Source organism: Blastochloris sulfoviridis (genome assembly GCF_008630065.1).
Lineage (GTDB): Bacteria > Pseudomonadota > Alphaproteobacteria > Rhizobiales > Xanthobacteraceae > Blastochloris > Blastochloris sulfoviridis.
Map to the genome: position 1 here is coordinate 1 of NZ_VWPL01000022.1, position 55,910 is coordinate 55,910.

A 55,910-nucleotide genomic window follows, 5' to 3' on the forward strand; every position below is an offset into this window, starting at 1 on the left:
ACGGCGTGCCGCCCGCACCGGCTCGGGGTGGCCACCCCGAGCCGGTGCACCCATCAAAGCACATTTCGCCGTTCCAACCCGGGACCGTCCTCCGGAAAGGGGGGTCTTGTTCTGCAGACGATCCCGGGTCACGCAGCTTCGCTGCTTGCCCGGGATGACGCGGCACACAAGAGGATCCCGGCCCGAGATCAACACGTCCAGCACAATAGGCAACGAAAAAGCGCCCGGCGGTTTCCCGCCGGGCGCTGTCGTTTCACGGGATCGTCAGGCTCATGCGGTTTCCGGCTGAACAAGCCGGAGAACCGCATTCCATTCGCCGAAAAATCCCTTCCGGATCAAGGATTTTTCGGCGAGACCGTTTCCGGTATCCCGAAGGGATTAACCGGAAACCTGCATCACTGATGCGCCAGGATGGCGAGCAGCAGGAGCGCGACGATGTTGGTGATCTTGATCATCGGGTTCACGGCGGGGCCCGCGGTGTCCTTGTAGGGATCGCCGACGGTATCGCCGGTCACCGACGCCTTGTGGGCCTCGGAGCCCTTCTGGTGGACCTTGCCGTCCTTGTCGGTGAAGCCGTCCTCGAACGACTTCTTAGCATTGTCCCACGCGCCGCCGCCCGAGGTCATCGAGATGGCGACGAACAGGCCGGTGACGATGACGCCAAGCAGCAGCGCGCCGACCGTCGAGAACGCCGCCGACTTGCCCTCGGCACCGCCGCCGGCAATGAAGTAGATGGCGAAATAGACCACGACGGGCGACAGCACCGGCAGCAGCGAGGGGATGATCATCTCCTTGATCGCCGCCTTGGTCAGCATGTCGACAGCCTGGCCGTAATCGGGCTTCACCTTGTAGTCCATGATGCCCGGATTTTCGCGGAACTGCCGGCGCACCTCCTCGACGATGGCCGAGCCGGCGCGGCCGACCGCCATCATGCCCATGGCGCCGAACAGATACGGCAGGAGGCCGCCGAACAGCAGGCCGACCACGACGTAGGGGTTGGCCAGCGAGAAGTCGACCGAAACGCCCTCGAAGTACGGGAAGGTCGCCGAATTGGCGATGAAGTACTTCAGGTCCTCGCTATAGGCGGCGAACAGCACCAGGGCGCCGAGGCCGGCCGAACCGATGGCGTAGCCCTTGGTGACGGCCTTGGTGGTGTTGCCGACCGCGTCGAGGGCGTCGGTCGCCTTGCGGACTTCCTTGGGCAGGCCGGCCATCTCGGCAATGCCGCCGGCATTGTCGGTGACCGGGCCGAAGGCGTCGAGCGCGACGATGATGCCGGCGAGCGACAGCATGGCGGTGACCGCCACCGCGATGCCGAACAGGCCGGCCAGACTGTAGGTGGAGAGAATGCCGGCGATGATCACCAGCGTCGGCAGCGCGGTCGATTCAAGCGATACCGCGAGGCCCTGGATGATGTTGGTGCCGTGGCCGGTGACCGAGGCCTGGGCGATCGACACCACCGGGCGCTTGCCGGTGCCGGTGTAGTATTCGGTGATCACCACGATCAGCGCCGTCACGACGAAGCCCAGCACCGCGCAGGTGAACAGGTCGAGCGAGGTGAAGGCGACGCCGCCATTGGTCTTGAACTCGGTGCCGAAGCCGCCAAACAGCACGAGGTTGATCACGGCGATGGCCGCGATCGACAGCACGCCGGTGGCGATCAGGCCCTTGTAGAGGGCGCCCATGATCGACTGGCTGGGGCCGAGCTTGACGAAGAAGGTGCCGGCGATCGAGGTCGCCACGCACACCGCGCCGATCGCCAGCGGGTAGATCATCACGGTTTCGAGCACCGGCTGCCCGGCGAAGAAGATCGCCGCCAGGACCATGGTGGCGACCGCGGTCACCGCATAGGTCTCGAACAGGTCGGCGGCCATGCCGGCGCAGTCGCCGACATTGTCGCCGACATTGTCGGCGATGGTGGCCGGGTTGCGCGGATCGTCCTCCGGAATGCCGGCCTCGACCTTGCCGACGAGGTCGCCGCCGACGTCGGCGCCCTTGGTGAAGATGCCGCCGCCGAGACGGGCGAAGATGGAGATCAACGAGGCGCCGAAGCCCAGCGCCACCAGCGCGTCGACCACGACGCGGTCGCTCGGGGCATAGCCCATGAACTGGGTCAGCACGGTGAAGTAGACGGCGACGCCGAGCAGCGCGAGGCCGGCGACCAGAAGGCCGGTGACGGCGCCCGCCTTGAAGGCCAGCTCAAGACCGCCGGCCAGCGACTGGGTGGCCGCCTGGGCGGTGCGCACATTGGCCCGCACCGACACGTTCATGCCGATGAATCCGGCCGCGCCCGACAGCACCGCGCCGATGGCGAAGCCGATGGCGACGGTCGGCGACAGCAGCCACGCGACGATGCCGAAGATCACCACACCGACGATGGCGATGGTGATGTACTGGCGCTTGAGATAGGCCGACGCGCCTTCGCGGATCGCGGCCGCGATTTCCTGCATGCGCGCATTGCCGGCGTCGGCGGCCAGCAGCGATTTCGTCGCCCAGACGCCGTATACGATCGACAGCAAGCCGCCGATGATAATGAGTACGAGAGCTGTCATCCACCCCACCTTGGTTTCGTCAGTGGCCGGGCCGCACACCGCCAACGGGTCTGCGGAGCCGGCGATTTCGCCCGCCCCGCTGGAACAGTCTCGCGGCTGCTGCCGAGAAGCGCCGGCTTTCTAGCAAATGGCCCACTCTTCGCAATGGCCGCGCACACGGGCGCTGGGGACGGCCAGCCCGCCGGAGTTTGCAGTGCAGCGAATGATTGCGAACAAAACCACGGCAATACAGCAGGCTACCGCAAAAACCAGGGAGGCGGCCCGATCCCGACCGCAGGGTTTCGGCGGCACCCCCAAACTAAAGGATAATGCGGTCCCGCGCTGCGCCCGCGGGTGAAGCCTGCAAACGAAGCCTGCTAACGGGGACCGCAAGTGGAAGCCCGCAGGCGGCGTGCAGGGCGGCAAACAGCCACCCGTGGCCGGCTCCCTGGCCGCCGCCGGCTGACGACCGCGCCGGCCGCGGGTGAGGGATGCGGTGGGTGCCCGCCCGGCCAGAAATATTAAATAAACAACCGAATTTTGCCGGCAATTTTGCCGATAAAATATTCTAGGTATACAAATAAGCTAAGATCGACTCCTGCAGCCGCCAAATGCCGGGCGTGCCGGACAGAATACAGTCTTTGCTGCGCTGCAGCGATCATTCTTGCTTAATTATTCCTTTCAGAATTCATTAGTCGGTACTTCATGGAACCGAATAAAGCCAGCCTTTACGAATCGTCGTCATGATACAAGCGCTTGTTGCAGTCTATGTCATGAAGTGACGTTCGAATGACGTCCGATCGGCGGCTGCACGGCTGACACGAAACCCGGCCGGCCAGGCCGGGGTTTGGTGCCGGTTCACCGAAATCCCGTTATCGAACAAGGGTTTTCGGCGAGATTGTCGCCGGGGGAAGGCCCGGAGACCGTAGGAGATCGTGCGGCATGCAAGGACGCGGGAAGCGACGGTGAATGCGAACCCCAGGATCGGTGCGGCGATCGACGACGCCATCTGCGCCCCGCCGCCGGAGACCGGGGAGGGACGCTGCACGCCGTCCGCCTGCGCCTGTCCGCCCGCCGACTCCGCCCTGTGCCTGGAGGCGCTGAATGCCGCCGCCTTCGTGGTGGTCGCCGACGCCGAGGGGCGGATCGTCCAGGTGAACGACATGGCCTGCGACATCAGCGGCCATGCCCGCGCCGACCTGACCGGCCGCAGCTATCGCGCGTTCGTGTCGCTCGCCCGCGCCTCGGCGGCCGTGCGCCGGATGCGCCGGGCGGTCGCTGCGGCCGGGTCCTGGCGGGGCGATCTCTGCCTGCGCACCGCCGCGGGCGGCCACCTTTGGGCCGACGTCACCGTCACCGCACGGCCGGGTGGTGACGGCGCGGGCGGCTACACCGCGATCGGCATCGACATCACCCAGCGCAAGCAGGTGGAGGAGGCGTCCCGGCGCAGCGAGGCGCTCTACCGCTCGACCATGATGGCGCTGGGCGAGGGCATTCTCGTCCTCAATGATTGCGGGCACATCATATCCGCCAACCCGGCGGCGGAGCGCATTCTCGGCCTCAGCCGCGACGCGCTCATCGCGGGAAGGCCGCACTGGCAGGCGATCCGCGAGGACGGGAGCGACTTCCCGGTGCGGGAGTTCCCGGCCATGGTCACGCTGGCCACCGGCCGGGAGCAGCGCGACGTGGTGATGGGGCTGCGCCGCGGCGACGACACCATCACCTGGATTTCGGTCAATTCGGAACCGATCTTCGAGCATGGCGATGCGATGCCCTCGCGGGTGGTCACCTCGTTCTCCGACATCACCGCCCGCAAGCAGGCGCAGGACGTGCTGAGCGAGGCGATCGCCGCGATTCCGGACGGCTTTGCCGTCTACGACCGGAACGACCGGCTGCTGATCTGCAACGACGCCTATCGCGACATCTATGCGCTGTCGGCCGAGGCGATCCGCGCGGGCGAACGCTTCGAGACCATCCTGTATTACGGCCTGCGCAACGGCCAGTATCCCCAGGCCGGGGAGACGGATGCCCAGAAGGCGGCCTGGCTCGACGAACGCCTGCGGCTGCACCGCCAGCACTGCAGCGACGCTCTCCAGCAACTGCCCGGCGGCCGCTGGCTGCAATTGCGCGAGTGGCGCACGCCCTCCGGCTACACGGTGGGCCTGCGCGTCGATGTCAGCGAGCTCAAGCGCCAGTCGGCGACGCTGCAGGCGGTGGTCGACAATTTTCCCGGCGGCATCTCGTTCTTCGACGCCGATCTCAATCTGGTGGCCTGCAACAGCCAGTTCCGCACCGTGCTCGACCTGCCCGACGCGCTGTTCGCCGAGGGCCTGCCGACGCTGGAGATGATCTTCCGCGTCAATGCCGCGCGCGGCGAATACGGCCCTGGCGATCCGGACGAGCAGGTGCGCGCGCGGCTGGAGCTGGCCCGCAAGGCCGAGCCGCATATGTTCGAGCGCCTCCGCCCGGACGGCACGGTGATTGAGGTCCGCGGCACGCCGATCCCCGGCGGCGGCTTCATCACCACCTATGTCGACATCACCGCGCGGCGTGCCGCCGAGAAGCTCCTGAGCGACAGCGAGCGGCGCGCCCGCGAGAAGTCGGCCGCGCTGCAGATCACGCTCGCCCACATGAGCCAGGGCCTGACGATGTTCGACGCCGACGGCCGGCTGATGGTGTGGAACGACCGCTATGTCGAGATGTACGGGCTGACGCCCGGCACCGTGAAGCGCGGCGCCAGCGTCGAGTCGATCCTCGCCTGCCGCCGCCGGATGGGCGGCGACCCTGGCTTCGAGGAGTTCGTGAACGAGCTGCGCCGCGAGATCGGCCAGGGGCGCGCCTTCAGCACCACCGTACGGCTGGCCGACGGCCGCACCATCCTGATCGTCAACACGCCGATCGCCGAGGGCGGCTGGGTGTCGACGCATGAGGACGTCACCGAGCGCGAGCGCATCGCCCGCCAGATCAGCCATCTCGCCCACCACGACGTGCTCACCGGCCTCGCCAACCGCGCCGCCTTCAAGGCGCATGTCGAGACGGCGATCGCCCGCGCCGCCCGCCGCGGCGAAAACGTCGGCCTGCTCCTGATCGACCTCGACCGCTTCAAGGCGGTCAACGACACGCTCGGCCATGCGGCCGGCGACCGCCTGCTGCAGATGGTCGCCGAGCGGATGCGCCAGCAGGTGCGCGCCGGCGACGTGGTGGCGAGGCTCGGCGGCGACGAGTTCGCCATCCTCCAGGACAGCGTGCCCCACCAGCGCGAAGGCGCGATCGCGCTCGCCACCCGGCTCATCGCCGTGCTGGGCGAGATCTACGATCTGGAGGGGCGCCACGCCACCGTCGGCGCCAGCATCGGCATCGTGATTGCGCCCCAGGACGGCGACAAGGTCGATCAGCTCCTGCGCAATGCCGACCTCGCCCTCTACAAGGTCAAGGGTGGCGGCCGCAACGACTACCGCATCTTCGACAAGGCGCTCGACAGCGAGGCGCATGACCGCTGCCGGATCGAATGCGAGCTGCACGAGGCCATCGCCGCCGACGCGCTGCAGCTGCACTACCAGCCGATCGTGTCGCTGGCCGATGGCGGCGTCTGCGGCATGGAGGCGCTGGTCCGCTGGCCGCATCCCACCCGCGGCTTCATGACGCCGGATCGCTTCATCGACATCGCCGAGGATTCGGGCGTGATCGTGCAACTCGGCGAATGGGCGATCCAGCGCGCCTGCCGCGACGCGGCGCTGTGGCCCGATCACGTCAAGGTCGCCGTCAACATCTCGCCGAGCCACATCAAGAAGCGCACCTTGTTCGACAGCGTCGCCCGCGCGCTGGCGCAGCACGACGTGAAGCCGCAGCGCCTTGAGATCGAGGTCACCGAGACCGTGCTGCTGCGGCACGACGACGAGATCCTGGCCGAGCTGCGCCGGCTGCGCAGCCTCGGCGTCTCGGTGGTGCTGGACGATTTCGGCATCGGCTATTCGTCGCTCAGCCACCTCAGGATGTTCACCTTCGACAAGGTCAAGATCGACCGGTCGTTCGTCGGCGAGATCACCGAGCGGCCGGACTGCGCGGCCATCGTCTGCGCCATCGCCGGCCTGGCCCGCAGCCTGGGCATGGCCACCACCGCCGAAGGCGTCGAAACCAAACAGCAGCTCAAGCTGCTCAGGGCCGCCGGCTGCACGCAGGCGCAGGGCTATCTGTTCGGCCGGCCGCAGCCTGCCGCCGCGATCGACCTCGCCACCGCGGTCAGGACGCTGGCGTCGTAGAGCCTTCGCCGCAAAAGTGGATGCCGGTTTTGCGAAAGAGAATGCGACAGGTCTCTTTACTCCTCAGCCAGCCGGCGCAGCGCCTCGGGCACGCGGCCATCGGGGCTCGCCTGTGCCAGCGCCGCCAGCAGCTCCGCGCCGCCGAGCGCCGCGCCGCGCCGTGCGGCCACCAGCCGGGTCAGAATTCCGGGAAGCGCCGCGCCCTGGCGCACCAGCGCCGCGTGCCAGCGCCGGGCGGCGAGAAAGCCGCGATGGGCCAGCGGCGGCTCGATCGACCCACTCGCTTCGCGGACGGCGCGGCGGCTGAGCCGCACCAACCGCGCCAGTTCGGGGCGCGACAGCCGGCCCGTCCGCTGCAGCGCCTCGCAGGTGAGGAAATTGGTGAAGCCCTCGAAGAACCAGTCGTCGGCCGGGCCGGCGCGGCCGATCGCGCAGCCGAGCCAGTGGTGCAGGCGCTCGTGCAGCAGCAGCCACAGCGTGTGCGGCGTGGCGAGCCGGTCGTCGTCGGCGCTCACCGACACCAGCGCGCCATCCGGCAGCGCGAAGCCGGCGCCGGGCCGGCCGGGCGGATGCTCGCTTGAGGCAAAGAGGCACGCCGTCCAATCCGCAGGCGCCGTCTCGCCGAACAGGCGCCCGGCTTCCGCCATCAGCCGTGGCCACACGCCGGAAAGCTCGTCCAGCGCAAACGGAAAGCCGCGCTCGTGCACGAACAGCGTGCGGCCGCAGGTGCGCATCATCACATCGCCGATGACGAAATGGCAGCGCTCCAGCGCCGCACCGTCGTGGTGCCCGCGCGAAGGGTCGAGCCCGATCGTCAGGGCATCGGGAATATCGAGGCGTACCTCGCAATCCGCCTCGCCATGCAGCCGATGGAACAGCGCCATGCCGGGCACGAACAGCGCATCGCCGCGGCGGAAGCCGCGCAGCAGCGACACGGCATCCGCATAGTCCGGCAGCACGCAGTCATAGGCGAGGGTGAAGGGCTTCGAGGCCACGACCAAAACGCGGCCCGGCGCGGTGGCGGCCTGCGCATCCGCGCCGTCCACCACGAGATTGGCGATGCCACCTGCAAAGCCGCGCGCCGGCCCGTAAGTTTCGCGCAGCGTCAGCACGCTCACCGGCGATGTGGGCTCGACGCGTGCCACGACGTGCAGCCGGTCGGGCTGAGGCCGCGAGACCGTGTAGACGATCGCGGTCCTCTCAGGTGCCGGAGCTGACATAGCGCCTGAGCCCCAGATGGAACACGCCGGCCCCGAACGCCGCCACCGCCAGCGCGAGAAGCGGCATCATCCACGGCGCGACTTCCGCCACGCCATTCGTCGCGGCGATGCCGAGAAAGCTCTGCGCCGGATAGAAGGTGGCGAGGCCCAGCGGCAGCACGAAGGTGAGCAGCGCCTGCACCGGTCCCGGATAAATGGTGAGCGGATATTGGGTGAGGTAGTTCAGGCTGAGCACCGGCCGCGCCAACGAGGCGCGGCGGCGAAACCAGAAGCCCAGCGACACGAAGCCGATATAGAGGCCGCCATAGATGGCGGCGGCGCTTGCCGCCAGCAGCACGAATTCGGCCACTCTCGCCGCCGACCAGGCGAGATCCAGCATGTGCGCGGCGACCGCGACGACGACCACGCCCTTGATCACCACCGCCAGATGGTTGAGGTCGATATTGCGCAGGATCAGCGCCGGCAGGACCGCCAGCGGCTGGAGCAGAAGCTGATCGAGCCGGCCCTGGATGATGTAGGCGGATTCGAAGCTGAGGAAGACGCGGAAGAAGAAGACGGCGCTGAGGCCGAAGGCGACATCGCCGAAGCCGAGCAGGAACATCACATCCCAGAAGCGCCAGCCGTCGAGCGCCGCACCCGGCATCATCACCGCGCCGATGAAGGCGACGCTGAGCAGCGTGTAGATGACCTGCCCCACCGCGCCCATGACGAAATCGGCGCGGTACTGCAGCATCACCTTGAGATGCAGCGCCAGGAAGACGGGCAGGAGAGCGAGCGCGCGCATGCGGGGTCCGTGTGGTGCGGATGCGTCAGCTTCCATAGATGACATGGCGGCGCAGCGCGAGCGCCAGCACGCCGCGATTGGCAAGGTGCAGCGCCAGCGTCCAGGCCGCGCCGATGGCGAGCCCGGACAGAAGCGCGCTTGGCGTGGCCGGCTCCAATAGCACCTGGATCGGCCGGTAATAGATGTACTGGAACGGCAAAGCCTCCAGCCACAGCGCCACCACAGGCGGAAACAGGCTGAGCGGCACGATCAGCCCTGAGGCCAGCCGCACCAGCATGTCGAAGCTCCACGAGACCTGCTGGTTGACGAAGGTGAAGAACGACACGAGGCCGATCGCGAACTGGATCTCGAACGCCATGCGGAAGGCGATGACGGCATAGGGCAGGAACCATATCAGCCGGGCCGGCTCGACGCGGATCTCGTCGCCGAACAGCAGCATCAGCAGCAGCCACGCCGGCACGCCGTAATAGACGAGGCGGGCGAGCCCCAGCCCCACGAAGCGTGCGAAGAAGAAGCCCGCAAGCGGCAGCGGCCGCACCAGCGCCAGCGCCACGTCGCCGCTCTGCACCTCGGCCGCGACATCGCCGTCGACGCCCTGGTCGACGATCATGCGCAGCATCCAGGCGATCGAGAAATAGGTGATGAGCGCCGAGACCGATGCGCCGGCCGCGTCACCGCCGATTGCGCCGCCGTGCGCCGCCATCGCCAGCACGAAGAAGAAATAGCCCATGAAGGCGAGCGGGTAGGAGACGAACTCGATCACCACGTCCGCCGGATAGCACAGCGTCTCCTTGATGGCGGTGCGCCCGACCATGTAGCGGGCGAACAGCGCCTGTCTGGAGCGTCCGCCGATCCGGTTGAACCGAGCGGACGCTCCAGGTTCTAGAGTTGTCGCATTCTCCTTCGCAAAACCGGCTCCCACTTTTGCGAAGAATGCTCTAACGGTAGGCATGCAGGATCACCTCCTTGAGGGAGGGCTTCTCGACGAAGAATTCCGCGAGCGCATGGCGGCGCGTCATTTCGTCGACCAGCGCCGCGCAGATGCCCACCATGCCGGCCTCGGCATCGACCACGCCGCAAAGCTCCGGACCATCGATAGTGACGGCCACGCCCCGGCCCTGCAGGAAGGTCGCGGCGGCCTCGATGTCGGCGCCGGGCGGGAACACGAAGCGCAGCCGGCGGTAGCGGCCGTAGCGCTCGACGGCGGCATGCGCGGTGCCGTCGAACAATATGCGGCCGTCCTCCAGCAGGATCACTTGCGTGCAGATGTCCTCGATCACGGCGAGGTCGTGGCTGGTGATGACGATGGTGGTGTCGAACGCCGCATTGAGCCGCTTGAGCGCTTGGCCGAGCCGCTCCACCGACACCACGTCGAGGCCGATGGTCGGCTCGTCGAGAAACAGGATGTCGGGCTGCTGCAGCAGCACCTGCGCCACGGCGCAGCGCATGGTCTGGCCGAGGCTCAATGTGCGCGCCGGCTGGTGGAGCAGCTCGCCAAGCTCGAACAGCTCGGTGAGCTCGGCGAGCCGGCGCTCATAGTCGGCGCGAGTCACGCCGAAGACGGCGCGGTGCAGCTCGAACGACTCCACCACCGACAGATCCCACAACAGGTTCGAGCGCTGGCCGAACACCACGCCGATGCGCTGCACGTAATGCCGGCGCTGGCGGAAGGGATCGAGGCCGGCGACCGTCAACGTGCCGCCGTCGCGCGGCATGATGCCGACCAGGAGCTTGATGAGGGTGGACTTGCCGGCGCCATTGGCGCCCATCAGCCCGGCGATCGCGCCCTGCTCGATGTTGAAGGAAATGCCGTCGAGCGCGGCGCGCTCGATCCAGTCGGGGCGGACGAGCGCGCGGAGGGCATGGCCGAGGCCCGGCCGCTGCTGGCGGATGCGGTAGGTCTTGCGCAGGGTCTCGGCCTGGATCACGGGCGCCATGCGCGTGCCTCTCACGTCTTTCGCTCGGCGAGCACGAGAATCTGGCTGCGCGATGCCTGCGGGCTGAACCGGCGCGACGCCCCGGTGACGAGACGATAGAGGCGCTGCGAACCAAGCAGCGCCAGCGCCGCGCGGCGCAGGGCCGGCAGCGCAACGCGGTCGAGCAGCCGGTTGGGCGGCAGCAGCAGCCTGTCGAGCCGCGGCGAATAGACCACGTGGCCGATCGACAGCGTGTGCGGATAGAACACCTTCACGCGCTCCAGATAGGTGATCTCGTCGAGCAGGCGGATCAGCGGCAGTTCGAGCCGATAATAGTGCATGCGGTGCATGTGGCGGGTCTCGACGATGCGAAAACGCGCACCCACCGCGTCGAGAAGCTCCGCTTCCCCCGCCGCGCCCTCCTGCGAGAACACGTTGAGGCTCACCAGCAAAAGGCCGCCGGGCCGCAGCAGACGGGCGACGGTGTCGAAGAAACGCGGCCACGTCTCCGGCACGACATAATAGAGCATTTCGAGCGCCGACACCGCGTCCGCCGTGCCGGCGGGCAGATCGAGGTCGAGCACGTCGCCTTCGATGAAACGGAGATTTGCGACGCCCTCGTGGGTGGCGCGGCAGATCTGCACGCGCTCGGGCAGGCGCTCGATGCCGACCACCTGCGTCGCGCGGGCGGCGAGCAGCCGGGCGAAATGGCCGGTGCCGGCGCCGAGATCGTAGACGAGGCCGGGAGCGGGCAGGCGGGCTGCCAGCATGTCGAGGCAGTGGGCGTAGCGGTCGCGCTGGGAGGCGCGGCCCGACACGTACCATGCCTCGGTGGCGCTGCGGCGGATCGACGGATCGAGCATGCGGTCGGTCACGATCAAACCTCCGGCGGATCGAGCAGGGCGAGCGCCGCGGCCGGCGAGGCCACCAGCACGCGCCCGGCCGCAGCAAGCGTGGTGATGGTGTCGAACAGCGCCTGGCTTGTGCGGTCAAGCCGGTGGCACAGGCCAAGCAGGCGCTGCACGCCTTCGAGCGGCGACAGCGGCTGTGCGGGCCCATCGGCCGTGGGATCGAGCACCACCACGGTCAGCCGCTCGGCCGTCGTCTCGGCAGCAGCCTCGTCAAGGCGGACCTCGACGCACACCCGCCCGTCGCAGCCCTCGAACCGCCGGGCGGGCTCGATGCCGTCGAGCAGCGGGTCGTCGCGCCGAAGCTGGATGGCGCGAGGAAACGGCACCAGCCGGTCGCCGGAAAAGAACGTCACGTCCTCGGCGCCGCAGCGAAAGCCGCGCATCATCGCCCGCAGGCACAGCCCGCTCTTGCCGCTTGCGCCCTCGCCGGCGAACAGCAAAGCGCGGCCGTCGCGCGCCACCCAGCCGGCATGGAAGGCGGCGCAGCGTGAGTCCTGCTTCACCGCGCGCCGCACCATCTCCCAGTCGAGACGGTGCATGGCCTCGATCAGCGGGGCACGGACGAGCTCCGCGCCGTCGATGCGTACCAGCCAGCCGTCGTCGCATGGCGCCAGCGTGAAACGGCCGGCTTCGCCGCCGGGCGGCCGTAGGCAGGCGGCATAGGCGCGGCGGAAGAAGGCCAGCGCCGCGGGCGAGGCGCTCTCAAGGCCGTAGGCGCGATCACCCACCGCGATGGTCATCCGGTCGCGGCGCACGCGGCCTCGCTGTCGGGCAGCAGCAGATCATTGGCGCGGAACTGGGCGAGCATGGTGCGCACATCCTCCAGCGCCTGCGCGTGCGGAATGTCGAAGGCGCGCGCGAACGCCGCGGCCGCCTCCTCCTCGTCGCGCGGCTCCAGGAAGAGCTGGAGGATCACCTTGGCGGTGACGTTGAACTCGTGCACCCGGCCGCTTTCGGTATCGAGCGCGAAGAGCTGGTCATCCTTCTCGGTGATCAGCAAGGACGGCTTGATCTGCTGGCGCACGGCCATCGCTGCTCTCCCTGTGCAGATGCGGATCCCAGAGGTTTTCGGCCGGCGCGCGGCAGAAGCGCCGCAGGCCGCGCAGCCCGGTCGCCACCGCACTGAGGCGGGCGAGGTCGTCGTCGGTGAACGGCCCGCCGAGCTTGTTGATGAGCTGCACCGCGCCTTCCGGCGCCCGCAACAGGCGCGGGATCGGTGCCACCATCACCGAATGCGTCTCGTAGCCGGAATAGTGGTCGCGCAGCCGGCTCAGCGCGTTGGGGTCGAAGGGCGCCTCGTTGGAGACGATGGCTCCGCGTCGCTGCACGGCCTTGCCGGCCAGCCCTTCGCCGGGCTTCACCGCCAGCGTCATGTCCTCCAGCCCCTCGGCATAGATGGCGACATAGACGCCGTGGCGCGCCTTCAGGAACAGCGTGGCGCGGTCGCAGCCGAAGTCCTGGCGCAGCGCCAGCCCCAGCGCGTGCAGGCCCGCGGCATCGGCGGGCAGCGTGCGCACCAGCGCCTGGTAGCGGTCGGCCAGCGCGTCTCCCATTCAGGCCTTCTCCAGCACCGCCACCAGCTTGGCGCTGTCGTCGGTGAACGGCACGTCGGAATCGCAGGCGCCGAACGCCGCGACCTGCACGAGCCCGGCAGCCCGGCACAGCGCCTCGAACTGGGCAAGATACACCCGCCGGATGGGCGAGATCAGCTCCTCGTGCTCGAAGCTGCCGTCGGGCAGCACGGTCTCGTAGAAAAAGACGATGTCCTTCTTCGTCTCGTCGACGATGCGGCTGGTCGAGGTGACGGTCAGCGTCGAGCCGTCCTCCTGCACCGCGCGGTGGGTGACGAAGCTCTCGCCCGGCGGATAGAGCCGCAGATTGTTCTCCTCGGGCATCAGCTCGATGATGAACAGCCCGCCCGGCCGCAGCAGCGCCGCCACGCTTTGGAAGAAGCTGAGCTGCTGGTGCGGCGCGAACAGCACGTTCTGGAACGAATAGAACATGTTCAGCGCGGCATCGAACCGGCCGCTGAGCCGGAAGTTGCGCAGGTCCGCGACATGGGTCTCGATGGTCATGCCATGCTCGGCGGCGGCGCCCTGCGTGCGGGCGAGCATTGCCGGATCGATGTCGGCTGCCGCCGCGCGATAGCCCATGCGCGCCAGCTCGACGATATGGTTGCCCGGACCGCAGGCGATGTCGAGCACGCGCGCGACATCGGTGCCGTAGGTCTTGAACACATGGTCGAGGAAGAGCGCCTCGCGCGAATAGTCCTTGAAGAAGCCGAAATTGCGCTCGTAGCTTGCGGCGTAATCGTTGGGCACGGCAGAAGCCTCAAACCAGCCGGTGGGAGGAACCGCAGGCTTCGCCCAGCGGAATGGTGACGAGTCCGGCCTTGGCCATTCGGAAAATCTGCTCGCGACAATCCATCGCGGCCAGCGCCTCGGGCACGCCGTAGTGAGCAGCGAGGTGGGCCGAGATGTCGTCGAGCGCATGTGCGCCGTCGCACAGCGACAGGATCAGCGCCGCCGGCGCGTTGAGCCGGTAGCTGGCGCCGGTCTCGGCGATCTCCACCAAGCCGTCGGCGCCCAAGTGCACGTCGTCGCAGCGCGCGGGGCGGTCGTCCGCGGCAAGATGCTCGGCGCCGAGCAGCGCCTTCAGCGTCTGCGGCGCAGACTCGACCAGCGCGAAATAGAGGTGGATCGCCAGCTCGATGGCGTGCAGCGCGATGGCGCAGTTCTCGCGCGTCGGCTCGATATAGGAGCCGTTGAGGTGGCGGTTGTCGGCGGCGCAGCCGCCGGCGCAGATGAACCGCGCCCAGCAGGCGCTGCAGCCCGGCCGCTGGCCGACATTCAGCCGTTCCCACAATCTCAGGGACGCCTCGCGGTTGTAGCCGTGGGCGACATCGCCGAGCCGGCAGTCGTCGAGGCCGAGCAGCTTGTAGCAGGAATAGATCTCGCCGGTGGCGGCGATGGTGACGTAGTCGAGCCCGGCATTGCAGGCGCGGGTGCGCGGCAGGCGCTTCGAGATCACCCGCATGTAGTTGACGAACGGGTTGAGGCTGAACACCTCGCCGCGCAGCAGCGCCGCGAGATAATCGTCCGCAACCTCGGTCAGTTGGGCCTTCGCCTGCGCGGTCTCGTCCAGCCCCACGGCGTGGGGGCTGTCGCGCGGCACCAGACCGCGATCCATGCGGATGGCATCGATGCCGTGGCTGCGGAAAAACCGCACGGCCGCCGGCAGTTCCAGCGTCTGGCGGAAATAGGTGATGTTGACGCCGACCGGGCACTCAGGGCAGGCGGCGCGGAACGCCTGCAGGGCGGCGAACGACTCGGCGAACACCGAGCCTTCGTCCTTCTTGAAGCGCCGCAGCCTGTCGTGCACCTCCGGCTCGCCGTCGAGGCTCCACAGGACGGAGAAGCGGTGACGGCGGAAGAAGTCGTACATCGGCGGCCGCATCAGGCAGCCATTGGTGATGAGCTGGTAGCGGAACCGGTCAGGATACGTCGCCTCGGCATAGTCGACGAGGCGCACGATGAGGTCGAACTTCAGCAGCGGCTCGCCGCCGAAGAAGGTGATGCTGACGCCGTCGCGATAGCCGGCCTGGGCCAGGAAATCGATGCAGGCGCGGCCGGTGTCCTCGCGCAGCGACTGCATCTCGTCGCGATAGGCATGCTGCAGGTCGGGCATCGCCATCACGCAATAGGCGCACGCCAGATTGCAGTGGTGGGTGACGTTGAGCAGCACCGAGCCGATGCCGGTGGGCGGCAGGGTGTCGTCTGGCGCGCCGTCCTCGGCGGGTGCGATGGCGTCGAGATGGCCGAAGGTGTCGAGGTCGTCCAAGGCGGCACGGCTCAAGGCGGCCCGGCTCGGGGCGGCTTGGCTCGGGCTGGCCTCACCTGCGGCGAAGGCCTGCCCGGTCGAGGCGTTGACGAGATAGTCCCGCCCCGAGACCGAAAAGGCGTGCAGATGCCCGGATCGGGCCGCCAAGCGGGAATTGGAGAGCCAGCACGTCATGGCATGCAACGTCACGTTCGACCCCGAGGCTGCATGCGCACCTCACCCTCGCGCCAAATCAGGATGCCACGGCGACGCGCCGAGCATGCTCCGCAATTCCGCCGGACAGGGCACCGCGCGGCGTTCAGGACCGGCCGCAGCCGACAACGCCCAGCAGCAACACCACCTGGATGCAGGGCCGAGACCGACCCCGCACCCAGGCTCCCGCATACCGGCCCCCAAATCAGATCACCGCCGCCTGGCGGCAACGGATCGCCGTGGGGACGCGCATCCCGGCGGGATCACTTGTTGGGCTTCTTCTTCCTCCGCTCGCCCGGGGCATAGAATGCGCAGGGCTGGTCGATATCGCGGATCTCCTTGGGCGTGACCACGGTCCGCATGGTCGGCCGAACATAGGTCTTGGTCATAGGCACTTCGTTGGTCTTCATGGCGTCCTCCTTCTGGGCGGGAGAAGGCGAATAGACTACCAAGTTTGTGACAAAATGCCTTGATGTGAATCAACAACGGGCAGACGTACCGCCCAGGGCGGGACGGCATGCTCTCGGCGCCCGGACGATTCGTCTGCACGCCATGAGCGAGAGATGGTTCATCTCGGCGGAACATCGCCACCGGGGATGCTCCAATACTCGGCGGACCGAGCGCAACAACAGGTAGAAATCCGTCCTCCGCAAGGTCGGCCTTGACCGGCGGATGGCGGGGCTGGCTGGTCTGCGGTTTCCGGCCGATCAAGCCTTCGAGCCGTATTCCGATCGCCGAAAATCCCGTTATCGAACAAGGGATATTCGGCGAGACCGGTTCCAGTGCCCCGACGGGATCAACCGGAAGCCGAATCAGATGCCGCAACCGTTGTCGATGTCCTTGCGGATCGCCGGGCAGGCCCGCACCAGCTTGTCGATCGCCGCCTTCGCGCCATCGAGCGGGATGCGCGCGATCAGCCCGGGGGCGCGCTCGGCCGTCTCGTCGTCGAGCGCCATCACGTCGGCGGTCTCGTCATAGAACAGCAGCGCGCGCGCCGCCTTGAAGGAGTCGAGGCTCACGTCGCAGGTCGAGCCCTGCAGCTCGAAATGGCCGCCCGGCACCTGCGCGATCATGCCCTCGCCTATCGCCGGATCGCCGACGAACCGGTAGCGCTGGATCGCCTCGGTGGGGGCGAAGTTGGCGTGTGGCCGCACCAGGCCGGGCGTGAGCATAAGGGCGGCCGCCGGATGGGTGAAGCCGCGGTCGGGCAGGCAGCGCAGGCCGACGCTCTCGCCGCCGGTCGTGACGGAGGCCGACAGCCCCCACAGCGGATGCGCGCCATAGGTCCAGATGCCGCTTCCCGAAGCGCCGCTCCCTTGAGCGCTCCGTTGGGCGTTCCCTTGGGCATTCTGTTGGGCGTGGACGGGGGCCGCCAGGGCCAGCAGCGCGGCCAGCGCCATCGGCAGCATCGATCGGGCAGGGTGTGTCATGCGGGTCTCTCAAAACCGTTTCAATCGTCGTCGAGCTGGGCGAGGTCGCCGGCCAGTCCCGAACTCACGCGGCCGCGCAGCAGCGCCAGCGACAGCCACACCAGATAGGCGCCGCCCAGCGCCGCGAGCACGAGGTGCGCCCATACGTCCCCGTCCGCCACCTCATAGGCGCGGTAGAGCTCGTGCGGCGAGAACATCGAGCGCCGCTGGTCGAGCAGCGCCAGCGCGGTGTGGCCGGCGATCCAGCCGACCCCGCCGATCACCGCCACGCCGAGCAGCGGAATCAGCCACACCGAGGCCAGCGCGAAGCACAGCGTGAACAGCGGCGCGAACGGATCGATCTCGACCGGATGCGGCAGGGTGAACAGCGGCAGCGTCGCCGCGACCACCAGCGCGCTCCGCAGCAGCAACCCGCCCACCGGGCTGCGGCGCGCGCTCGTCGGCGCCGGGTGGCGCGCCATGCCGTGCCGCACGCGCTCGGCGGCTGCCTCATAGTGCTCCGGCGGGCAGAACAGGATCATCACCGTGCGCCAGGAATTGCCGAGCGCGATGGCGTGGAGGCGCGGATAGAAGCGCGCCTTGACGATGCCGCGCCAGGCGGCGCGCTGGTCGGCGGTGCTCTTGGCGATCAGGCCGGTGCCGACCGCGCCGGGCCTGCCGGTCAGCGCGCCGAGCAAGATGGTGGCCTTCGCCACCTTGTCGGCCCGGCGGTCGATGGTCTCGGCCCGCGCCCCGCGCCTGTCGAGCGTGAAGCGCATGGACATGCGGTTGCGGTAGATCAGCGCCATTCCCAGCACGCCGACGCCGAACAGCGCAAACGAAATGCCGCCGCTGATCGCCAGCATCATCGGGATCGCATCCGGGCTGCCGCTCACCGCCATCAGGAACGACAGGAACGCGCCCATGATCAGCGCGGTAAGGCCGAACACCTTGGCATAGCTGGCGAGCAGCAGCGGATTGGTGGCGACCGGAACGTCGATCTCCCACTGCAGCGGCTGCTCGGTGCCGCCCTTCTTGGCTTTCGCGCCGTCCGTCATCTGCGCCTTGCCTCCATCTCCGCGTGTTCGTGTTTGTCACGTCTCGTGCCGCCCCGTCCGCTCACGGCCGCCCGCCTGTGGCCGCAGGGTCCAGGGCCGGACAGCCGGCCGCCTGCCGCGCCTTGCGCCAGCCGTCGCATCCCGTTTCCAGGAGCGGCTTGCGGAAGGACTCCAGATAGGCCAGCGCGATCTCGCTGCGGGCCGCCTCCAGCCGGTAGGCGTTGCCGAGTTTCGTCAGCTCCTCGGTCAGCGCCGCCCGGGATGCCTCCAGCGTGGCGTAATGGCTGGCCTTCCGGGCGCTTTCCTCGGGCGTGTCCAAATAGCGGGCCTTGAGCTCGCCGCCGACGGCCTGGAGCTGCCGGCTGGGCTCGGCTGCGGCCGCCTCGAAATCCGCCTTCATCTGCGCGAGATCGCGGCGGTAGGTGGCGACGGTGGCATCGTAGCCGACCCGGTCCCAGCCCCTGGAGTCGCGCAGCAATTGCTGAGCCTCGGCGAGGCCCTCCGCCACCGCCTTGTGCATCTGCTGGTCGGCGATCTCCTGTCCGATCCCGGTCTTCAGGTCGATCGCCACGCCCGCGGCGAACAGCGGCAGCGACAGCTTCTTGACCGTATTGAGCCAGGTCGCGGCCTCCCAGGCGACGCCGGGAGCGTCGTCCGGCAGGGCGAAGCCGGCCGCGAGCGCGCCGACATATTCGGAGACGGTGCGGACATTGGCCTGCTCCAGGATCAGCGCCAGCTCGATCGCCTGCTCGCAGGGGGAGTCGGCCGTGCGGTCGAGGGCGTCGGCCGCCTCGCGGATCACCTCCGCATCGCGCGGCCGGGGCATCGGCCCGCGCCGACCGTCAGCCGCCATTGCGGCGGCGTCCGCAACCTCGGTCTCGTAGCGATCGACGATCGCCTCGGCGTTGCGGGCGGTCGGCAGGCATTGGCCGCGCAGCCGCATCACCGCCTGCCGCAGCCTCTCGGCGGCGGTGCGCGGCTTGGGCGCCGTCGCCGCTGGCGTCACCGCGGCGAGCACGGAGACGACATCGAGCCCATCGGAATAGACGCTCTGTTCCAGGCAGGCGCGCCATGCGCCGGGGTCGTTGGGCAGCGGCTCGCGCCACACGCCGTAGCCCGAAAGCTCGCACGCGCCGTCCTTGTAGCGGCTGCCGACGCCCGAGGTGTGCGGCACCGCCCGGCACAGGCAGTCATAGAGCCCCGGCGGCGCGGCCCGTCCCGCCGCGGCGAGCGTCTTGTCCAGCTTGGCGGCGTTGAGGCGGCTCAACAGGTCGATGGCCGCGGCGCGCTGGTCGTCCAGACGTGCCGGCGGCGCGGTCTGCGCGCCGGCGGCAACGGGCCAAGCGACGGGCCAAGCCAGCAGCAGGCCGGCGGCGAGGGCGCGGGCAAGAAGGCCGGTCCGATGGCGGGGCATGGTCATCCTCCGGTCACCGATGGGCAGGGGAGGGCGCGATCGCCTTGGCGAACGCATCGAGAAAGTCCCTCGCGTCGAAATCCGCATCGTCGAGGAGCTGGAAGCGCTCGGCGGCGGTCATGCCGGCGGGGGCGGCGCGGTCGATGGCGATGCGCTCCAGAACGAGGCGTACCGGCTGGTTCTCGACCGGAGCCGCCGCGAACACCGCCGCAAAGAACCGCCAGCCGGTGTCCACGCAGGTGGCGTAGGTGGCCATGCGCCAGCCGCCGCCGGCCCCGACCTCGAACGCCTTGGGCATCAGCCGCACATCGAGCGTGCCGTCCCAGCCCGGCGGCAGGTCCATGACGAACGGCGCGCGGTCGCGGCCGCAGACCGTGACGGTGAGCCGTGAGCCGCCACCGCTCCGGGCCTGCCAGGAGAGCAGCAGCTTCGCCTGCAGCCGAAGGTCGGCAGTGGGCGGATCGAGCGACAGGCCGACGCCGAATCCGGTGGTCGACAGGGGATCGACCTTGATGGACAGGCGCCGCGGCGCGCGGGCGGCGCCCGAAGGCACGTCGGCCACCGCCGCTGTCGAGGCGAGGCCGGTCCAGCCCCAGCCATGGCCGGCCGGCACGTCGGCGACGAAGCGGCCATCGGCGAAGCGGGCAAACGCCGCCTCGCCGCCGGCGGCGAGAAAGGGCATCCAGGACGGGTCCGGCGTGCCGGCAAACAGCATGTGCGCCGGCAGCGGCGCCACGCCCGGTGCCGGGGCGGCCTGCGCCGGCTCTGCCGCCGGCCGGTCGTCGATCTCGACACGGGCGAGCTTCACCGTGGCCGCCGCGCCTTCCGTGTGGGGCAGCGCCTGCACGGCGATCTCCAGCGCCAGGAACGGCTGCAGGAGCTCCCAGGCGTCGCGGAACGGCGCGATGCCGTCGCCCGAGACGAGGACGCCCTCGTTTGAGATCGCGATCTCGACGCGGCCGGGCGATGGCGCGGTGATCGGGATGTCGCGGTGCCGGCCATCGGCGGAGAAGCGCCGCAGCGTGGCCGGCGCACCGTCGGCCGCCGGCTGCCACATCAGCCCGTAGCCATCGGATGTGAGGCAGTTGTCGTGGCGCCCCGTGCACAGGCCGAACAGCGCGCCGGTGGTCGCCGCCGGGTCGAACTCGAAGACGAGGCGCGTCTGCGCCCCGGCGGCGAGATCGCCGAGGCGGACGGCGGTGGTGGTGGTGACGGCGCCGGCTGCGCCGTGGCGCGCCCCGGCAGGATAGGCGATGGCGATGCCCCCGCCGTCGATCTGGACATAGGCGGGATCGCCGCCGGCCCAGGCCGCCTTGCGCCAGTCCTGGGGCGTCGTGGCGGGCAGCATTTGGCGCCGGCCGGCCGGCACCGGCGGCAGGCCGGTCGGCGGGGCGGGGACCGGGGCCCTGGCAGCCTCGCGCACCGGCGCCGCGGCCGATGACTCAGGCGGGGGAGGCGGGCTCGCGGCCGGGGCGTCGGTCAGCGCGCCGATCCAGTCCGCCGCCGTCGCCAGCGCCGGCGAATCGGGGCCATCCTGGCGCGCCAGGAAGCCGGCGATCAGCCCGCCTTGCGGGGTGGCGATGGTTTGCACCTCGCCCAGCACGCGCGTCGCCCGGCCGTCGGGCCATACGAACCGGCCCTCGATCACCCGGGTGCGGCGCACGCCGCGCGGCCGGCTGGCGGTGCCGAGATCCTGCACCGTGCGGGCCCGGTCGAACAGCCGCGCCGCAACCGTGCGGAAGGCCGTCTCCAGCTGCGCCGGATCGAGCGGCGCCGAGACGAACACGACGGCGGCTGCGTCGGGGGCGGTGGCGATCCGCAGCGCCAGCTTCTGGCCCGGCGCGAGCGCCAGGTCGCTGCGCGCCGTCACCGGCCAGTCGGGCGGCAAGGTGACCCGGGGCCCCTGTGGTCTCGGAACGGCGGTTTGGGCCTCCGCCGAGCCCGCAGCCCCGGCAAGCGCCGCCAGACCGGCAACCAGAAGGACCGCCAGGGCCGTTGCCGCAGCGGCGAAGCCGGACGCCCGCATCGACACCCCCCGTCTGCTGCGTCGAATCCGGCCTCTGGTAACATAGGATGCCCGGAAGATCACTTCGTGATCGCCGCACCGTTCTTGCCGGGAGTTCCCGTTTGAGGCGGAAATTTTGCGCAATGCAGGGTCCGGTTGATCGCTCGGGATGCCGGAAACCGCATTGCGGAGCCCGCATCACACCAGCCGCAGGGCGCCGAGCTCCCACAGCCCCCGCAGGGTGATGAAGACACCCAGCGTCATCACCAGCGCGCCGGAGATGTAGGGCAGCCGCCCGGCCCATCGATCGAAGCCCGACCAGCCGGCGGCCGCCCGCCGCGTGCCCCACGCCGCCACGAGGCCGATGGCGATGAGCGTGATTGCCAGCCCGAGGCTGAAGGCCGCCACCATGGCGACGCCGAGCGTGAGCGCCTTGATCTGCAGGCAGATCAGCAGCACGGCGATGGCGGCCGGGCAGGGCAGGAGCCCGCCGGTAAAGCCGAACCAGGCGATCTCCCAGTTCCTCACCGTGCGCTCGCCGCCGAAGCGCGCGGCGATCTCGCGCGCGTGCGCCGCCGCGTGCGCATCGCCTGCGTGCGCGTGCGCATCGGCTTCGTGGGCGTCGGCTTCGTGGGCGTGGCCTGCGTGGTGATGATCGTGGTCGTGGTCGTGGCCATGGTCTTCATGGACGTGCGCCGTCCTGCGGATCGAGCGCAGGAGACGCGCCGCCAGCAGCATGACGAGCAGGCCCGAGGCCAGCACCAGCCATGGCTCGGCGCGATCGAGGATGAGCGCGTCGCCGAGCGTCAGGCCCAGCACGGCCAGGCCCCAGACCACGATGGTATGGCCGATGGCGGCGCTGACGCCGAGCAGCACCGCCTGGGCCGGCGTGCCGCGGATCGCCACGATGAACGCCGCCATCAGCGATTTGGAATGTCCGGGCTCCAGCGCGTGCAGCGCCCCCAGCAGCACGGCGGCCGGCAGATAGAGCCAGGGATTGGCAGCCCCGGCCTGGATGACGGTGGCAAGGTCCGGCATGGCGCCTCACAGATATTTGGTGAGCTGCTTGATCTCGCCGAGCACCGCCTTCACGTCCGGCCCGCGCCCGTCCTGCAGGCAGTGCTCGATATGATCGTGGATCAGCATCTTCTTGGCGTTGGCGACGGCCGCCTCGACCGCGTGGAGCTGCTGGGCGACGTCGAGGCAGGGCTTGCCGGCCTCGACCATGGCGATCACCGACCGCAAGTGTCCCTCGGCCCGCTTGAGGCGGGGAACGATGTCGGCATGGGAGATTTGAGCCATTATAACCTATCCTGGTGGAGGGGATATTGGCGAAGATAGGCCGACCGGGCGGGCACGTCCAGCCTCCGGGAGGCGAGGGCGCCCGCCCGCGCCGGTCCGCCGGGGCGCTGGTCTCGACCGGGCCTGATACGGTTTCCGGTTGATCCCTTCGGGAAACCGGGGAGGGTCTCGCCGAAAACTCCGTGTTCGGAAGCGGGATTTTCGGCGATCGGAATACGGCTCGAACGCTGATCAGCTGGAAGCCGTATGACCTGGCTCGGTTCGGCTCGGCTTGGTCTGGCTCGGCTTGGTGTGGCTTGGTCTGGCTCGGTTTGCCGGCGCGGCGGGCACGGCCGATGCCAAGCCCGGCCCGTTCGCCCCGAACCAAGCTTGGTGAAAACGCGCGGGCAGGGGGTGGACGACAAACGGCCAAGTCGCTATATCGGCCAAATCATCGAACCGGCGCGCCGGACGGCCGTCTATTTCCTTTCGGAAGACGGCAGACGCATCGCCGCCGCTGGCTTGGTGGGGGATAGTTTAATGGTAGAACAGCGGACTCTGACTCCGCTAGTCTTGGTTCGAATCCAGGTCCCCCAGCCAAACAAAATCAAGCGCTTGGCTTGATGCCGCCTGGACCCGGTTGGGACATTTCGGAATTTCTGTTCCCGGCATGTCGCGCGGCGCAGGTCGCGGGTGGCGCGCAGCCTTTTCCCGGATATATAGGAAACTATACCCAAAATTGCTGCAAGGCCATTAGGCGGATCGGCCGCGTTCTGCCTCGTTGCAACGTGGCGAGTTTGCCCCGGCAATCCACGTCTCTGGTTGAAGATAAATATGAATTCGTGGAAGCCCGTGCCGGCAAATTCATACGGCCTGCGAAACCTTGGCTGCAAGCATGGGCATGACGAGTCATGCCGACGGCCCCAAACGCTGATGCGTGGGGCCGTTGACACTTGCGGATCTTTTTTCGGAAATCCGCGCGTTCACGGAAATCCGCGCGTCTGACGGCCCGCCGCGTCGGCGCCCTGGGCCGCCGGAGTCCGGGCCGCCGGAATCTGGGCCGCCGAACTACGCGGCGGCGATGCGCGGGGCGGTGGCGAAGCTCTTGTAGACCGACATCAGGTACTCGCCATAGCTGCTCTTGGCGACGCGCTGGGCGAGGGCGTGGAACTTGTCGAGCGGGATGTAGCCCAGCCGGAGCGCGATCTCCTCCGGGCAGGCGATGCGCAGGCCCTGGCGCTGTTCGAGGATCTGCACGAAATGGCTGGCCTCGACCAGCGAGGCGTGGGTGCCGGTGTCGAGCCACGCATAGCCGCGGCCCAGCGTTTCGACATAGAGATCGCCGCGCTGCATATAGGCGCGGTTGACGTCGGTGATCTCGATCTCGCCGCGCGCCGAGGGTTTGACGTTGGCGGCGATGTCGATCACGTCGTTGTCGTAGAAATAGAGCCCGGTCACCGCCACGTTCGATTTGGGAATCTTGGGCTTCTCCTCGATCGACAGGGCGCGGCCGCTGTCGTCGAGCTCGACCACGCCATAGGCCTGCGGGTCGTTGACGACATAGCCGAACACGGTGGCGCCCGTCTGGCGCATCGCCGCCTTCGCCAGCAGCCCCGGCAGGCCGGCGCCGTAGAAGATGTTGTCGCCGAGCACCAGGGCGACGCGATCGTCGCCGACGAAGTCGCGGCCGACGATGAAGGCGTCGGCGAGGCCGCGCGGCCGCTCCTGCACCGCGTAGGAGAAGCGCAGGCCGAGATCGGCGCCGTCGCCGAGCAGGCGCTCGAACAGCGGCTGGTCCGGCGGGTTGGTGATGATGAGGATGTCCCGGATGCCGGCAAACATCAAAGCCGCCAGGGGATAATAGATCATCGGCTTGTCGAAGACCGGCAGAAGTTGTTTCGACACCACGGTGGTGACGGGATAAAGCCGCGTGCCGCTGCCACCAGCCAGGATGATCCCCTTCATGCTGTCAATCTCCAACCCGCCAAAACCAATAAACGATAACATAGCCCCAGCTTGTGGCAAAGCGCGGTCAGAAATATGCCTTGCGTGTGTGTTGACAGAACATGCCGGAGGTTTTTGAAAACTTATCTCAGGTTGCGAAAAACTAAATAAACACTTATAAATTGAATAGATTTGATACCAGCGGCGTAAGACGTGACTCGTCATGCCCGCGCTTGTCGCGGGCATCTACGCCTTGAAAAACTATTTGAAAACAAAGACATGGATGGCCGGGGCAAGCCCGGCCATGACGATGGCGGGCTTGCGCCAGACGCCGCAGGCGCAACCCACGCCGTGAGAGACCGCGTTTCGGCTCGATCTCTCGGCCCTGGCGATTCAGGTCCGTGAATACCGTAGCGTGCTCCAGGTGGGCTCGTGCGGTCCCGGCCGGATCGGCCGGATATCGCATCACGCGGCGCGGGGCGGCGTGTGGGGCGCGGCGAAGGTCGCCAGCGCCGCCGCAAGTTCGGGATGCGTCGCGGCGTGGCGGTCGAGCGGGATGCCGGCGGCGATGGCCTCCCACGCCTGGCGAATGCTCGCGGCGCCACCCCGTGGCCCCATCGGGTGGCCGAACACGCCGCGCCCCGGCACGAAGCCGAAATCGGTCGAGCCCAGCCGGCGATAGACGCCCTCAAGCGTCGCCGCCGAGTCGCTGCCGCCGGGGACCGGCAGGCAGGGCTTGATCGGCCCCATCGGCTCCAGGCAGGCGCGCACACAGTCCAGCACCTCGCGCTCGGGGGTCATCATCCGCGGGCCGAAGCCGGGCATGATGACGACGTCGAACCCGGCCAGCCGCTGCAGGCGGGTGAGCACGCGCGAATGGATGCCGTAGCCGGCGAGCCGGCTGAAGGCGGCGATGAACGGGAAGTGGGCGACCAGCGGCACCTCGGCGTGGCGGCGCAGCATGCGCACGCCGCTCAGGCCCACCGGCATGGCGTTGACGAGCAGCGCGTTGGCGCCGGCCGCGACCGCGAGGTCGTGCAGCCCGGCCAGCCGGTCGACCTCGTCGGTGATGTTGGCGAGATAGATCTTGGGCGCGCCGGTCTCCTGCTCGGCCCGGCGGCGGGCGGCGCCGAGCGCGGCGGCGCGCTCTTTCAGCGGGCACCACGGGATGTCGGCCAGCATCTCGTCATCCTTGGCGATGTCGAGCCCGCCGAGCCAGCTCTCAAAGCCGAGCTCGGCGAAGGGCGCGGCCGGCAGGCCGATATTGGGCTTGATGACGCCGAAGAAGATCGGCCGGTCGAACGCCTTCAGCCGCTCGCGCAGGCCGGCAAGGCCGAACTGCGGCCCCTCGAAGGCGGCGAGATAGGGCAGGGGAAAGCGGATATCCTCCAGCCGGATCAGCGGGATGCCGGGGGCGAAGAACACGCCCTCGCCGCACACCGCCGACAGCAGGTTGGGGATTCGCGGGCCGAAATTGCCGTGCGGGTGGGCGATCGTCGCGCGGCAGGAGAACACCTCGCCGGGCGCGGCGCAGGCGACCGGCACCGAGAAGCCGATCGGCTGCGGCTCGGCGCGAAGGTCGATCACCTTGGCGGCGAAGCGCGGCCGGAAATCCTCGTCGACGCCCACCCGCCGCCATTGCGCGGTCGACTGCTCGCTGGCGAGGTGGGCGGCGGCGGCGCGCGGATCGCCCGCGCACTCGAAGGTGAAATCGAGCTCGATATAGTCGTCGAGGTCCAGGTCGGCGCGGGTGGCGAAGAAGCCCGCAATGTCATCCGGTGTCATCGGTCAGTCGGTTCCCAGCAGTTGCAGCTCGAGGCCGCGCCGATCGCGGGGCCCGTCGAGCTCGATGAAGAAGATCGACTGCCAGCCGCCGAGCACGAGGTCGCCGCCGCCGACAGGAATCGTCTCGGACGAATTCATGAACAGGCCGAGCAGGTGGGAGTGGGCATTGTCGCGGCCGTCGACGGCGGCGAGATTGTGCAGCCAGTCGCCATCGCGCGGCACCAGCCGCTTGAGGAAGGTGACCATGTCGCGCTGGAGCTGCGGCTCGCGCTCATTGACATTGACGCGGGCGGTGGTGTGCAGCGACGTAACTGTTACCAAGCCGTCCTTGACCCCGCACGCCGTCACCCAGTCCCGCACGCGCCCGGTGATGTCGACGATCTCGATCGGCTCGACGGTCGTGAACTCGATCCGATGCCGGAAGATTTTCATGGGTTCACCTGGCAGGGTGCCGTTGCTTTGGGCGTATCCGGTTTGGGCGTGCGCGGCTTGGGCGTGCGCGGCCTGGGTGTACTCGGCTTGGGTGTACTCGGCTCGGGCGCGCTTGGCTTAAGGGCGTCTGGCCCGGCGGTTGTGGCTCAGTTGGTTGCGGCCCGGGCGCGTTTGGCTGCGCCGGCGCCACGCGGCGGCGCTCAAGCTTCGCCGTTTTCCCGCTCCACCGCCACCACCCGGCCGCGGTCGATCGCCAGCGCCAGCCGCCCCTCCTTCAGCGCCAGCGCCTTGTTGCCGAACAGCTCCCGCCGCCAGCCGCGCAGGGCGGCGACGTCGGCGTCGTCGTCGGAGGCGATCTGTTCGAGATCATCGACGGTGGCGATCACCTTGGCGGCCACCGCGTGGCGCTCGGCGGTCATGCGCAGCAGCACCTTCAGCAGCTCCACCGTGGCGTGGGCACCGTTGGAGGTATTGCGTTCGCGCTCGATGCACGGCAGCGACTTGGGGTCGCGCGCAAGGCCGCGCTTGACCGTCTCGATGATCGCGACCCCCCAGTTCGAGCGTTCGAACCCCTTGGGCAGCGAGCGAAGCTGTGACAGCGCCTCGGGCGTGGTCGGCTGCTGGATGGCGATCTCGCCGATCACCTCGTCCTTGAGCACGCGCGAGCGCGGCACGTCGCGCGCCTGCGCCTCGCGGTCGCGCCACTCGGCGACCTCGATCAGCACGCCGAGCTCGCGCGGCTTGCGCACCCGCGTCTTGAGGCGCTGCCAAGCGACGGCCGGATCCTGCCGGTAGGTCTCCGGCGAGATCAGCACCGCCATTTCCTCGGCCACCCAGTCGCCGCGGCCGCGCTTTTCGAGGTCGCGCAGCAGGCGCATATAGACGTCGCGCAGATGCGTGACGTCGGCTTCCGCATAGGTGATCTGCGCCTCGCTCAGGGGCCGGCGCGACCAGTCGGTGAAGCGCGAGGACTTGTCGATGACCTGTCCGGTCAGGCGCTGGACGAGCTGGTCGTAGGACACCGAATCGCCGTGGCCGAGCACCATCGCCGCCACCTGGGTGTCGAACACCGGGTGGGGGATCATGTTGGCGCGGTGCCAGATGATCTCGATGTCCTGCCGGCCGGCATGGAACACCTTGACCACCTGCTCATTCGCCATCAGCTCAAAAAAGCTTGACAGGTCAAGGCCATCGGCCAGGGCGTCAACCACGACGGCATCTTCCGGCCCGGCGAGCTGCACCACGCACAGCTTGGGCCAGAATGTGGTTTCGCGCAGAAACTCGGTGTCGACGGTGACGAACGGATGTTTCGCAAGTCGCGAGCAGACGTCAGCCAGTTCCCGGGTGGTCGAAATCAGATTCATGGAACTGCTATAGCGGAGTCGCAGCCGGGCTTGGAGTCGGTGCCTTGACAAGGGTGCCGTCACATGTGCTCTACCCCCGCTCCGTCAACGGGTTTTCCATGCATCGCTATCGTACCCACAGCTGCGGCGCGTTGCGCGCCTCCGACATCGGCCAGACCGTCCGCCTCTCGGGCTGGTGCCACCGCATCCGTGACCATGGCGGCGTGCTGTTCATCGATCTGCGCGATCATTTCGGCATCACCCAGGTGGTCGCCGATCCCGACAGCCCGGCCTTCAAGGCGGCCGAGCAGGTCCGCGCCGAATGGGTGGTGCGGATCGACGGCAAGGTCCGCCCGCGGCCCATCGGCACGGTGAATGCCGAGCTCGCCACTGGCGAGGTCGAGGTATTCATCACCGAGCTGGAGGTGCTGGGGCCGGCCGGGGAGCTGCCGCTTCAGGTGTTCGGCGATCAGGAATACCCCGAAGAAACGCGCCTGCGTTACCGTTTCCTCGATTTGCGCCGCGAGCGGCTGCACCGCAACATCATGCTGCGCGGGGCGGTGATCGACTCGCTCCGCAACCGCATGAAGTCGCAGGGCTTCTTCGAATTCCAGACGCCGATCCTCACCGCCTCCTCGCCCGAGGGCGCGCGCGACTATCTGGTGCCGAGCCGCGTCCATCCCGGCAAGTTCTATGCGCTGCCGCAGGCGCCCCAGCAGTTCAAGCAGCTCCTCATGGTGGCGGGCTTCGACCGCTATTTCCAGATCGCGCCCTGCTTCCGCGACGAGGACGCGAGAGCCGACCGCTCGCCGGGCGAGTTCTACCAGCTCGATATCGAGATGAGCTTCGTCACCCAGGAGGACGTGTTCACCGCCGTCGAGCCGGTGCTGAAGGGGGTGTTCGAGGAGTTCTCCGACGGCAAGCCGGTCACCCAGACCTTCCCGAAGATCCGCTACGCCGACGCCATCCGCACCTATGGCACCGACAAGCCGGACCTGCGCAACCCCATCAAGATGCAGTCGGTGGCCGACGCCTTCCGCGAGTCGGGCTTCAAGGTGTTCGCCCGCATCCTGGCCGACGATCCCAAGGCCGACGTGTGGGCCATTCCCGCCCCCGGCGGCGGCAGCCGCGCCTTCTGCGACCGCATGAATGGCTGGGCGCAGGACCAGGGCCAGCCGGGGCTGGGCTACATCTTCTGGCGCGAGGGTGCCGGCGCCGGGCCGCTCGCCAACAATGTCGGCCCCGAGCGCACGGCGATGATCGCCGAACGGCTCGGACTGCATGAGGGCGACGCCTGCTTCTTCGTCGCCGGCCGACCCGAGAAGTTCTACAAGTTCGCCGGCGAGGCGAGAAGCCGCATCGGCAAGGATCTCGGCCTGATCGAGGAGAACCGGTTCGAGTTCTGCTGGATCACCGACTTCCCGATGTACGAGTGGAACGAGGACGAGAAGAAGATCGACTTCTCGCACAACCCGTTCTCGATGCCGAACTTCGAGCACGATGCCTTCATGGCGCTCGATCCCGCCGACCAGGACACCATTCTGTCGATCACCGCCTTCCAGTACGACATCGTCTGCAACGGTGTGGAGCTGTCCTCGGGCGCCATCCGCAACCACCGCCCGGATGTCATGAAGAAGGCGTTCGCCATCGCCGGCTATGGCGAGGAGACGATCATCGAGAAGTTCGGCGGCATGTACCGGGCGTTCCAGTACGGCGCGCCGCCGCACGGCGGCATCGCCCCGGGCGTCGACCGCATCGTCATGCTGCTGGCCGGCGAGAGCAATCTGCGCGAGGTGGTGCTGTTCCCGATGAACCAGCGCTGCGAAGACCTGCTGATGGGCGCGCCCTCGTCGGTGACGGCGAAGCAGTTGCGCGAGCTGCACATCCGGCTGAACCTGCCCGGCGCCTGATCCGGCTCCGTCCGGTCAGGCCGCAGTTCCGGTTCCCACGCGCCGAAAACCCTGCTCTCGCGCGGGGTTCTGGCGCGTGCTCGTTCGCAAAGCCGGTGTCCGCTCCTGCGGCGAAGGTGCGGGCCGGCCCGCGCCGGCCGGCCTCGGTCATCGCTCGAAAGTTGCATATCAGAACGTGGGTCAGCACAAGTTGTCCCGACGGGCCGGTCGGGCGGCTGAGGGTTTTGCTGCGCGCTTTATTCGCAACACGGTTGTGGCGCTGGTGAAATATTGGGCACCAGTGCGAACTGTAACAGTTCCATTTCTCGTTCATAATTCCAACGACTACTGCGTAAGGTGCCAAGTGTTAATCCGTTTTTAAGACGAATTCGGCTTTATCGGAGTGGAGATTAGCGCGAGGATTGTCGGTGTGAAGCGCGCGACACGAAAACGGGTGCTCGTGCTCTTCGCGGCGATCTGCTGCGCGACCTTCATCGTCATCGGCGTCGAGACGGCGATCGACGTGCTTGCCCATGACCGCGGCACGTCGCAGGCGACGCTGAAGGCCCGCGAGATGGTGGCGCGGGCCAATGTCAAGCTGCAGCGAGTGACGTCGGCGCTGAAGGAACTGGTGGCCGTCGGCGTCGGCTCCTGCCGGCAAACGGACATCGAGGCGATGCGGCGCGCGGTCTACACCACGACGCCGGTCAAGGAGGTGGCGCTGGTCGACGGCGGGGGGGCCGTGCTGTGCTCCCATCACGGCTTCGGCTCCGACCACAAGGCCATGACGGCGGAGCAGACCGTCGCCGATTCCGGCATCACCGTGTCGATGGTGCGGTTCGGCGAGATCCAGGAGCCGGCGCTGCGCCTGCGCCATCCGATGGGCCAGCACTATTTGGCGGCGCTGGTGCCGGCCGAGATTTTCGAGGCCGATGATTTCGTCGCGCCGGCGCAAGGCCTGGGCGTCCGGCTGTTTCTTGCCGGCGTGCCCTCGGTGCTGCACGATCCCGGCGAGCCTGTCGGACCGCGGGACGTCCGCGTGATCATGAGTTCCAACCAGTATCCGATCTCGGTGGAGATCGTGCGCACGATGCGCGGCCTCAAGGCCGACGCGGCGACGCTGGTGCAATACACGCGCGCCGGCGGCTTCGTGATGTGCGGGCTGGTCATCGCGCTCGCATTGAGCTCGACGCGCCCGCGCGAGGATCCAGTGGGCGAGCTGCGGGCGGCGATCGCGGCGGGCGAGATCGTGCCCTATTATCAGCCGGTCATGGACATTGCCGCGGGCCGGCTGATCGGCTGCGAGGTGCTGGTGCGCTGGCGCAGACCGAACGGCGAGCTGATTTCGCCCGGCGCCTTCGTGCCGCTCGCCGAAAGCTCCGGCCTGATCTTCGAGCTGACGCTCGCGCTGATGCGGGCGGCGCGCGACGAGATGGCCGGCGTCTATGCGTCGCGGCCCGGCCTCAAGCTCGGCTTCAACATCCATGCCGACCATTTCGTCGACGACCGCATCGTCCAGGACATCCAGGAGATCTTCGGACACTCCTCGATCCAGTTGCCGCAGATCATGCTCGAAGTGACCGAGCGGGCGCCGCTGGCCGATCTCGCCGCCGCGCGCCGGTGCATCGCGGCGCTGCAGGCATTCGGCGTCAAGGTGGCGATCGACGACGTCGGCACCGGCCACAGCGGCCTGAACTATCTGCTCAAGCTCGGCGTCGACGTCATCAAGATCGACAAGATGTTCGTCGATGCCATCGGCACCGAGCGCTACTCCAACGCCATCATCGACACGCTGGCCGAGCTCGGCCGCACCATGAAGATCGACGTCATTGCCGAAGGCGTCGAGAGCTTCGAGCAGGTCGAATATCTGCGCGAGCACGGCATCCACATGGCGCAGGGCTATGTGTTCGCACCGGCGCTGCCGGGACAGGCCTATATCGACCTCGTGGAGGCGATGTGCCACGACCCGCTGGAGTCGAACGCCCTGAAGGTGACGCGAAACCGCACGCCGCTGCCGCGCTACATCTCCGCCCGCAACCGCCAGTTCGGATAGAGCATTCTCCGCAGAAGCGGGAACCGGTTTTGCGGAAGAGAATGCGACAAACCGGAAACTTGGAGCATATTCCGCAAAAGTGGATACCGGTTTTGCGAAAGAATATGCGACAAACCGGAAACTTGGAGCGTTCGATCTGATCCAGTCAGATCGGTGGATGCTCTGGGCCGCGCCGGCGCGCGTCAGAAATGGCTGAAGCTCATCTGCTTGAGCTTCATCGGCCCATCGGGGCCGTAGAGCACCGGCAGGCCCGGCCCGGCGGTGATCTCGCCGATCGCGGTGACCGCGACGCCCGCCCGCGTGGCGGCGGAGACGAACGCGTCGAGGTCGTCGGAGGGCACGGTCATCAGGATCTCGTAGTCGTCGCCGCCGCTCACCACCCGCTCCAAGAGGCGGGGATCGGTCTCGATGGCGGCGGCGGCGGCCGGCGACAGCGGCAGCAGCGCGGTCTCGATGCGGGCGCCGACGCCCGAGACCGCGCAGAGCTTGGCGAGGTCGCCGGCAAGACCGTCGGAAATGTCCATCGCCGCGGTGGCATGGAGGCGCAGCGCCGCCGCCAGCCGCAGGCGCGGCTGCGGCAGCAGATAGCGGTCGGTGAGATGGGCCTTGTCGCGCGTGCCGAGCCGGTTGAGCGCCTTGAGGCCGAGATGCTTGCGCAGCATCAGCCCCAGCGCCGCGTCGCCGATCGTGCCGGTGACCATCACCCAGTCGCCGGGCTGCGCCCCGGCGCGCCGCACCACTTCGCCGGGCTTCGCAGTGCCGAGCGCGGTGATCGAGATCACCATTGGCCCGGTGGTGCGCACGGTGTCGCCGCCGAACAGCGGGATGCGATACTTCTTTGAATCGTCGGCCAGGCCGCGCGCGAAGGCGTCGAGCCACTCCGGCCGGATGCCCTCCGGCAGCGCGATCGACAACAGGAAGCCGAGCGGATCGGCGGCCTTGGCGGCGAGGTCGGAGAGATTGACCCGCAGCGCCTTGCGGGCGATCGCCTCGGGCGGGTCGTCGGGGAAGAAGTGCACGCCGGCCACCAGCGTGTCGGTGGTGGCGACCACCTCGTGCGACGGCGGCACCGCGATCGCCGCGGCGTCGTCGGTCAGGCCGAAGGCGCCCTCATGGCTGGCGAGCGGCGCAAACGCCCGGTGGATCAGCGCATCCTCGCCGGACAGCCGGCTTACCGCGTCGGCATGCACCGGCACGTGCGGGCGCACCCGGCTTTGCGGCGGTTCGGGCGCCTGGGCAGCTTCGGCCTGGGCAGCTTCGGCCGGCGGCGATGGAGGCGCTTCGGTGGCGGATTCGGCCGGCTTGCGAAGCCTGGGTTCCGCCTTCGGTCGGCCCCGCGCCGCCGCCAGAAGCGGCGGCGGCATGTCGAGCACGAACGGCGCGGGAGGAAGCGAGGATACGGCGGCGCCGGGCTCGGCGGTCCGCAACTGCGCGGTCGGCAAGGTGAGCGGCTCGGCCGCGACGGGGGCGGGCGGCGTCTCCGGCGGCGTCTCGGCAGCCGCCGGCTGTTCGCTCGCCGGCCGGGTCATCGCCGGTCCGGTCGCAGGCTCGCCGGCGGTGGGCAGATCTGCGGCGGGCGGATCGGCTGCCGGCGTCTCGGTTGCAGGCGTCGTCTGGGCAACGCTGATCTCGAACAGGCCGGGATCGAACGGCCCGAGATCGAGCGGCCCGAGATCGAGCGCGCCGAAATCGAGCGAGCCGGCACCGGCTGCGCCGGCCTCCAGCGGCCGCAGATCGAGCGGCCCGAAATCGAAGGGCAGGGCGGCCGGGGCCGTCTCCGGCGGCGCGGCCGGTGCCGGCGACACGGGTTCGGCCACGGATGAAGCCGAAGGTGCCGGCCTCGGCGCGGCCTCAGCCTCCGCACTGGAGGATGCGGCAGCGCCGTCTGGAGGCGGCACCTTCAGCTCCGTCGTCATCTCAACGGCCGCCCTCGTCGGTGAATTCGGCCGCGCGCAGCTTGCGGGCCAGCGCGTCGAGCACGGCATTGGCCATCGAGGTTTCCTCCTGCTCCAGGAACGCGCTGGCGACGTCGACATATTGTGACACGACAACCCGTGCGGGAATATCGGGCCGCGACATCAATTCGTAGCAGCCGGCGCGCAGCAGCGCCCGCAGCACGGCCTCCACGCGCTTGAGCGGCCAGCCGCCGCTGAGGGTGGCGTCGATCAGCGGGTCGATCCGCCGCTGCTCGCGCACCACGCCCTCGACAAGGTCGTGGAAGAAGGCGACCTCGGCATCCGGATGGGTAACGCCCTCGACCTCGCGGCCGATCCAGTGGCTTTCGAACTCGGCGAACACGTCGGCGGTCGGCGTTGCCGCCAGATCCATCTGGTAGAGCGCCTGCACGGCGTTGAGGCGGGCGCCGGCCCGCGCGACGCGGCGCGGCGCGGGCGACTTGGGCGAACCGGGCTTGTCGGGCGCGGAACTCATGGCAGTCGCTCCGGCGTCACGAGGCCCCGCTTGAGCCGCACCAGCGACAGCACGGCTGCGGCGGCGTGGCCGCCCTTGTCGAGCCGTGCGGGGTCGGCGCGCTCGACCGCCTGCGCCTCGGTGTTGACGGTGAGAATGCCGTTGACCACCGGCAGGGCGCGGGCGACCGCCAGATCCATCAGGCCGCGGGCCGATTCGGTGGCGACGATGTCGTAGTGCGAGGTTTCGCCGCGAATCACGCAGCCGAGCGCCAGCACGCCGTCATAGGGCGCCTGGCGCGCCGCCGCCGCGTCGAGCAGGATGGCTGCGGCCGCCGGGATCTCCAGCGAGCCGGGCACGGTGACGCGGTCGACCTGCACGCCCGCGCCCGCAAGCCGGCGCGTCGCGCCGTCGAGCAGAAGGTCGGCGAGCGCGGCGTAGAAGCGCGCCTCGACCACAAGAATCCGCGCGCCGGGAATGGGTTGCTCGGCCTCTGCGGCCGCGCTGGAAGAGGTGACGATCATCAGGGGTATTTTCCGGGTTTGTACCCGGAGATACGCGGATCAGCGCGCCTCGGCAAGGCGCGCGGCATAGCGGGCCATCAGATCCACTTCCAGATTCAGCCGGTCGCCGGCCTTCACCTCGCCCCAGGTGGTTACCGCCAGGGTGTGCGGGATGATGTGCACCGAGAAGTCGTCATTTTCCACCGTGTTGACGGTCAGCGACGTGCCGTCGAGCGCCACCGAGCCCTTGGCGGCGATGAAGCGGGCAAGCGTTTTCGGGGCGCGGATGACGAAGGTCGCCTGCGCGTCGGCGTCGCGGCGCGAGATCACCTCGGCGAGCCCGTCGACATGGCCGGTGACGATATGGCCGCCGAGCTCGTCGCCGATCTTCAGCGAGCGTTCGAGATTGAGGCGGGTTCCCACCTGCCAGGTGCCGGCGGTGGTCAGCCGCAGCGTCTCGGCCGCGGCATCCACGGCGTAGGCCGTGCGGCCGCCCATTTCGCCGATCTCGACCACGGTCATGCAGATGCCGCAATGGCAGATCGAGGCGCCGAGCGCGATCGAGGCCGCCGGATAGCGGCAGGCGACGGTGAGGCGGCGCAGCGTGTCGCGGTCCTGGACGGCGACCACCTCGCCGATGTCGGTGACGATGCCGGTGAACATTCAGGGTCTCCTTGCGACCGTCATGATGTCGGCGCCGACCGGCACCCGCTCGACGGCGTGCAGGACGGGGGAAGCAGAAAGCATGCCGAGCGGCAGGCCGGCCAGCGCCGGCAGGGCATCCGCGCCCAGCCGGACGGGGCTTTCGAACACCACCGTCTCGTCGACCAGATCCGCCTTGAGCAGGGCAGCGGCCACGGTCGGCCCACCCTCGACCATCAGCCGGGTGATGCCGCGGGTGGCGAGCAGCGCCAGCGCCTGGGCAAGGTCCAGCCGGCCGTCGGCACCGCGCCCGACCCGCATCACCTCGACGCCGGCCCCGGCCAGCGCCGCCTCGCGGGCAGGCTCGGCGTCCGCGGCGGCGATCACCCACACCGGCACGGTCGCGGCGCCTTGCGTGAGTCGGGACGCCAGCGGCAGCCGCAGGCCGCCATCGAGCACCACCCGCACCGGCGAGCGATGCGCCAGCCCCGGCAGGCGGCAGGTGAGGTCGGGATCGTCGGCCAGCACCGTGCCGATGCCGACCAGGATGGCATCCGACAATGCCCGCAGCATGTGCACGCGGGCGCGCGCCGCCTCGCCGGTGATCGAAGCCGGCCGCGGCCCGGCCAGCGCCGCCTTGCCGTCGGCCGACACCGCGAGCTTCAGCATCACGTGCGGACGGCCGTCCCGGACGCGGCGGATGTGGCCGGCGTGCGAGCGCAAGCCCTCCGCCCGCAGCACGCCCTGCACCACTTCGACGCCGGCGGCCTCCAGCCTGGCGAAGCCGGCGCCGGCCGTGCGCGGGTCGGGATCGCCGATGGCGGCGACCACGCGGGCGATGCCGGCGCGCAAGATGGCGTCGGCGCAGGGCGGGGTCTTGCCGAAATGGGCGCAGGGCTCCAGCGACACGTAGAGCGTGGCGCCCTTTGCCGCCGCGCCGGCCTGCGCCAGCGCCACCACCTCGGCGTGCGGGCGGCCGCCGGGCTGCGTCCAGCCGCGGCCGACGATCACCGGAACGCCGTCCTCGATCCGCACCACCAGCGCGCCGACCGCCGGATTGGGCCAGGTGGTGCCGCGCGCGGCGTCGCCGAGCGCGATCGCCGCCGCCATCAGCCGCAGATCTTCGGCCGTGGGCTCGGATGCGGGGTGGGCGCCGGGATGGTGCGGGGCGGTCGAGGCGATCATGGCCGATCGGCGCCGGCCGCCGCCGCGTGGGCGATCTCGCCGAGCAGATCCTCGAAATCCTTGGGATCGCGGAAATTGCGATAGACCGAGGCGAAGCGGACATAGGCCACGGTGTCGATGTCGCGCAGGCGCTGCATCACGATCTGGCCGATCGCCTCGGACTCGATCTCGTTCTCGCCCTGGCTCTCAAGCTGGCGGACGATGTCGGAGACCAGCCGGTCGATCCGCTCCTCCTCGACCGGGCGCTTGCGCAGCGCGATGGCGATGGAGCGGCGCAGCTTCTCGCGGTCGAACGGCACCCGCCGGCCGGAGCGCTTGAGCACGGTGAGCTCGCGAAGCTGCACCCGCTCGAAGGTGGTGAAGCGCGCCCCGCAATCGGGGCACACCCGGCGGCGGCGCACCGCCGTGCCGTCCTCGGACGGGCGCGAGTCCTTCACCTGGGTGTCCAGGCTGCCGCAGAAGGGGCACTTCATGACCCGCGCCGCCCTGTCATGAGGTCACTGTCCGTAGACCGGGAAGCGCCGGGTCAGCTCGCCGACCTTGGTCGCCACCGCCGATTCGACCGCGCCGTTGCCGGCCTCGCCGTTCGCCGCCAGCCCGTCGAGGGCTTCCGCGATCAGCTCGCCGACCTTCCTGAACTCGGCCGGGCCGAAGCCGCGGCTGGTGGCGGCCGGCGTGCCGAGCCGGATGCCCGAGGTCACCATCGGCTTTTCGGGGTCGAACGGGATGCCGTTCTTGTTGCAGGTCAGGTGGGCGCGCCCGAGCGCGGCTTCCGCCGCCTTGCCGGTGAGCGTCTTCGGCCGCAGGTCGACCAGCAGGAGGTGGTTGTCGGTGCCGCCGGTGACCAGCGCGAAGCCGGCGTCCAGCAGCGTCGCCGCCAGCACCTTGGCATTCTCCACCACCTGCGCGGCATAGGTGCGGAATTCCGGCCGCAGCGCCTCGCCGAAGGCCACCGCCTTGGCGGCGATCACGTGCATCAGCGGGCCGCCCTGCAGGCCGGGGAAGATCGCCGAATTGATCTTCTTGGCGATGTCCTCGTCATTGGTGAGGATCAGGCCGCCGCGCGGGCCGCGCAGCGTCTTGTGGGTGGTCGAGGTCACGACATGGGCGTGCGGGAAGGGCGAGGGATGGGCGCCGCCCGCCACCAGCCCGGCGAAATGGGCCATGTCGACCATGAAGATGGCGCCGATCTCGTCGCAGATCTGGCGGAAGCGGGCGAAGTCCCAGTGGCGGGCATAGGCCGAGCCGCCGGCCAGGATCAGCTTCGGCCTGTGCTCGCGGGCGAGCTTCTCGACCGCATCCATGTCGATCAACTGGTCCTCGGGGCGCACATTGTAGGGCACCACGTTGAACCACTTGCCGGACATGTTGACCGAGCTGCCATGGGTGAGGTGGCCGCCGGCGGCGAGGTCGAGGCCCATGAAGGTGTCGCCGGGCTTGAGCAGCGCCAGGAACACGCCCTGGTTCGCCTGGCTGCCGGAATTGGCCTGGACATTGGCGAAGGCGCAGCCGAACAGCTTCTTGGCGCGGTCGATCGCAATGGTCTCGGCGATGTCGACGAACTCGCAGCCGCCATAGTAGCGCCGGCCGGGATACCCTTCGGCGTACTTGTTGGTCATGATCGAGCCCTGGGCCTCGAGCACCGCCTGCGAGACGATGTTCTCCGACGCGATGAGCTCGATATGGTCCTGCAGCCGCCTCAGCTCCTTGGCGATGGCGGAGGCGATCTCCGGATCGGCCTCGGCCAGCGAGGCGGTGAAGAAGCTGTTGGATAGCGGCCGGCTGCGCTCGACGTCGGAAACCGACATGGCCACGCTCCCCTTACTCATGGTTGCGTTGATCCGGTCGACGCACGCGGGCACCCCGCGCCGTGCGGCCGAAGCGGTCGCTTACCACGGCAGGCAAGGTGCGCCAAGGCGTTAGAGACCGTTTGGAAACTCGGACGGAGGCCGCGTTGCAGCGCGAACTGGCGGACGCCAGGAGAAAAGCGAGACCGATATCGGGAATATCGGCGAGCTTTTCGACGCCGCGACCGACGTTCGCCCTGCAACCCACGTAAGTCGGGCTTGCCCGACTTACGATCAGGAATACCGAACTCGGGCAAGCCCGAGTTCGGAAGGGCCGGGCCGTTTTCGGGTTCCCGGTTTGTCGCCGATCTCGACCGTACTCCCCGGTACGCTCTTCGATCGGCTCCTGCCGGAGAACCCGAAATCGGCGCCGGCGCGGCCCCGTCGGAGTTTCCAAACGGTCTCTTAGCCGCACTGGCGGCGGTCTTGCCGCACAGGCCATGGTTGCGGGGCGGACGATCGGGAAGCCCCCGAACCGCCGCCGCCCGGATTGTCGCCCGGATTGCTGCCCGGCCGGCTGCGTCCCGCGCCGGTCAGGAACTCTTGTTGCCGCTCAGGATCTGGCGCAGGAACGACAGCTCCTCGCCGCCGGCGGTGGTGGTGCGGCTGATGAAGTCGAACACCTTGCCGTCCTGCATTCCGTAATTGGCGACCCGCTGCACCCGGCGCGACTTGGGATCGAAATAGACCGCCAGCACCCGCTGATCGACGATCTTGGGCTGCAGGAAGGCGGCGCTCTGCTTCGCCGTCTGCGAGATGTAGTAGAACACCTCGCCGTTCAGCGTGGCGACGGTGGATGGCGTGCCGAGCACGATCAGCACCTGCTCCTGGGTGGAGCCGATCGGCACCTGCTCCAGCGCGTTTTCCGGCATCACATAGCCGCGCTGCAGGGTCTGGGTGAAGCAGCCGCCGAGCGGCAGCGCCGCCGCCAGCAGTCCGACCGCCACCGCGCGTCGACCGATCGTGAACTTGCTCATCGCACCTCTATCCTGAACGCAACGATCCTGAACAACTGTCCTGAACGCAGCGCGTCTTTCATGACCGCATCGCATCCGCCAGGCTGCCTCAACGCCCATGCGGCGACGCCACCGGCATACAGCCGACCTGAAGCAATGGAAATGGCGCGGCGACCTTCGTGCGGCTCTGTGGCGTGATCGTGGCGCGCCGGCCCTTCCGGCCCCCTGGGCGGCCGCAACCAACAGGAGCTTCGCGGCTCAATCCAGATCGAGGCCGGCAAAGGGATCCTGGTTCGGATCGTCGTCGCCCGCCGCGCCGGTGGACCCGATGGATCCCACATGCGCCGTGCCGGCGGGCGGCGGCAACTCGGCACGGAGGCTCTCGGCAACCCTCTCGAACGGCGAAAGCGCGCCGGCCACCTCGCCCACCGCCGTCAGCACCAGGGTCAGACGGGCGCCGGCGGTGTCGGGCTCGTCGAAAATATAGAACACTGCCTGCGTGCCGGCGCCCCGCACCAATAGGCGGGTGGCGGGCCGATCGGCGATCACCGTCTGCTCGACCTCCTCCAGGCCCTCGCTCGGCATCGGCTCGCCGGCCGGCAGCAGCGACATGTCGATTCGGGCCGCCGAATCCGGCCGCGCCAGCGTCACCGCGCCGGTGCTGCGGTCGCTGACGTCGGACCAGCCGGCCGGCGGCTCGATCGAGAACCGGCCGAGCCACACCCGCCGGGGCGAAACCGCGGCCGGGCCGGCTGCGACGGGGGCAGGGATCGGCGCAACGGCGGGAGCGGGCGCCGGGACACCCGGGGCCGCCTCGCTGCGCTTGTCTTGAGCCGGGTTCTGGGCCGGGGCGCCGCCGATCGTCACCCGCGACAGGAGGTCGTCGAGCACCGGGTCGCCCTGGCCGAGGTCGCCGTCCGCCTCATAGAGGAAGTGCAGCCGCCGCTTGTCCTTGCGGCCCTTGTCCAGCGTCACCGTCACGGTGTCGCGCGGGCCGCCGCGGGTGTGGATGTAGAGCGCGCCCTGGCCGGCCACCGTCACCTTGCGGTGGGAGACGATGTCGGGATAGCCGAGCAGCGGTTCGTCCGGGAACCACCACCACACCAGCAGGCGGCGGCTGCCGTCCGGCGAGGCGATGTCGAGCTCCTTGCCATCATTGACGCGCGTCACCTTCCAGTCGGACGGCACGGCGATCCCGGCGGCGTCGAGCCGGTGGACGGACCAGCCGGCCGCCTGGGCGACGGCGGGCAGGGGCGCGAGCAGCAGGGCGAGCATTGTCAGGATGCCCGCTCTGCCGATAGCGACGTGTCGGATGGCCATGGCCTGCTCCCTGACGTTGCAACGAAAGCGACGCGCGAGGCTGCCCACCGCCCTGGCGGGCGTCAAGCGCCGCCGCCGGCCGCCGGGAACCTCGGGGTTTTCGCACTCTTGCCCCGGTGGCGTGGGCCTGGGAGGTCGCCGAGCAGCCGGCGCGGCACTATGACTTGGATGCCGGATGAATTGGGCGCCGCATGAATTGGGCACCGGGTGAACTGGGCACCGGGCACCAATACCATCCGTCGCCGCCCGGTCCGCCGTGAGGCGGGTGATTCTCGTTGCGTCCGGCTTTGCCGGAATCTGGAGGCTTGCCGTGACTGACCCGATTCCCCCCGCTCCCTGGAGCCACACCGTGCTGGTGGCGCAGCTTCCGCCCGAGAGCAGCCTGACGCTGGAGCCGAGCGAAGAGACCCGCGCGGCGCTTGCCCGCCATGTCGGCGCGTTGTCGGTGCCGGCGCTGAAGGTGACGCTGGACCTCGCCGTCGACCGCAAGGGGACGGTCGCCGTGACCGGCCGCCTCACCGGGCGCGTCGTGCAGGCCTGCGTGGTGACGCTGGAGCCGATGGAGAGCGCGATCGACGAGGCGATCGACGTGCGCTTCGGCGACGACAGCGGGGCGCACCACGCGCCCGGCACCGAGATCGAGTTCGGCCTTGAGAGCGCCGATCCGCCCGAGCCGATCGTCGACGGGCGCATCGATCTCGGCGCCATCCTCACCGAATTCTTCAGCCTGGGGGTCGATCCCTATCCCCGCAAGCCGGATGCGGCATGGCAGCCCAGCGAGGCCGAGACGGGGGCCGGCGCCGAGTCGCCGTTCGCCGCTTTGGCCAAGCTGAGGGACTCAGGAGCGTCATAGTTCTGTCACGTGGTTGCCAGGACGGCGCGAAAATGTATGTTCGCGCCCGCAGGCCCCGGTGGGGGATGCGGGAGGCGGGCTTCGGTCCGGCTCCGGTCGTCCTGCTAGCCTGAGAAATCTGCAGGGATGTCCGTTTCGCCAAGGATCGGCGGAGGGGAAGTGCCTGCGCAACCGCCGATTACGTGGTCCGTCAATCTCCACTGAACCATGACCGCACCTGTCCGCATCGCGCTCGACGCCATGGGCGGAGATCACGGACCTTCGGTCGTGATTGCCGGCGCCGAGATTTCGCTTGTCCGCCACCCCGACACCAGCTTCCTGATCTTCGGCCGTGAGTCGGAGGTCCGGCCGATTCTCGACCGGCACCCGAAGGTCGCCGCGGTGTCGGAGTTCCAGCACACCGAGGTGGCGGTGCGCATGGACGACAAGCCGAGCCAGGCGCTGCGCGCCGGCCGGCGCGTCTCGTCCATGTGGCGGGCCATTGAGGCGGTGAAGCGCGGCGAGGCCGACGTCGCGGTCTCCGCCGGCAACACCGGCGCGCTGATGGCGATGTCCAAGATCTGCCTGCACACCATGGCCGGCATCGAGCGGCCGGCGATCGCCGGCATCTGGCCGACGGTACGGGGCGAATCGCTGGTGCTCGACGTCGGCGCCTCGATCGGCGCCGACGCCCAGCACCTCGTCGATCTGGCGGTGATGGGCTCGGCCATGGCCCGCATCGTGTTCGATCTCGACCGGCCGACCGTCGGCCTGCTCAATGTCGGGGTCGAGGAGATCAAGGGCGTCGAGGCGGTGCGCGACGCCGGCCAGCGCCTGCGCGCCATCGATCTTCCCGGGATCGACTATCACGGCTTCGTCGAGGGCGACGACATCGGCCGCGGCACCGTGGACGTGGTGGTGACCGAAGGCTTCTCCGGCAACATCGCCCTGAAGACCGCCGAAGGCACGGCTAAGCAGATCGCCGAATATCTCCGCGCCTCGTTTGGCAGGACGTTGTGGACGCGGCTTGGTTTTCTTCTGGCGCGCGGGGCTTTCAGGGCGCTGAAGGAAAAAATGGATCCGCGCCGCTCCAATGGCGGCGTCTTTCTCGGTTTGAACGGTGTGGTGATCAAGAGCCACGGCGGAACCGACAAGCTCGGTTTCGCGTCCGCGGTGGATATCGGCTACGACATGGTGCGATACGGACTTCTCGCCAAGATCAGCGCCGATCTCGCCCGGTACGAGCGCGGCACGCTCTCGCCCCCAACGGTTCCGGCGGAGGCAGCCGCGTCGTGACATTACGCTCTGTGGTGCTCGGGGTCGGCGGTTACCTGCCCGAGCGTGTGCTGACCAACGCCGAACTGGCGGGCATGGTCGACACGACCGACGAATGGATCGTCCAACGCACCGGCATCCGCCAGCGGCACGTCGCCGCCACGGGCGAGGTGACGTCCGACCTTGCCCTCGCCGCCGCCAAGGCGGCGCTGGCCGACGCCGGGCTTGAGGCCGCCGACATCGACCTCATCGTGCTGGCCACGGCGACGCCCGACAACACCTTTCCCTCGACCGCGGTGGCGGTCCAGGCCGGGCTCGGCATCACCCACGGCGCGGCGTTCGACGTCCAGGCGGTGTGCTCGGGCTTCGTGTTCGCGCTCGCCACCGCCGATGCCATGCTGACCAGCGGCCGCTTCCGCCGCGCGCTGGTGATCGGCGCCGAGACCTTCTCGCGCATTCTCGACTGGACCGACCGCACGACCTGCGTGCTGTTCGGCGACGGCGCAGGCGCCGTGGTGCTGGAGCGCCAGGAGCAGCCGGGCACGCGCGACGACCGCGGGGTGCTCACCAGCCACCTGCGCTCGGACGGCCGCCACAAGATGAAGCTCTATGTCGATGGCGGCCCGTCCTCGACCCAGACCGTGGGCCATTTGCGCATGGAAGGCCGCGAGGTGTTCCGCCACGCGGTGGGCATGATCACCGACGTCGTCGTCGACGCGTTCAAGGCCACCGGCTATGGGCCGGACGACATCGACTGGTTCGTGCCCCACCAGGCCAACCGGCGCATCATCGATGCCTCCGCCGTCAAGCTCGGCATCGCGGCGGAAAAGGTGGTCACCACGGTCGACCGCCACGCCAACACCTCGGCAGCCTCGATCCCCCTCGCGCTGTCGGTGGCAGCCGCCGAGGGCCGGCTCAAGCCCGGCAACCTGGTGCTGCTGGAAGCGATGGGCGGCGGCTTCACCTGGGGATCGGTGTTGTTGCGGTGGTGATTCCCCGCCTGCCCGGTTGACCCTCTGACCGCGGTCTGATTAACGTTCAAAATCAGAGGGATGCTGAGCCAATTCCGAGTTCGGGGGCTGAAATGGCGGGTCGAACGATCACGCGGGCCGATTTGAGCGAGGCCGTCTACCAGAAGGTGGGGCTGTCGCGGACCGAGTCCACGGCGCTGGTGGAGCAGGTTCTGAAGGAAATTTCGGACTGTCTGGCCCGCGGCGAGACCGTGAAGCTGTCGTCCTTCGGCTCCTTCGTGGTGCGCCACAAGGGCCAGCGTATCGGGCGCAACCCCAAGACCGGCGTCGAAGTGCCGATCCCGCCGCGCCGGGTGATGGTGTTCAAGCCCTCCAACATCCTCAAGAATCGCATCAACGGCCATGCCGACGGCGAGGAAGAGGATTGAGACCGGGCGTGCTCGAATGCGAACAGGCGCCCTCATAACCGGGCGCCGTCCCGGCCCTCCACGTCTTTCTTTTTACGTTGACTTTCAAGACGCGCCGGCCCGTGGGCCCAGAGCGTTATCCGATCTGACTGCATCAGATCGGACGCTCTAAGTTTCTGGCTTTTCGCATGTTCTTTCGCAAAACCGGTATCCACTTTTGCGGAAAATGCTCTAGCGCCGTATGATACCAACGGCCGCGAATGCGGACCGTTGGTTCCGGTCGCGGATTTTCGCAAAATCTCTGATTTCCAAAAAGAAAATCCGCGAGAGTCAACGGCCCCACGCGTCAGCGTTTGGGGCCGTTGGTATGAGTTGAGCTTGGCTGGGTGGCGGACGCGCCGCGCGGGCAGGCTTGCGTCTGCGCAAAGCGATTCCCGATCAAGGGTTTCCGTCCCGAAGCGGACTCTCCCGCGCAGGATCGGGGCGGCACCGTCTGGCAGCGCCAGAATGCGTTTTCCCACAAGCGCTTCTGCCCCGAAGCGGAATCGGAATCGCAAGCCTTCGCCGAAATCCCTTATAGTTGGAATCAGGAACACTCAGACGGTCTCCGGCCCGCGGGCCTTCGAGCCGTCGTCTGGCGGCCGAAAATCCCTGTCCGAACAAGGGCTTTCGGCGGGATCGTGTCCGGGAGGCCGAAGGGATCATCCGGAAGCCGCCTGAATCTTGCGGGCGCGGCGAAGCAGCGGGGAGCGGCGTGGACAAGGAACCGGGCGCCTTCCGAACCATCAGCGAGGTGGCCGAAGACCTCGACCTACCGCAGCACGTGCTGCGGTTCTGGGAGACGCGCTTCTCGCAGATCAAGCCGCTGAAGCGCGGCGGCGGCCGGCGCTACTACCGGCCCGACGATGTCGACCTGCTGCGCGGGATCCGCCATTTGCTCTATGGCGAGGGCTACACCATCCGGGGCGTGCAGCGCATCCTGCGCGACGAGGGCGTGCGCTTCGTCCAGACCGTGTGGCGCCCCGGCGAGGCGCCGCCGGCGCCCCCCGTCGATCAGCGGCCCATCGACCATCTGCCCGCCGACCGCGATTTCGAGCGAAGGGAGCCGTCCGCATCCGCGGTCGCTGCCCCGGACGTCGCGCTGCCGGACCGCACCCCGCCCGATCTCGCTCCGCCCGATCTCGCCCGGCCGGAGCGGGACGGGCCGCCCAGCCTGGATGCGCGCGATCATCCGGCCGCGCGCGATCGTTCGGACCTTGGCGATCCTTCGGATCTGGGCGATCGCCCGGAGCCGGCCCTGCCGTTCGGCCCGCCCGAGGAGGGCAGGGCGCCGCGCCGGCCGGTCGAGCCGCCGTCCCCGGATCTGCCGCCGCGCCGGCCGGTCGAGCCCGCTGGCCGCGGCGGCCTGTTGGGCCTCTTCCCCAAGATCGGACGGGACGCCGAGCCGCCGCTTCTGCCGCGGGTCGTCGAGGTGCCGATTCCGACCGCCCGGACCGAGCCGGTCGTGCGGCCGCCGGAACCGTCGCGCCCGCCCGTCGTGGAGCCGCTGCGTCCGCCGCCGCGCCCGCCCGCGGCGGAGACGGCACCCGCCCCCGCGCTGTCGCGCGAGAATGCCCGCCGCCTGCAGGCGGCGCTCTACGAACTGCAGGAATGCCGTCGCATCCTGGACGCGGCTCTTGGCGGCGAGGGCAAGGGGTGACAGCCGCGCAAGCCGCCGCCTCGCGCGCCGCGCGAGGCTCCATCACGACACGGACTTGTCGGGGGAAATTGGTCTGGCTTCTGGGGAGAATTGCTCCGGCATCAACAGTCCTCATGAAAAAGCCGCGCGGACAGGGCGGAGGATATGAGGTCGGGTTGTTGGGGAGGTCGGGCAGCCGGAACGAGGTAATGAAGCTTGGCCATTACCCCTTTGCAGCCAGCATTACCCAATTTCAGGTGGCCCACGCCCGCGGTGTGCGGGGCTGTCAGGTGTCTTGTTGAATGGCCCAGTCGTGCCAGAGGTCGCGAATAGTGGCCGCCTTCAAAGCAAGCGGCACAAGCATTCTGTCCTTCTTTGCCTGCTCCAGGGCATCAAGCGCCAGTTCCACATTATCGAAACTAAATCCCTTTATGTTAAAAATATCGTATTTCCACCAATGAACGTCTAAAAATCGTTCGACAATATGCTCGGGAAATCTCATGCGAACAAATTTCGCTGGGTTCCCAACAACTATTGAATATGCAGGAACATCTCTTGTAACTACTGACTCGGCTCCAATAATCGCCCCGTCTCCAATCTCAACACCACGCCGAATGAACACGTCCGCGCCGATCCAAACATCATTACCGACAAGCACTTTCGATCTTTGGTCGAACCGCACGTATGGTGTTTCTCGATTGTGGCCCCACGACGCCCTCAGATCATCCCAGCCATGTACATTCTTGACGTACCCGACCATCGAAGTTGTAAAAAACTGATGCGGATGCTCGTCGGGACCGATTACAAATCCATCAGCTATCGAGCAGAATCTTCCAATTGAGCATCTACCAAATAAACCTCTAGAACTGCCGAATACGCCAGAATATGCGCCAAATGAACACTCCGTTCCAATGGATGTGTATTGAACGACTACGGGAGCTTCAAATCTCGTATCGTAGAAAGGATAGTTGCCGGGTCGATTCGAGATATTTATGCCATGTTGGCGCATAAACCGGAATAGTCCATCCGGAAAATTAGAAACGCGACCGTGAGCTGGAAGCGCTGAGCTGGAAACCATAGCTAAGCATAACCTCAAATTTACCATCATAGGTGCTGCCACCAATGACGATATCCTCGATTAGGATTTAAACTGTTATTGATAGCACGAACTTGGCGCTCGACGGTACCCGCCTTGTGAGTGCGCATTACCACGGCCTCCGACATTGCCCGCAACGCCTCGTCAATGCCATTGGTGGTGACCACGGCATAGACGCCCGTCAGGATCACGTCCGCCGATCATAGGCGTAGACCGGAAATCCATCTGCCGACCGTTACCGGCCACGCCGGCCAGCCTGGCGATCAGTCCCAGCTTTTCCGACTCGGCGAGGCCACGGCGAACCGAACCCGCGCTCTGCTCGGTGATGTCGGCGATGGCGCCGATTGACGGCCGCGACCAGCCGTCGGCATCGGAATGCTCGGCCAGCACCATCAACACCACCTTGGCTGCGGGCGAGCCGCAGCGCTGCTCCTGCGTCCACGCAAGGTTGTGCCACCGCTGGCCGTGCGGCGGAGTCGCTTCCGGCGATGTTGAAGGCGTGACGGCGGCGGTCATGGCACCGCCTCGGGCGCGACGCGGCCGTTGCCAATTTCCGTTACAACAATAATGTCGACGATGACGCATTTTCGTAGTAACAGAAAAGCATGCCGGTCGAGTTCGATCACGCCAAGCGCCAAGCCACCCTCGACCACCGGGGCCTCGACATGGCGCGAGCAGGTGAGGTGTTCGCCGGTGCAACGATCACCATCGAAGACGACCGGCAGGATTACGGCGAGGTCCGCTTCATCACGGTCGGCCGGCTCGACGGTCGCATGGTGGTGATCGTCTGGACGCCGCGCGGCGCAGCCCGCCGCATCATTTCGTTGAGGAAGGCCAATGACCGCGAGCAAGCGCTCTACGCCCCCCGCCTGGACCGACCCTGACGACGCGCCCGACCTGTCGGCCCCGGAGTGGCAGGCGAAGATGGCGGCGGCGCCGGTACGCCGGGGCCGTCCGAGGTCCGAGCACCCGAAGGTGTCGACGACGATCCGGCTGGACGCCGACGTGCTCGAGCATTTCCGCGCGAGCGGCGCCGGCTGGCAGTCGCGCATCAACGCGACGCTGCGCCGGTCCATGCGGCGGAAGAAGGCGTAAGCGGGCGTGCAGGCTTCCTTGCGTCTGTGCTTGCAGCAACCACTTGGAAACTTGAAAAAATGTCCAGCTACCTAGGTGTTCAGTCCCGGCATTTGGTGGATAGAATTGAGCCTGAAGCGCTCGGGCTGGTTTGTCCAGCATTTGCAGATAAACTCGTGGGGGGTGAGGCCCTTGAGGGTCTTCAAGCGACGACCGCGCCGCCGCGCTGATGCCGAAGCGCCCCGGCCGGAGCCCATTCTGGTACGGCGGGCGGGCGATTCCACCACCTGAACGAACGCGGAACAGCGTCGGGACTCGCGTCGGGACTTTTGGTCCCGACATCGGCATTTTGTCTCTGTTTCGTTCATGTCCGGCCAGCGGGCCGAATTTTCGGTACCACGCCAAGCCGTTGACGATTTAGGGGAAAATGGTCGGAGCGCCGAGATTTGAACTCGGGACCCCCAGTCCCCCAGACTGGTGCGCTAACCGGGCTGCGCTACGCTCCGAAGGCCGACACCTCTACGCCGCCGCGCTGCGCGGTGCAAGGGCCGGCGCGGGTCGCGCGACATGGGGTCTGGAAAACCGCGCCGCGCCACCTGATACGATTTCCGAGTGACTGGTTTCGCGAGTTCCCTGCGAGTCCTTGGGCTGACCCGGAACGCGTTGACAAGTCGCTGTTTTCCCGTCACTTCTCAGGGCAGCCGACGTGCGGCTGACCATCGAGTCCTTGGCCCTGGGGACTCCGAGTGTCAGTACCAGTACGGTACAAATCGATGCCCGCCACCCGTGCCGTGCTCACCTACGCCCACGTCCGCCACGCCCTCCAGCTGGCCGAGGACGGCACCGCGAACCTCGCCGAATGGGCCGACGAACGCGAACCCGGCCTGCGCATCCGGGTGCGGGGCCGCGCCGCAACCTGGCTGCTGCAGTTCGGCCGCCATACCGTCACCCTCGGCCCGGCCAAGCGCTGGACACCGCGCTGCAGGCCCGTGAGATGGCCAGCCACGTCCGCGGCATGCTCCGGTCCGAGCTCGACCCGAAGCTCCGCATCGCGGCGCGGCTCGCCGGCGCCACGCCGGACGAAGCTGCGGGCGTTCTTCTCCATCGCCGCGCCAAGCAGCGGCAGGAATGGTCGCTCGGCAAGGTGCTGCAGACCGATCTCGACGAGCACATCCGCCAAGGTCGCGTCGTGCGTGGGGTGCGCTGGCCGCCCTCCACCGCCACGGCGCGAGACGCCGAGGCGGTACTGCGGTCGGAACCGTTCGCTGCCATCGCCAATCCGTTCGCGCGGCAGTTCGACGAAGCCGCATTCGAGCAGTTCCGTAACGCCACGGCCGCCGTTCATGGCGGCTCGGCCTCACGCAAGGCGGTGGCCTATCTGGGCGCGGCGCTGTCGTGGGCGCGGGTCCACCACGCTGCGGCGTCGGGGCCGGTCGGGGCACCGCGCTGGTGGCGCGACGTCAAGTCGACCCATGTCGAGACGGTGCGCAACCGGATGCCGAGCGTGGCCGACCTCGGCCTGACCTTGGCCCTCGCCGGGAGGCGCAGCGCCTGTCACCATCTGGCGGAACCGGACCGTCGGAGACGGCGATCCTCGCGCTGTGGTTCGTGGTTCTCACCGCCCAGCGCCTGTCGATTGTTGGCATCGAGCACCGCTTTGTGGTCGAGGACGGGGGCGCCGGTGGGGCGGGGATCGTGTACATCCCCGCCGAGCTGATGAAATCGCGCCGGGGGCATGTGGTGCCGCTGCCGCCGGCGGCGATGGCGCTCGTTCGACCGGCCATTGCCGCGGCCAAGGCGGCGCAGTCGCGATGGCTGTTCCCCGCGCCCCGCAAGCGCCGCGCGGACGAGGATCTGCCGATGACCACCCCCGCGAAGCCGCCCGCCCGCTACAGCGCAATCGAGGGCGCGCGGGCGGGCGCTTCGCTACCGTCCAGCTACACCGCCCGGCGGGACACGACCCCGCCGCCTTTCCTGTCCATGGCCGCCGCCTTGCCATTGCTGGGCGCCGTTTGTGGCGATAGCCTCGCGACCGCTCGAATACGAGGTTGCTTTTCCGTGTCCCGTCTTGCCTCAGCCCTTGCCGCCCTTGGGCCGCAGGAGCGCGCCATTCTCCGTCTCAAGGCGCTCGTCGGCCCCGCGACGGGCAAGACCGTTTTCGCCGATTGCCTCAACCGGTTGAGTTCCAGCAAGCCCGCCTGGACCAACAAGACGCTGACACCGGTGCTTGAGGCGCTGCGCGAAAAGAAGCTGCTCACCGACGATCTCGCCTGTTCACCGGACATCATCCACGCGCTGGCGGTGGAAGCCCTCGACTCGGCGGAGGGCTCGGCGATGATCGCGGCGATCCGCGCGGTCTTGCCGCTGGAACAGGGGAACGTGTGGGATTACAAGGCTGCCGAGATCAGCACGCTGCGATGGCAGCGGCTCGCCGTGCTGCTCAACGACGAGGACGGATTCCAGCGTGCGATCGAACGATATCGCCGCACCTCCTACTCCGTCGCCGCCCCCTCGATCTTCGACCAGCATTTCGCCGTCATCGACGTCGGGGCGGACTGGCTGGCCTCGCGCCGCCCGGCGTTCCAGGTCGCAATCCTTGATGCCAAGGCCGGCCGCTGGATTGGCACCGGCGTGGCGGCGCCGGATTACCCGGCGCTGATGGAGCGCTGCCATCAGGATGCGCAGCTGCGCGCAGCCGCCTTCTCAAAGCTGGTGGATTTCGATCTCTTGACTGGCCAGCTTGGCCGCCTCGGCCAAACCCTTGCCGATCTCCCCGAGGGCGTCCCGGCCGATCTGCCGTTTGCGTTCCGCGCCTCCCGCGCTCTGCTGGCGGGCGACCCGAAGACGGCGGTCCCGCTCTTCGCCGAAGCACTGAGGCTCTACCGCAAGAGCAATCGCAAGCGAAAGGGCGGCCTCCCTGGTTATTTAGGCCTTCTCCATATCTGTGCGCTGCTGGCGGTCGACGACATTGCGCTGCAGCCGGAGATCGAGACGCTGACCGAGGTGAAGGAGGGCCATGTCGGCCTGTTCGCGCTGCGCGGCCTGCTCGAGTTGGCACGCAACAAGGAGACCGCGGCGAAGCAGGCGGTGCAAGCCGGCTTGGCGCTGATCGGCATGACACGACACCCGCCACCGATAAGCACGGGCCTGTTGGCCGCCGCCGCCACCCTCGTCGATCCGGAGATGGTCCGCCGCCATGCCGTGAAGACGTTCATCCCGTTGTTCCGCGCGATAGAGAATTCGATGACGCTGCCGGCGGCCATGCTGGCCGAGGCGCTGGAGCGCGCCGGCCCCGATCCGGCGCCGTACCGCAAATGGCTCGACCGGCCGGACAACGAGATCGCGTTCCGGTTTCTCACGCTCGTCAAGGACAAGGCGCCGTGGGAGCGCGCGCTGGAAAGCCTTGAGGCGATGCTGGCGCCCGCGCGGCCGGCTGAGCCGGCACCGGCTGCCAAGACCAAGCGGCTCGTCTGGCTTGTCAATCCGGATACCCTGGAAATCCAGCCGCTTGAACAGTCGCTGCAGGCGCGCGGCTGGAGCGCGGGGCGCGCGGTTGCATTGAAGCGCCTGCGCGAGGGTGATGCGGCGCTCGATTATCTCGACGAGTTCGACCGCCGCGCTTGCCGTGCCATCCGCCATTCAGTGGAGTCCTGGTACAATCGCGACGTCTTCGAATGCCACGCCGACACCATGCTGCCGCTGCTGGTCGGCCATCCCCGCATGTTCGACGCCCGCTCGCCGGCCGAGCCGGTCGAGTTGATCGCGGGGCGGCCGGAGCTGGTGGTGGCCTCCGACAAGGCCGGTTTTCTCCTGTCGCTGTCTCATGCCGCGGAGCGGCCCGGCGCGCTCATCGAGATCGAGGCTCCGGGGCGCTGGCGGGTGGTGGTGGTGGATGAAGGCGCCGTCGAGGCCGCCGCCATCCTGTCGAACAAGGGCATCGCGATTCCCAATTCGGCGCGCGAACGGCTGACATCGCTATCCCGTCTTCCGGCGCCGGCCTTGCCGATCCGCATCGAGACGCCCGAGATCGAGGATGCCGCGGCCACCGACGGTGACCCCAGCCCGGTGGTGCGGCTCTCGCCGCTGGGCGAGGGCCTCAGGGTCGCAATCGTGGTTCGCCCGGCGGGCGCTGAGGGCCCGCATTTCCTGCCCGGCCAGGGCGGGCGGCTGATCAATGCCGGCACCCAGCGCGTGCGCCGCGATCTGGAGGCCGAACGGCGCCTGGCGGCGGCCCTCAGCGAATCCTGCCCGAGCCTCGGCGGCGACGGCCCCGACTGGATGTTCGATGATCTCCTGGCCAGCCTGGAGTTTCTCGACGAGCTGCGTGCGCTGCCGACGCCTCCGGCGATGGAATGGCCCGAGGGCCAGAAGATGTCGCTCAAGGGCGTGGCCTCGGCCAAGGGCTTCAAGGCCAGCGTCAAGGGCGTGGAGCACTGGTTTTCGGTGAGCGGAACGGTGACGGTCGACGACGATTTGGTGCTCGACCTGAAAGACCTCCTCGACCGCCTGGACAACATGCAGGGCCGCTTCGTGCCGCTCGACGGCGGCGGCTTCATCGCGCTGGATCGCCAGTTCCGCCAGCAGCTGGAGCGGCTTCACCGGCTCGGCGACGGGCTGAAGATCCCGAAGGCGGCGGGCGTCGCCGTGCGCGACCTCCTTGATGGCGCGGCGTCGGTGAAGGCGGATACCCGCTGGAAGGACTTCGTCCGCCGCCTTGATGAGGCCGAGGGCTGGGAGCCGGCGTTGCCCTCGGGTTTCGCCGCCGAGCTGCGCGATTACCAGCGCGACGGCTTTGCCTGGATGAGCCGGCTGGAGCGCTGGGGCGCCGGCGCCCTGCTCGCCGACGACATGGGGCTCGGCAAGACGGTGCAGGCGATCGCGGTGATGGCCGCCAAGGCCGCCGCCGGTCCCATGCTGGTGGTGGCGCCCACCTCGGTCTGCGGCAATTGGGAGGCGGAGTTGGACCGGTTTGCCCCGGCGCTGCGGCCGATCCGGCTGGCCGAAACCGGCGACCGCGACGAGGCGATCGGCGCGCTCGGCCCCGGCGACGTACTGATCCTCTCCTACGGCCTTCTGGCGCGCGAGCAGGATCGGCTCACCGCCATCTCCTGGGCGATGGCCATCCTCGACGAGGCGCAGGCGATCAAGAACCCCGACACGCGGCGCGCCGAGGCCAGCCGCAAGCTCAAGGCGGAGTTCCGCCTGGCGCTGACCGGCACGCCGGTCGAGAACGACCTCGACGAGCTGTGGAGCATCTTGGCCTTCGTCAATCCCGGCCTCTTGGGCGGGCGCGACCGGTTCGCCCGGCGGTTCGCCACGCCGATCAGCCGCGACAACAACGCCAATGCGAAGGCCGCACTCAAGGCGCTGGTCCGCCCCTTCCTGCTGCGCCGGACCAAGGCGCAGGTGCTCAGCGAACTGCCGCCGCGCACCGAGCAGACCATCCTCATCGAGCAGGAGGCGGAGGAGCGCGCCTTCTACGAGGCGCTGCGCCAGCGCGCGCTGGAGCGGCTGGAGGAGGTCGGGGATGAGCGCACGCGCATCCACATCCTGGCCGAGATCACCCGGCTGCGCCAAGCCTGCTGCCATCCGGCGCTGGTCGCTGCGGACTCTGGCGTCGGCTCCGCCAAGCTGGAGGCGTTCCTGGATCTGGCGGACAACCTCATCGAGGGCCGCCACCGCGCTTTGGTGTTCAGCCAGTTCGTCGGCCATCTCGGCAAGGTCCGCGCCGCGCTCGACGCCAAGAAGATCACCTACCAGTATCTGGACGGCTCGACCCCCGAGGCCGAGCGCCAGAAGCGGGTGGCGGCGTTCCAGGCCGGCGTGGGCGAGCTGTTCCTGATCAGTCTCAAGGCCGGCGGCGTTGGCCTCAACCTCACCGCCGCGGATTACGTGATCCACCTTGATCCGTGGTGGAATCCGGCGGTCGAGGACCAAGCCTCCGACCGCGCCCATCGCATCGGCCAGAGCCGCCCGGTCACCATCTACCGCCTCATCGTCAAGGACAGCATCGAGGAGCGCATCGTCGCGCTGCACCGGCACAAGCGCAACCTCGCCGACGCTTTGCTGGAGGGCGCCGATGCGACGGCCCAGCTCTCCGAAGAGGACCTGCTCAACCTGATCCGCAGGTCTGACTGACTCCAACCGGCCGCGCCCGGCAGCGGTAACAGATCTGCCGCCGCGGCCGCGACAGCCCGCACCAACGCCACCAAAAGTACCAATCGGAGTACCAATGAAAAACCAATGAATTACCCCGCTCGCACCTCACGCACTTCGAGTGGAAATCGCCGCCGAAAACGCAAAATGCGGGTTTTTCGCGATCTTCAATTGCGATGCTGTCCTTTTGCTGCCCAGAAGCGATCCGGCTCCCCAGCCGCCCGGAGATTACCTTGGTTCGCTGGTCTGACGGAAAGACGGTCGGATCGAAGGCGGCGCGTGCCGCCATCGGCCCACGGCGCGGCGGCGGCCGTCAAGGCCGCGCCTGCGACGCCCCGTTTCACCAGCGCGGCGCCTCTTCCGCCGCCGGCCTTGCCGCCAGCCTCACCACCGGATCCTCCGCCGAAACCACGTGATCGAGGTTCCGCGCCTTCTTCAAAATGCGTCAAAACGCTTCGAAACGTAATGCAACGAATTGCAGCAAAATGAAGCGATTTGAAGAGGGCACACCTGTGCATCTCCGACGCTCTCGGCCTTCCCCCGTATCCACGTGGCTGCCGCCAAATCGCGACCAAGTCGAACTGGCGTGTACGAACCCGCATGCTCGGTTGAGCAGGAGGGGCGTCACGAGAGATGCGCCCTATCCCCATTAATTGGTGCACTCGCGAAAGCAAACGGCCAATAAGGCACCGCCTGCCGGTCGCAAGCGGCCGACAGGCGGTGGATGGGCCGCCATCCTCAACGCGGGTTCGGCGCGGGCAGCTAGAATCTCTGCCCCGGCCGACGCGGCACTTGCGCCGGCTTGCGCTGCGGCACCTGCCGCATCACCGGCTGACGCATGACTTGGGGCTGCCGTTTGACGCTCTGCGGCCTCACATGCGGCTGCCGCACGACCTTCTGCGGTCTCGCTTGGGGCTGCCGCATCACGTGAGGCTGCCGTTTGACGCTCTGCGGCCTCACATGTGGCTGTCGGCCGATGGTTGCCGGTCGATGGGTGTGTGTCGGTGCACGGACCCCCTGGCTTGACGGCCGGACGCCATGGACCGGCGGCCGAACGCCATGGACTGGCGGGCGAACGCCATGGATCGGCGTACGCACGCCCTGGCTTGGTGGCCGAACGCCATGGACCGGCGGCCGAACGCCATGGACTGGTGGCCGAACGCCATGGACCGGCGGGCGAACACCATGGATCGGCGTACGCACGCCGCCTGGGCAGTGCGGGCCGACGCACGGCGGCCGAACGCCTTGGCTTGGCGGCAGCACGCCATGGACCGGCGGCCGAACGCCATGGAC

At 68.4% G+C, this 55,910-nt stretch carries 47 protein-coding genes, 2 tRNA genes and 3 pseudogenes; 15 read left to right on the top strand and 37 right to left on the bottom strand.

Translation table 11 applies throughout. The annotated features are described in order from the left end of the window. Window positions 1-395: 395 nt before the first annotated feature. A complete protein-coding gene (locus F1193_RS12085; RefSeq protein WP_150098072.1) occupies window positions 396-2,552 on the bottom strand; it encodes a sodium-translocating pyrophosphatase in 2,157 nt (718 codons plus the stop codon). A gap of 944 nt (window positions 2,553-3,496) precedes the next feature. Here F1193_RS12085 and F1193_RS12090 point away from each other — a divergent pair. Then, window positions 3,497-6,790 carry a PAS-domain containing protein gene (locus tag F1193_RS12090; RefSeq protein ID WP_150098073.1) on the top strand — a complete coding sequence of 1,098 codons (3,294 nt, stop codon included), beginning with the start codon at window positions 3,497-3,499 and terminating at the stop codon, window positions 6,788-6,790. A 56-nt stretch (window positions 6,791-6,846) separates the two neighbouring features. On the opposite strand, the gene F1193_RS12095 is transcribed toward F1193_RS12090, so the two are convergent. The 17 genes from F1193_RS12095 to F1193_RS12170 all read right to left on the bottom strand — a co-directional run bounded on the left by F1193_RS12095 (window position 6,847) and on the right by F1193_RS12170 (window position 22,841). Then, window positions 6,847-7,935 carry a hypothetical protein gene (locus F1193_RS12095; RefSeq protein WP_150098074.1) on the bottom strand — a complete coding sequence of 363 codons (1,089 nt, stop codon included), beginning with the start codon at window positions 7,933-7,935 and terminating at the stop codon, window positions 6,847-6,849. A 55-nt stretch (window positions 7,936-7,990) separates the two neighbouring features. Then, window positions 7,991-8,794: an ABC transporter permease gene (locus tag F1193_RS12100; RefSeq protein WP_170263574.1), complete on the bottom strand. Its 804-nt coding sequence runs from the start codon at window positions 8,792-8,794 to the stop codon at window positions 7,991-7,993. A gap of 25 nt (window positions 8,795-8,819) precedes the next feature. Further along, on the bottom strand, window positions 8,820-9,608 hold the full coding sequence (locus F1193_RS12105) for an ABC transporter permease (RefSeq protein ID WP_170263576.1): 789 nt from the start codon (window positions 9,606-9,608) through the stop codon (window positions 8,820-8,822). A gap of 124 nt (window positions 9,609-9,732) precedes the next feature. Continuing rightward, a complete protein-coding gene (locus tag F1193_RS12110) occupies window positions 9,733-10,731 on the bottom strand; it encodes an ABC transporter ATP-binding protein (RefSeq protein ID WP_150098077.1) in 999 nt (332 codons plus the stop codon). 11 nt (window positions 10,732-10,742) lie between these two features. After that, entirely contained in the window at window positions 10,743-11,585 is an 843-nt protein-coding gene (locus F1193_RS12115) for a class I SAM-dependent methyltransferase (protein ID WP_150098078.1), read from the bottom strand. Between the two features lie 2 nt (window positions 11,586-11,587). Continuing rightward, window positions 11,588-12,376 (bottom strand): hypothetical protein, encoded by a 789-nt coding sequence (locus F1193_RS12120; RefSeq protein ID WP_150098079.1) that lies wholly within the window; start codon window positions 12,374-12,376, stop codon window positions 11,588-11,590. Next, window positions 12,358-12,651, bottom strand: a complete 294-nt coding sequence (locus tag F1193_RS12125; protein ID WP_150098080.1) for a PqqD family peptide modification chaperone — start codon at window positions 12,649-12,651, stop codon at window positions 12,358-12,360. The genes F1193_RS12120 and F1193_RS12125 overlap by 19 nt, the downstream gene beginning before the upstream one ends. Then, entirely contained in the window at window positions 12,599-13,174 is a 576-nt protein-coding gene (locus F1193_RS12130) for a GAF domain-containing protein (protein WP_150098081.1), read from the bottom strand. The genes F1193_RS12125 and F1193_RS12130 overlap by 53 nt, the downstream gene beginning before the upstream one ends. Further along, entirely contained in the window at window positions 13,175-13,942 is a 768-nt protein-coding gene (locus F1193_RS12135) for a class I SAM-dependent DNA methyltransferase (protein ID WP_170263578.1), read from the bottom strand. 10 nt (window positions 13,943-13,952) lie between these two features. Then, a complete protein-coding gene (locus tag F1193_RS12140) occupies window positions 13,953-15,608 on the bottom strand; it encodes a PqqD family peptide modification chaperone (RefSeq protein ID WP_170263580.1) in 1,656 nt (551 codons plus the stop codon). Window positions 15,609-15,916: 308 nt separating this feature from the next. After that, window positions 15,917-16,063, bottom strand: coding sequence for a hypothetical protein (locus tag F1193_RS17110; protein ID WP_170263582.1), 147 nt, complete (start codon window positions 16,061-16,063; stop codon window positions 15,917-15,919). Window positions 16,064-16,465: 402 nt separating this feature from the next. Continuing rightward, window positions 16,466-17,083 (bottom strand): hypothetical protein, encoded by a 618-nt coding sequence (locus F1193_RS12145; RefSeq protein WP_150098084.1) that lies wholly within the window; start codon window positions 17,081-17,083, stop codon window positions 16,466-16,468. Between the two features lie 20 nt (window positions 17,084-17,103). Then, window positions 17,104-18,120, bottom strand: a complete 1,017-nt coding sequence (locus tag F1193_RS12150) for a hypothetical protein (RefSeq protein ID WP_150098085.1) — start codon at window positions 18,118-18,120, stop codon at window positions 17,104-17,106. 61 nt (window positions 18,121-18,181) lie between these two features. Continuing rightward, complete coding sequence (locus F1193_RS12155; protein WP_150098086.1) at window positions 18,182-19,534, bottom strand: hypothetical protein; 1,353 nt, start codon at window positions 19,532-19,534, stop codon at window positions 18,182-18,184. 13 nt (window positions 19,535-19,547) lie between these two features. Then, window positions 19,548-21,560 (bottom strand): hypothetical protein, encoded by a 2,013-nt coding sequence (locus F1193_RS12160; RefSeq protein WP_150098087.1) that lies wholly within the window; start codon window positions 21,558-21,560, stop codon window positions 19,548-19,550. 177 nt (window positions 21,561-21,737) lie between these two features. After that, on the bottom strand, window positions 21,738-22,577 hold the full coding sequence (locus tag F1193_RS12165) for a nickel/cobalt efflux transporter (protein ID WP_150098088.1): 840 nt from the start codon (window positions 22,575-22,577) through the stop codon (window positions 21,738-21,740). Between the two features lie 6 nt (window positions 22,578-22,583). Continuing rightward, a complete protein-coding gene (locus tag F1193_RS12170) occupies window positions 22,584-22,841 on the bottom strand; it encodes a metal-sensing transcriptional repressor (RefSeq protein ID WP_150098089.1) in 258 nt (85 codons plus the stop codon). 505 nt (window positions 22,842-23,346) lie between these two features. Here F1193_RS12170 and F1193_RS12175 point away from each other — a divergent pair. Further along, a tRNA-Gln gene (locus tag F1193_RS12175) sits at window positions 23,347-23,420 on the top strand. 468 nt (window positions 23,421-23,888) lie between these two features. Here the strand turns inward: F1193_RS12175 and rfbA are convergent. Continuing rightward, window positions 23,889-24,785 carry a glucose-1-phosphate thymidylyltransferase RfbA gene (gene rfbA, locus F1193_RS12180; RefSeq protein ID WP_150098090.1) on the bottom strand — a complete coding sequence of 299 codons (897 nt, stop codon included), beginning with the start codon at window positions 24,783-24,785 and terminating at the stop codon, window positions 23,889-23,891. A 202-nt stretch (window positions 24,786-24,987) separates the two neighbouring features. Here rfbA and F1193_RS17655 point away from each other — a divergent pair, with 202 nt between their 5' ends. Then, the gene (locus F1193_RS17655) at window positions 24,988-25,119 is read left to right on the top strand and encodes a hypothetical protein (protein ID WP_281287243.1); all 132 of its coding nucleotides are present in this window, start codon (window positions 24,988-24,990) and stop codon (window positions 25,117-25,119) included. A 110-nt stretch (window positions 25,120-25,229) separates the two neighbouring features. Here F1193_RS17655 and F1193_RS12185 read toward each other — a convergent pair whose 3' ends face one another. From F1193_RS12185 to rnd, 3 genes are all read right to left on the bottom strand, one after another. Then, on the bottom strand, window positions 25,230-26,549 hold the full coding sequence (locus F1193_RS12185) for a RuBisCO large subunit C-terminal-like domain-containing protein (protein ID WP_150098091.1): 1,320 nt from the start codon (window positions 26,547-26,549) through the stop codon (window positions 25,230-25,232). Between the two features lie 3 nt (window positions 26,550-26,552). Next, complete coding sequence (locus F1193_RS12190) at window positions 26,553-26,981, bottom strand: secondary thiamine-phosphate synthase enzyme YjbQ (protein ID WP_150098092.1); 429 nt, start codon at window positions 26,979-26,981, stop codon at window positions 26,553-26,555. 200 nt (window positions 26,982-27,181) lie between these two features. Then, the gene (rnd, locus tag F1193_RS12195; RefSeq protein WP_150098093.1) at window positions 27,182-28,345 is read right to left on the bottom strand and encodes a ribonuclease D; all 1,164 of its coding nucleotides are present in this window, start codon (window positions 28,343-28,345) and stop codon (window positions 27,182-27,184) included. Window positions 28,346-28,443: 98 nt separating this feature from the next. On the opposite strand from rnd, the gene aspS reads away from it, so the two are divergent. Both aspS and F1193_RS12205 read left to right on the top strand, forming a co-directional pair. Beyond that, entirely contained in the window at window positions 28,444-30,234 is a 1,791-nt protein-coding gene (gene aspS, locus F1193_RS12200; RefSeq protein ID WP_150098094.1) for an aspartate--tRNA ligase, read from the top strand. A 433-nt stretch (window positions 30,235-30,667) separates the two neighbouring features. After that, the gene (locus F1193_RS12205; RefSeq protein ID WP_150098095.1) at window positions 30,668-32,266 is read left to right on the top strand and encodes an EAL domain-containing protein; all 1,599 of its coding nucleotides are present in this window, start codon (window positions 30,668-30,670) and stop codon (window positions 32,264-32,266) included. A gap of 182 nt (window positions 32,267-32,448) precedes the next feature. On the opposite strand, the gene thiL is transcribed toward F1193_RS12205, so the two are convergent. The 9 genes from thiL to F1193_RS12250 form a co-directional block, all read right to left on the bottom strand. Next, on the bottom strand, window positions 32,449-34,083 hold the full coding sequence (thiL, locus tag F1193_RS12210) for a thiamine-phosphate kinase (protein WP_246164359.1): 1,635 nt from the start codon (window positions 34,081-34,083) through the stop codon (window positions 32,449-32,451). A gap of 100 nt (window positions 34,084-34,183) precedes the next feature. Further along, window positions 34,184-34,696, bottom strand: a complete 513-nt coding sequence (nusB, locus tag F1193_RS12215; protein ID WP_150098096.1) for a transcription antitermination factor NusB — start codon at window positions 34,694-34,696, stop codon at window positions 34,184-34,186. After that, a complete protein-coding gene (gene ribH / locus F1193_RS12220; RefSeq protein WP_425457235.1) occupies window positions 34,693-35,196 on the bottom strand; it encodes a 6,7-dimethyl-8-ribityllumazine synthase in 504 nt (167 codons plus the stop codon). The genes nusB and ribH overlap by 4 nt, the downstream gene beginning before the upstream one ends. A 42-nt stretch (window positions 35,197-35,238) precedes the next feature. Next, the gene (locus tag F1193_RS12225) at window positions 35,239-35,841 is read right to left on the bottom strand and encodes a riboflavin synthase (protein ID WP_150098098.1); all 603 of its coding nucleotides are present in this window, start codon (window positions 35,839-35,841) and stop codon (window positions 35,239-35,241) included. Beyond that, entirely contained in the window at window positions 35,842-36,930 is a 1,089-nt protein-coding gene (ribD, locus tag F1193_RS12230) for a bifunctional diaminohydroxyphosphoribosylaminopyrimidine deaminase/5-amino-6-(5-phosphoribosylamino)uracil reductase RibD (protein WP_150098116.1), read from the bottom strand. Between the two features lie 71 nt (window positions 36,931-37,001). Continuing rightward, window positions 37,002-37,478, bottom strand: a complete 477-nt coding sequence (nrdR, locus tag F1193_RS12235) for a transcriptional regulator NrdR (RefSeq protein ID WP_150098099.1) — start codon at window positions 37,476-37,478, stop codon at window positions 37,002-37,004. A 24-nt stretch (window positions 37,479-37,502) separates the two neighbouring features. After that, window positions 37,503-38,813 carry a serine hydroxymethyltransferase gene (gene glyA / locus F1193_RS12240; protein WP_150098100.1) on the bottom strand — a complete coding sequence of 437 codons (1,311 nt, stop codon included), beginning with the start codon at window positions 38,811-38,813 and terminating at the stop codon, window positions 37,503-37,505. Window positions 38,814-39,385: 572 nt separating this feature from the next. After that, window positions 39,386-39,829: an outer membrane protein assembly factor BamE gene (locus tag F1193_RS12245; RefSeq protein WP_150098101.1), complete on the bottom strand. Its 444-nt coding sequence runs from the start codon at window positions 39,827-39,829 to the stop codon at window positions 39,386-39,388. A gap of 237 nt (window positions 39,830-40,066) precedes the next feature. Continuing rightward, window positions 40,067-41,128 carry a hypothetical protein gene (locus F1193_RS12250; protein ID WP_150098102.1) on the bottom strand — a complete coding sequence of 354 codons (1,062 nt, stop codon included), beginning with the start codon at window positions 41,126-41,128 and terminating at the stop codon, window positions 40,067-40,069. 310 nt (window positions 41,129-41,438) lie between these two features. Here F1193_RS12250 and F1193_RS12255 point away from each other — a divergent pair, with 310 nt between their 5' ends. The 5 genes and pseudogenes from F1193_RS12255 to F1193_RS17735 form a co-directional block, all read left to right on the top strand. After that, window positions 41,439-41,981 carry a YceD family protein gene (locus F1193_RS12255; protein ID WP_170263584.1) on the top strand — a complete coding sequence of 181 codons (543 nt, stop codon included), beginning with the start codon at window positions 41,439-41,441 and terminating at the stop codon, window positions 41,979-41,981. A 207-nt stretch (window positions 41,982-42,188) separates the two neighbouring features. Next, the gene (gene plsX / locus F1193_RS12260; RefSeq protein ID WP_150098104.1) at window positions 42,189-43,256 is read left to right on the top strand and encodes a phosphate acyltransferase PlsX; all 1,068 of its coding nucleotides are present in this window, start codon (window positions 42,189-42,191) and stop codon (window positions 43,254-43,256) included. After that, window positions 43,253-44,227, top strand: coding sequence for a beta-ketoacyl-ACP synthase III (locus F1193_RS12265; RefSeq protein ID WP_150098105.1), 975 nt, complete (start codon window positions 43,253-43,255; stop codon window positions 44,225-44,227). The genes plsX and F1193_RS12265 overlap by 4 nt, the downstream gene beginning before the upstream one ends. 92 nt (window positions 44,228-44,319) lie before the next feature. Next, window positions 44,320-44,634: an integration host factor subunit alpha gene (locus F1193_RS12270; RefSeq protein WP_126400206.1), complete on the top strand. Its 315-nt coding sequence runs from the start codon at window positions 44,320-44,322 to the stop codon at window positions 44,632-44,634. A 733-nt stretch (window positions 44,635-45,367) separates the two neighbouring features. Then, window positions 45,368-45,602: pseudogene (locus F1193_RS17735) on the top strand (MerR family transcriptional regulator); the annotation flags it as partial. A gap of 1,199 nt (window positions 45,603-46,801) precedes the next feature. On the opposite strand, the pseudogene F1193_RS17795 reads toward F1193_RS17735, so the two are convergent. Beyond that, a pseudogene (locus F1193_RS17795) lies at window positions 46,802-46,946 on the bottom strand (DapH/DapD/GlmU-related protein); the annotation flags it as partial. 585 nt (window positions 46,947-47,531) lie between these two features. Further along, window positions 47,532-47,903, bottom strand: coding sequence for a helix-turn-helix domain-containing protein (locus F1193_RS12290; RefSeq protein ID WP_150098108.1), 372 nt, complete (start codon window positions 47,901-47,903; stop codon window positions 47,532-47,534). Between the two features lie 89 nt (window positions 47,904-47,992). Between F1193_RS12290 and F1193_RS12295 the strand changes: the two genes are divergently transcribed. Then, complete coding sequence (locus F1193_RS12295; protein ID WP_150098109.1) at window positions 47,993-48,271, top strand: BrnT family toxin; 279 nt, start codon at window positions 47,993-47,995, stop codon at window positions 48,269-48,271. Beyond that, complete coding sequence (locus F1193_RS12300) at window positions 48,225-48,482, top strand: BrnA antitoxin family protein (RefSeq protein ID WP_150098110.1); 258 nt, start codon at window positions 48,225-48,227, stop codon at window positions 48,480-48,482. The genes F1193_RS12295 and F1193_RS12300 overlap by 47 nt, the downstream gene beginning before the upstream one ends. Window positions 48,483-48,553: 71 nt before the next feature. On the opposite strand, the pseudogene F1193_RS12305 reads toward F1193_RS12300, so the two are convergent. The 3 genes and pseudogenes from F1193_RS12305 to F1193_RS12315 all read right to left on the bottom strand — a co-directional run. Then, window positions 48,554-48,676 (bottom strand): annotated as a pseudogene (locus tag F1193_RS12305) (IS481 family transposase); the annotation flags it as partial. Between the two features lie 213 nt (window positions 48,677-48,889). Beyond that, window positions 48,890-48,967, bottom strand: a tRNA-Pro gene (locus F1193_RS12310). 243 nt (window positions 48,968-49,210) lie between these two features. Beyond that, window positions 49,211-49,402 (bottom strand): hypothetical protein, encoded by a 192-nt coding sequence (locus tag F1193_RS12315; RefSeq protein ID WP_150098111.1) that lies wholly within the window; start codon window positions 49,400-49,402, stop codon window positions 49,211-49,213. Between the two features lie 53 nt (window positions 49,403-49,455). Here F1193_RS12315 and F1193_RS12320 point away from each other — a divergent pair, with 53 nt between their 5' ends. Continuing rightward, the gene (locus tag F1193_RS12320; RefSeq protein WP_150098112.1) at window positions 49,456-50,178 is read left to right on the top strand and encodes a hypothetical protein; all 723 of its coding nucleotides are present in this window, start codon (window positions 49,456-49,458) and stop codon (window positions 50,176-50,178) included. 341 nt (window positions 50,179-50,519) lie between these two features. Next, window positions 50,520-54,599, top strand: coding sequence for a DEAD/DEAH box helicase (locus tag F1193_RS12325; protein ID WP_170263586.1), 4,080 nt, complete (start codon window positions 50,520-50,522; stop codon window positions 54,597-54,599). Window positions 54,600-55,573: 974 nt separating this feature from the next. Here F1193_RS12325 and F1193_RS17800 read toward each other — a convergent pair. Beyond that, window positions 55,574-55,783, bottom strand: coding sequence for a hypothetical protein (locus F1193_RS17800; protein WP_425457236.1), 210 nt, complete (start codon window positions 55,781-55,783; stop codon window positions 55,574-55,576). Here F1193_RS17800 and F1193_RS12330 point away from each other — a divergent pair. Next, on the top strand, window positions 55,698-55,910 hold a 213-nt coding region (locus F1193_RS12330), incomplete at its 3' end, for a hypothetical protein (RefSeq protein WP_150098114.1). The two genes, F1193_RS17800 and F1193_RS12330, sit on opposite strands and share 86 nt — an antisense overlap.

Bases quoted from the DNA above. Each gene is read 5' to 3' on its own strand.
- F1193_RS12085 (WP_150098072.1), bottom strand. From the start codon at position 2,552: ATGACAGCTCTCGTACTCATTATCATCGGCGGCTTGCTGTCGATCGTA.
- F1193_RS12100 (WP_170263574.1), bottom strand. From the start codon at position 8,794: ATGCGCGCGCTCGCTCTCCTGCCCGTCTTCCTGGCGCTGCATCTCAAG.
- F1193_RS12105 (WP_170263576.1), bottom strand. From the start codon at position 9,608: ATGGTCGGGCGCACCGCCATCAAGGAGACGCTGTGCTATCCGGCGGAC.
- F1193_RS12110 (WP_150098077.1), bottom strand. From the start codon at position 10,731: ATGGCGCCCGTGATCCAGGCCGAGACCCTGCGCAAGACCTACCGCATC.
- F1193_RS12125 (WP_150098080.1), bottom strand. From the start codon at position 12,651: ATGGCCGTGCGCCAGCAGATCAAGCCGTCCTTGCTGATCACCGAGAAG.
- F1193_RS12130 (WP_150098081.1), bottom strand. From the start codon at position 13,174: ATGGGAGACGCGCTGGCCGACCGCTACCAGGCGCTGGTGCGCACGCTG.
- F1193_RS17110 (WP_170263582.1), bottom strand. From the start codon at position 16,063: ATGAAGACCAACGAAGTGCCTATGACCAAGACCTATGTTCGGCCGACC.
- F1193_RS12145 (WP_150098084.1), bottom strand. From the start codon at position 17,083: ATGACACACCCTGCCCGATCGATGCTGCCGATGGCGCTGGCCGCGCTG.
- F1193_RS12150 (WP_150098085.1), bottom strand. From the start codon at position 18,120: ATGACGGACGGCGCGAAAGCCAAGAAGGGCGGCACCGAGCAGCCGCTG.
- F1193_RS12155 (WP_150098086.1), bottom strand. From the start codon at position 19,534: ATGCCCCGCCATCGGACCGGCCTTCTTGCCCGCGCCCTCGCCGCCGGC.
- F1193_RS12160 (WP_150098087.1), bottom strand. From the start codon at position 21,560: ATGCGGGCGTCCGGCTTCGCCGCTGCGGCAACGGCCCTGGCGGTCCTT.
- F1193_RS12165 (WP_150098088.1), bottom strand. From the start codon at position 22,577: ATGCCGGACCTTGCCACCGTCATCCAGGCCGGGGCTGCCAATCCCTGG.
- F1193_RS12170 (WP_150098089.1), bottom strand. From the start codon at position 22,841: ATGGCTCAAATCTCCCATGCCGACATCGTTCCCCGCCTCAAGCGGGCC.
- rfbA (WP_150098090.1), bottom strand. From the start codon at position 24,785: ATGAAGGGGATCATCCTGGCTGGTGGCAGCGGCACGCGGCTTTATCCC.
- F1193_RS17655 (WP_281287243.1), top strand. From the start codon at position 24,988: ATGCCCGCGCTTGTCGCGGGCATCTACGCCTTGAAAAACTATTTGAAA.
- F1193_RS12185 (WP_150098091.1), bottom strand. From the start codon at position 26,549: ATGACACCGGATGACATTGCGGGCTTCTTCGCCACCCGCGCCGACCTG.
- F1193_RS12190 (WP_150098092.1), bottom strand. From the start codon at position 26,981: ATGAAAATCTTCCGGCATCGGATCGAGTTCACGACCGTCGAGCCGATC.
- rnd (WP_150098093.1), bottom strand. From the start codon at position 28,345: ATGAATCTGATTTCGACCACCCGGGAACTGGCTGACGTCTGCTCGCGA.
- aspS (WP_150098094.1), top strand. From the start codon at position 28,444: ATGCATCGCTATCGTACCCACAGCTGCGGCGCGTTGCGCGCCTCCGAC.
- nusB (WP_150098096.1), bottom strand. From the start codon at position 34,696: ATGAGTTCCGCGCCCGACAAGCCCGGTTCGCCCAAGTCGCCCGCGCCG.
- F1193_RS12225 (WP_150098098.1), bottom strand. From the start codon at position 35,841: ATGTTCACCGGCATCGTCACCGACATCGGCGAGGTGGTCGCCGTCCAG.
- ribD (WP_150098116.1), bottom strand. From the start codon at position 36,930: ATGGCGGCGGCGATCGCGCTCGGCGACGCCGCGCGCGGCACCACCTGG.
- nrdR (WP_150098099.1), bottom strand. From the start codon at position 37,478: ATGAAGTGCCCCTTCTGCGGCAGCCTGGACACCCAGGTGAAGGACTCG.
- glyA (WP_150098100.1), bottom strand. From the start codon at position 38,813: ATGTCGGTTTCCGACGTCGAGCGCAGCCGGCCGCTATCCAACAGCTTC.
- F1193_RS12245 (WP_150098101.1), bottom strand. From the start codon at position 39,829: ATGAGCAAGTTCACGATCGGTCGACGCGCGGTGGCGGTCGGACTGCTG.
- F1193_RS12250 (WP_150098102.1), bottom strand. From the start codon at position 41,128: ATGGCCATCCGACACGTCGCTATCGGCAGAGCGGGCATCCTGACAATG.
- plsX (WP_150098104.1), top strand. From the start codon at position 42,189: ATGACCGCACCTGTCCGCATCGCGCTCGACGCCATGGGCGGAGATCAC.
- F1193_RS12270 (WP_126400206.1), top strand. From the start codon at position 44,320: ATGGCGGGTCGAACGATCACGCGGGCCGATTTGAGCGAGGCCGTCTAC.
- F1193_RS12290 (WP_150098108.1), bottom strand. From the start codon at position 47,903: ATGACCGCCGCCGTCACGCCTTCAACATCGCCGGAAGCGACTCCGCCG.
- F1193_RS12295 (WP_150098109.1), top strand. From the start codon at position 47,993: ATGCCGGTCGAGTTCGATCACGCCAAGCGCCAAGCCACCCTCGACCAC.
- F1193_RS12300 (WP_150098110.1), top strand. From the start codon at position 48,225: ATGACCGCGAGCAAGCGCTCTACGCCCCCCGCCTGGACCGACCCTGAC.
- F1193_RS12315 (WP_150098111.1), bottom strand. From the start codon at position 49,402: ATGGCGGCCGAACTGCAGCAGCCAGGTTGCGGCGCGGCCCCGCACCCG.
- F1193_RS12320 (WP_150098112.1), top strand. From the start codon at position 49,456: ATGGCCAGCCACGTCCGCGGCATGCTCCGGTCCGAGCTCGACCCGAAG.
- F1193_RS17800 (WP_425457236.1), bottom strand. From the start codon at position 55,783: ATGGCGTTCGGCCACCAGTCCATGGCGTTCGGCCGCCGGTCCATGGCG.